This is a genomic window from Thermus sp. LT1-2-5 (assembly GCF_040363165.1).
GTDB lineage: Bacteria > Deinococcota > Deinococci > Deinococcales > Thermaceae > Thermus.
Genome location: NZ_BSRG01000001.1, coordinates 55,483 through 109,845, shown reverse-complemented (window position 1 = coordinate 109,845; position 54,363 = coordinate 55,483). Strand labels below are relative to the sequence as shown.

The following is a 54,363-nucleotide window of genomic DNA, read 5'->3' as shown; positions in this document are numbered from 1 at the left end:
CCCGACCCCGCGCGCCCCCGGACCACATCAGGATCCGTTCCAGGTTCTGCCGCTCGTCCCCGCTCATGCTCCCGTAGAGGACCGCCCCCTTAAGCGTGGGGTCCACCAGGCTCACCACCTGGGCGATGCCCCCGCCCATGGAGTGGCCGAAGAGGGCGATGCGGGAGGCATCAGCCTGGGGAAAAGCCCCCCGGCGCACCTCGGCCAGAAGGTTCAAAACGTCCACGGCGTAGGCGTGGCGAAGCCCCCGGGCCGGGGCGCCTTCCGAAGGAGGGTGGCCCCGGTAGTTGGGGTGGAGGACCAAAAAGCCCGCTTGGGCCAGCCAGTCGGCGTACCGGGCGGTGTAGGCCAGGAGGCGGTAGCGGCTCGGCTCCACGTAGCCGTGGAGGACCACCACCACCGGGAAAGGCCCCTGGCCCCTGGGGAGGTTGGCGAAGCCGTGGACCCTAAGGCCGTCCGAAAGGTGGGAAAACTGCACCCGGGTGAAACGGGCCCCCTCCTCCAGGACCCGCTCCACCCGAAAGCCCCCCTCCCCATAGGTCCGGGCCCGAAGCTCGGGAAGGGTGAGGACCTGGGCCAGGGCGGGGACAAGGAAGAAAAGAAAGAGGCCGAGGCGCATGCCCCAAGGCTACGAGAAGACGCCGTTCCTAACTGTGCTCCCCTTCCGGGACAAGCCACCCAGCCTGGAGCGCCTTCAGGCCGATGGCGTGGTAGACGAGCTGGGCTGCGGTCATCTCGGCGTGGAACTGGCCGTTGGGGGAGAGCTCCACGAAGTCCATGCCCACCACCTCCTTCTCGGCAAAGACCGCTTGCAGGAGATCCACCGCCTGGCGGTAGGTAAGCCCCCCCGGCAAGGGAGTGCCCACGCTGGGCATCACTGCAGGGTCCAGGGCGTCAAAGTCAAAGGTGATGTAGACCCGCTTTCCCAAGGCGGCCAGGATCTCCTTTAGGGGAAGCCCCTCCTTGTGAAGCCGATGGGCGGGGAAAAGGCCCACGCCCCGCTCCCGCGCCAGGCGCAAGGAGTCTTGGTCCATGGCCCGAATGCCCACCTGGACCAGGGGAAACCCCTCCTGAAGGAGGCGGTACAAGGGGGAGGCGTGGGAGTAGACCGAGCCCTGCCACTCTGGGTAGAGGTCGGCGTGGGCGTCGATGTGCAGGAGGGAAAACTCCCCCAAGGCCTCCCGGTGAGCCATGACCAAGGGATGGGTGATGGAGTGGTCCCCCCCGAGGGCCACCAGGAACTTCCCCGCCCCCAGGTGGGCCAGGGCCGCCTCCCGGATCAGGCGGTGGCTGGCCTCGGCGCTTCCCGCCACCCAGGGCACGGGCTCGGCGGCGTGGATCCCCGCCTCCTCGGGGGCGACGCCGAGCTCCAGGAGAAAGGGCTCCAGCTCCCGGCTCGCCAGGAGGATGGCCTCCGGGCCCCGCCGGGCGCCGGGGAGGAAGGAAAGGGAAAGGTCGTAGGGCACGGGCAAGACCACCACCCGCGCCGCCTCGTAAGGGGTGTCCTGTTCGCCAAAGACGAGGCGCATAGCCCTCAGAGGATACCGAAAAAGCGCTCCATCAGGCGCAGAATGGCCAGGGTACCCCGCTCAAAGTCAAGGATGCGGATGTGCTCGTTGGGGCTATGCACGCGGCTCCCCGGGTAGCCCACCCCCAGGCCCACCGCCGGGGCCTTCAGGTGGTGGAGGAAGGGGTACATGGGCCCCGAGCCCGCCATGTTGGGGTAGAGGACCGCCTTCTGGCCGAAGGCTTCCTCCAAGGCCTGCCGCGCCAGGCCCACGAAGGGGTGGGCCAGGTCGGAGCGGGCCGGGCGCTCCCCCTTCTCCAGGACCCTCACCTCCACGTCGTGGAAGCCTTGGGCCTCGAGGTGGCGCTGAAGGAGCGAGGGCACCTCCTCGGGGTCCTGGTCCGGCACCAGGCGGAAGTCCAGCTTGGCGTAGGCCTCCGCCGGAAGCACGGTCTTGGACCCAGGCCCCCCGTAGCCCGAATGGAAGCCGTTGAGGTTCACGCAGGGCTCGGCGTAAAGCCTTTGGTTAAACTCCAGGTTCCTCGCCCCACCCAGGAAGTCCCGTACGCTGAAAGCCTCCTTTAGCGCTTCGCTTTCGTCGGGGATCTCCGCCAAGACCTCCAGCTCTAAGGGCGTGAGGGGCCGCACCTTGGCGTAGAAGCCCGGGATTAAAACCCTGCCCTCCTCGTCCCTCAGGGAGGCCAGGGCCCGGCTTAGGCGGTAGATGGGGTTTTCCACCACCGCCCCGTAGGAGGAGTGGAGGTCAAAGGCCGCCGTGCGCACCCGCAATTCCAGGGCCACGATCCCCTTGAGGCCGGCGTAGAGGTAGGGCCTCCCCTTCGCATCCACCCCGCCCGCCTCCCAGAGGATGGCGTCCGCCTGGAGGCGGGGAGCGTGGGCCGCCACGTAGGCCTCGAGGTGGGGGCTCCCCACCTCCTCCTCCCCCTCCACCACGAACTTCACCCGGGGCAAAAACCCGTGCTTCTCCCGGAAAAGCTTGAGGGCCATGAGCCTGGCCACCAGCTCCCCCTTGTCGTCGTGGGTGCCCCGCCCGTACCAGGCCCCCTCCCGCTCCACCAGGGTAAAGGGGTCGTTTTCCCAAAGCTCCAAGGGATCCGGGGGCTGGACATCGTAGTGGTTATAAAAAAGAAGGGTCTTCTCCCCCTCCCCACCCTGGGCGTAGACCACAGGGGGCCCATACCCCTCGTGGAGCTCCGCCTCCAAACCTAGACCCCGGAAGTACTCCGCCACCTTTTCCGCCCCTTCAGCCAAGGCCTTACCCTCGGCGCTCACCGTGGGCAGGGCCACCAGCTCCGCAAGAAGCGCCCTTGCCTCTTCCAAAAAAGGCCTCATGGTAGACTGAGCATACTATGGTGGAACCTTCCTTGGTCCTCTACGGAGGCCCTTACGAGCGGGCCATGGGCGTCCTGGAGGAAACCCTACGGGAAACCGGGGCCCGCTACGCCCTCTTCATTGACCGAAAAGGCTTTGTTCTATCCCACAAGGAGGCCCTCTGGGCCCCCAAGCCCCCGCCTTTAGACTCCCTAGCTACCCTGGTGGCGGGCAACGCCGCCGCCACCCAGGCCCTGGCCAAGCTCCTGGGCGAGGCCCGCTTCCAAGAGGTGGTCCACCAGGGGGAGCGCATGGGCCTCTACGTGGACGAGGCTGGGGAACACGCCCTTTTGGTCCTGGTCTTCGACGAGAATGCCCCCTTGGGCAAGGTGAAGCTGTACGGCAAACGGGCGGCGGAGGCCCTGGCCAAGCTCGCCGAGGAGGCCCTGGCCAACCCCCCCAAGCTCAGCCTGGACACCCAGTACCGCGAGGAAGCCAAGGCCCTGTTGGACGAGCTTTTCGGCAACTAGCATGAGCACCATCAACTTCGCCAACCGCGAGATCAACTTCAAGATCGTCTACTACGGCCCCGGTCTTTCGGGCAAAACCACCAACCTCAAGTGGATTTACGGCAAGATCCCGGAAGGCCGGAAGGGGGAGATGGTTTCCCTAGCCACCGAGGACGAGCGGACGCTTTTCTTTGACTTTCTCCCTCTGGACTTAGGGGAGGTAAAAGGCTTTAAAACCCGCTTCCACCTCTACACGGTACCAGGGCAGGTCTTCTACAACGCAAGCCGAAAACTCATCCTCCGGGGCGTGGACGGCATCGTCTTCGTGGCTGACTCCGCCCCAAACCGTCTCCGGGCCAACGCCGAGAGCATGCGCAACATGCGGGAAAATCTGGCAGAATACGGCCTCAAGGTAGAAGACCTCCCCGTGGTCCTTCAGGTAAACAAGCGCGACCTCCCCGACGCCCTCCCCGTGGAGATGGTGCAAGCGGTGGTGGACCCAGAGAAACGCTTTCCCGTGTTTGAAGCGGTGGCCACCGAAGGAAAAGGGGTCTTTGAAACCCTCAAGGAGGTGAGCCGCCTAGTCCTGGCCCGGGTGGGAAGCGGGGCCTAAACCCAGGGCAGGGCTCAGGGGCCGGGAGCACCTCCTGGCCCCTGGTCATTTACGCCCCTCCTGTATGCGTAAAGATGCAGGAACTTTTGTCCCGGTATTCTTCTACCTAAAGGGACAAATGTACTTCACCCTTTCTCGGGCTTTTTGTTACCCTAACCCCCGTATACGGCACACCGCCGTTAGGGAGGAAGGGTATGGAGGAGAAACCGATAGGCGCTCTAGGAGTAATCGTAGTTCTCACCTTCACCATATTGGTTTTTTGGTTAGGGGTATACGTCCTCTTCTTCGCACGGGGGTAAGCCATGGTAGACGAGCACAAGGCCCACAAAGCGATCCTCGCCTACGAAAAAGGCTGGCTGGCTTTCTCCTTGGTCATGCTTCTCGTCTTCATCGCCCTCATCGCCTATACCTTAGCCACGCACACCGCCGGGGCCATCCCCGCAGGAAAGCTGGAACGGGTGAACCCCACCACGGTGCGCACCGAAGGCCCCTGGGCTGACCCCGCCCAAGCGGTGGTCCAAACCGGCCCCAACCAGTACACCGTTTACGTCCTGGCCTTCGCCTTCGGTTACCAGCCCAATCCCATTGAAGTACCCAAGGGGGCCGAGATCATCTTCAAGATCACAAGCCCAGATGTGATCCACGGCTTCCACGTAGAGGGGACGAACATCAACGTGGAGGTGCTTCCCGGGGAAGTTTCCACCGTGCGCTACACCTTCAAGAAGGCTGGAGAGTACCGGATCATCTGCAACCAGTACTGCGGCCTCGGCCACCAGAACATGTTCGGAAAGATTGTAGTGAAGGAGTGAACCATGGCGGTGCTTAGAGGAGATACTACCCGTATCTACGAAGCCTATCCGGAAAAGAAGGCCACCCTCTACTTCCTAGTCCTGGGCTTCATTGCCGTGATCGTGGGGAGCCTTTTCGGCCCCTTCCAGGCCTTGAACTACGGCAACGTGGACGCCTACCCGCTTCTTAAGCGCCTCTTGCCCTTCGTTCAGTCCTACTACCAGGGCCTGACCCTGCACGGAGTCCTAAACGCCATCGTCTTCACCCAGCTCTTCGCCCAGGCCACCATGGTCTACCTGCCGGCCCGGGAGCTAAACCTCCGGCCCAACATGCGCTTGGTGTGGCTTTCCTGGTGGATGGCCTTCCTTGGACTTGTAGTGGCGGCGCTTCCCCTTCTTGCCAACGAAGCCACGGTGCTCTACACCTTCTACCCTCCCCTTAAGGGCCACTGGGCCTTCTACCTGGGGGCAAGCGTCTTCGTCCTTTCCACTTGGGTGAGCATTTACGTGGTGCTGGACCTCTGGCGCCGTTGGAAGGCGCAAAACCCGGGTAAGGTGACCCCTCTGGTCACCTACATGGCCGTGGTCTTCTGGCTCATGTGGTTCCTGGCCTCCATTGGGCTGGTCCTCGAGTCGGTGCTCTTCCTCCTGCCCTGGTCCTTTGGCCTCATCCAAGGGGTGGACCCCCTGGTGGCCCGCACCCTCTTCTGGTGGACGGGCCACCCCATCGTCTACTTCTGGCTCCTGCCGGCCTACGCCATCATCTACACCATTCTCCCCAAGCAAGCGGGGGGCAAACTGGTTTCCGACCCCATAGCCCGCCTGGTCTTCCTCCTTTTCCTCCTCTTCTCCACCCCGGTGGGCTTCCACCACCAGTTCGCCGACCCCGGGATTGACCCCACCTGGAAGCTGATCCACTCCATCCTCACCTTCTTTGTGGCGGTGCCGAGCCTCATGACTGCCTTTACCATCGCTGCAAGCCTGGAGTTCGCCGGAAGGATGCGGGGCGGTAAGGGGCTTTTCGGCTGGATCAAGGCCCTTCCCTGGGACAACCCCGCCTTCGTAGCCCCCGTGCTGGGCCTTCTAGGCTTTATTCCCGGTGGTGCGGGCGGGATTGTGAACGCTAGCTACACCCTGAATTACGTAGTGCATAACACAGTCTGGATCCCTGGCCACTTCCACCTGCAGGTGGCGAGCTTGGTGACCCTCACCGCCATGGGCTCCTTGTGGTGGCTCATCCCCAACCTCACGGGCAAGCCCATCTCCGACGCCCAAAGGCGGCTTGGCCTGGCGGTGGTGTGGCTTTGGTTTATCGGGATGATGCTGATGGCCGTGGGCCTGCACTGGGCCGGACTTCTCAACGTGCCCCGCAGGGCCTACATCGCCCAGGTACCGGACGCATACCCCCACGCCGCCATACCCATGGTCTTCAACATCCTGGCGGGCATCGTGCTGCTGGTAGCGCTTCTTCTCTTCATCTACGGCCTCTTCAGTGTCCTCCTAAACAGGGAGCGGCGAATGGAGTTGGCTGAGGCGCCCGTGCCCTTCGCCGAGGTGCTCTCCGGCCCCGAGGATCGCCGGCTCGTCCAGGCCATGGACCGCATCGGCTTCTGGTTCGCCGTGGCGGTGATCCTGGTGGTTTTGGCCTACGGCCCCACCTTGGTGCAGCTCTTTAGCAACTTGAACCCTGTACCGGGCTGGCGACTCTGGTAAACCCTTCAGGTCAAGGGTCGGAAAGCTCCGGCCCTTGACCTTTTTGACTAAGGGGAAGAGGCTGTACCCGTGGGATTTGTTTCTGGTCCTGGACTACCCTGGGTGGCGGGGTTAAACCTTCTACCCTTTTTCCTGCAGTTCTTGGGCCTGGGGCTCGGGGGAGCCTTGGGCCAGGGCCTATGCGGAAGCGCTTTGGGCCTCTCTGAAGCCGAGGCGGTGCGCTATGGTCTTGTTTCCGAGTATTACTTCTACGGCCAGCTTTTCCTCGCCCTTTTGGCCCTAAAGGTGACCTACACCCTGGTCCTGGCGGTCCTCCGCCTCATGTACCCGGAGACCGACCCTCCCTTCGCTCCTCGAGTGTGGCGGGTAGGGGTGGGGCTTTCCCTTGCCTTTCTTGGTCTTTTCCTCCTTACCCGCACCCTACCCCTCCCCTTCGCCACCCCCTTGGGCCTGGCCTGGCTCGCCCCGGCGCCCCTAGACTTCCTTTCCCTCCTCATGATCTTGCCTGAGCCCCTTTTGCTCTGGTTTTACGCTAGGTTCCGTCCATGAGGCTCCCCAGCATCGTGTACCTCTTGGGCCTGGTCAGCTTCCTCATGGACGTGGCCAGCGAAATGGTCTATCCCCTTCTACCCCTCTTCCTTACCAGCCTGGGGGCCGGGGCGGGAACCTTGGGCCTGGTGGAAGGGGTGGCCGAGGCCACGGCCAGCCTTTTTAAGGTGGTGGGGGGAAGGGTCTCCGACCGCTTAGGCCGGCGCAAGCCCCTGCTCCTTCTCGGCTACGGCCTTCCCGCCCTCTTTCGCCCCCTTTTGGCCCTGGCGCAAAGCCCTTTTCACCTCCTTCTCTACCGCTTCTTGGACCGCACCGGGAAGGGCCTAAGGACCGCCCCCCGGGACGCCCTCCTGGCGGAGAGCGTGCCGCAGGAAGCCCTAGGCCGAGCCTACGGCCTCCACCGGGGGCTGGACACCTTAGGCGCCACCCTTGGCCCCCTCCTCGCCTTCTTCCTCCTGCCCCACCTGGGAGTGCGAGGAGTGTTCTGGGCCTCGGCCATTCCCGCAGGCCTGGCGTTTTTGGCCCTCCTCTTGGTGCGGGAGGCCCCTGGCCCAAGATCCCTGCCGGCCCTGCCGCCCCTTCGGCTTAAGGCCATGCCCCTCGCCTACCGCCGCTTCCTCCTCATTGCGGGCATCTTCGCCCTGGCGCTTTCCTCCAACGCCTTTCTCCTCCTCCGCCTTAAGGACCTGGGCCTTTCCCAAGAGGAAGTGACCCTGGCCTATACCGCCTACAACCTCCTCTACGCCCTCCTTTCTTACCCTTTGGGAAGCCTGGCGGACCGGGTGGGCCTAAGGCGGGTGGTGGCCCTGGGGTTTTTCCTGTACGCCCTGGTCTACCTGGGCTTCGCCTGGGCGGAAAGCCCCGTCTGGGCCGTGGCCTTTTTGCTCCTTTATGCCCTTTACTCCGCCGCCTTTGAAGGGAGTAGCCGGGCCTATTTAGCCACCTTGGTACCCCCAAAGATCAAGGCCAGCGCCATCGGGCTCTACCACACGGTGGTGGGCGTGCTTTTGCTTCCTGCCAGCGCCCTTTTCGGATGGCTTTGGCACCTCTATGGGGCCGAGGTGGCCTTTGCCCTGGGGGCCAGCCTGGCCCTTTTGGCCCTTCTCCTCTTCCTCCTTGACGGGAGAAGGCGGGGGACCTATCCTGGGTGAGGCCCCTGAGGGCCTCGAGGAGGAAGGGGCAAAAAGCGCCTTCCCCCCTGACGGAGGTTAAGATGCCCATCACCAAGGAAGAGAAGCAAAAGGTCATCGAGGAGTTCGCCCGCTTCCCCGGGGACACGGGGAGCACCGAGGTGCAGGTGGCGTTGCTCACCTTGCGCATCAACAGGCTTTCCGAACACCTCCAGCTACACAAGCACGACCACCACTCCCACCGGGGCCTCCTCATGCTGGTGGGCCAGCGCCGGAGGCTTCTGCGCTACCTAGAGCGGGAAGACCCTGAGCGCTACCGCGCCCTGGTTGAGAAGCTGGGCTTGAGGAAGTAAACTAGGGTTTAGGTCGGGGGCGGGGCCTTAGGGCTCCGCCTTTCGCTTAGAGGAGCGTATGCCAGACGCCACACCCAACACACCCCAAGCCTTCCGTTACGAAACCCAGGTGGCGGGGCGCCCCCTGGTCCTGGAAACGGGCAAATACGCCAAGCAGGTTTCCGGCTCCGTCTTGGCGCGTTACGGGGACACCGTGGTCCTCGCCACGGCCCAAGCCTCGGAGGAGCCCATCCAGGCGGACTTCCTTCCCCTCACCGTGGAGTTCGAAGAGCGCCACTACGCCGTGGGTAAGATCCCGGGGAGCTTCATGCGCCGGGAAGGGCGCCCGGGGGAGAAGGCCATCCTTTCCGCCCGCATGACGGACCGCCCCATCCGGCCCCTCTTCCCCAAGGGCTTCCGCCACGAGGTACAGGTCATCCTCACGGTGCTCTCCGCAGACCAGAAGAACCCTCCCGACATCCTGGGGCCCATTGCGGCCAGCGCCGCCCTTATGCTTTCCGACATCCCCTGGGAGGGCCCCATCGCCGCGGTGCGGGTGGGGCTCATCGGCGGGCAGTTCGTTCTAAACCCCACCCTCCAGGAGATGGAGGAAAGCCAGCTGGACCTGGTGGTGGCGGGGAGCCGGGAGGCCATCCTCATGGTGGAGGCTGGGGCCAAGGAGGTGGACGAGGAAACCCTGGTCCAAGCCCTGGAGTTCGCCCATAGGGAGATGCAGCCCATCCTGGAGCTCCAGGAGAGGATGGCGAGGGAGCTGGGCAAGCCCAAGATGGCCTGGACGCCCCCCGAAACCCTCTCTGAGGAGGAGAAGGAAGCCCTCTATCGCCTGGCCTTAGAACGGGGGCTTTCCCAGGTGCTCCAGACGGCCAGCAAAGGGGAAAGGAGCCGAGCCCTCGAGGCCTTTGCCGAAAGCCTCATCGCCGAGGCCCTGCCCCGGCTAGAGGACGGCACCCTGGACGAGGGCAAAAAGCCCCTCTACGAGAGCGCCTTTGACGAGGTGGTGCGGCGGGAGCTAAGGCGGCTGGTCTTGGAAGAGGGCAAGCGGGCCGATGGCCGCGGCCCCAAGGACCTAAGGCCCATCTGGGTGGAGGTGGACGTTCTGCCCCGAGCCCACGGCTCGGCGGTCTTCACCCGGGGCGAAACCCAGGTGTTGGGCACGGTGACCCTGGGTACGGGCCGGGACGAGCAGATCATCGACGACCTGGGGATTGACGAGACCGACCCCTTTTTGGTCCACTACAACTTCCCCCCCTACTCCACCGGGGAGGTGAAGCGGCTTCGCGGGGTTTCCCGGCGGGAGGTGGGCCACGGCAACCTGGCCAAGCGGGCCCTACGGGCGGTGCTCCCGCCCCAGGAAAGCTTCCCCTACACCATCCGGGTGGTGGGGGACGTGCTAGAGTCCAACGGCTCCAGCTCCATGGCCACGGTCTGCGCCGGCTGCTTGGCCCTCATGGACGCTGGGGTGCCCATCCAAAAGCCCGTGGCTGGGGTGGCCATGGGGCTGGTGTGGGAAGGCGACCGGGCGGTGATCCTCACGGACATCCTGGGCCTGGAGGACGCCCTCGGGGATATGGACTTCAAGGTGGCGGGCACCAAGGACGGCATCACCGCCTTGCAGATGGACAACAAGGTGGGGGGCCTGCCGCGGGAGGTCCTCAAGGAGGCCTTGCTCCAGGCCAAGGAGGCGCGGCTAAAGATCCTGGCCATCATGGAAAGTGTCCTACCCGCCCCGCGCCCCGAGCTCAAGCCCTTCGCCCCCCGGATCCTCACCCTCAAGGTGCCGGTGGAGAAAATTGGCCTGGTCATCGGCCCCGGCGGCAAAAACGTCCGGGCCTTGGAGGAGCTAGGCGTGGAGGTGGACATCGAAGAAGACGGGACGGTGCGCATCTACTCCGCGGACCTCGAGGCGGCGGAGAAGGCCAAGAAGCGCATAGAAGACCTCACCCGCGAGGCCAAGGTGGGGGAGGTCTACGAGGGCACCGTCACCAAGATCACCCCCTTCGGCGCCTTCATCAGCCTCTTCCCGGGCACGGAAGGCCTCCTCCACATCAGCCAGATCGCCCCGGGCCGGGTGGAGCGGGTGGAGGACCACCTCAAGGTGGGGGACGTGATCAAGGTCAAGGTCCACCGCATCGACGAGCGGGGCAAGATCGACCTAATCCGGCCCGAGTTGGAAGGCAAAATCCCCCCCAGGCGGCGCGGCTAGCCCCTGGGGGTTTTCTCTTGGCCCAACTCCCGGCCAGGCCGGGAAGATAGGAGGTTTATGGAAACGCAAGAACGCAAGCCCAGGAGAAGGCGCAAAAAGCGGCCGCAGGAAGCCCCCCTGGCCGCAAGCGGCACCCAAGATGCCGTGGAAATCATCCCCTTAGGGGGCATGGGGGAGATCGGCAAAAACATCACCGCCTTTCGCTTCCGCGACGAAATCTTCGTTCTGGATGGGGGCCTAGCCTTCCCCGACGAAGGGATGCCCGGGGTGGACCTCCTGATCCCCCGGGTGGACTACCTGGTGGAAAACCGCCACCGCATCAAGGCCTGGGTCCTCACCCACGGCCACGAGGACCACATCGGGGGCCTTCCCTTCCTCCTGCCCATGGTCTTCGGCAAGGAAAGCCCCGTGCCCATCTACGGGGCCAAGCTCACCCTGGGCCTTTTGAAGGGTAAGCTGGAGGAGTTTGGCCTAAGGCCTGGGGCCTTCAACCTGAAGGAGATCTTTCCCGACGACCGCATCCAGGTGGGGCGGTACTTCACCCTGGACCTCTTCCGCATGACCCACTCCATCCCCGACAACTCCGGGGTGGTGATCCGTACCCCCATCGGCACCATCGTCCACACCGGGGACTTCAAGCTGGACGCCACGCCCATCGACGGCAAGGTCTCCCACCTGGCCAAGGTGGCCCAGGCGGGGGCGGAAGGGGTTTTGCTCCTCATCGCCGACGCCACCAACGCCGAGCGGCCCGGCTACACCCCCAGCGAGATGGAGATCGCCAAGGAGCTGGACCGGGTCATCGGCCGCGCCCCGGGGCGGGTCTTCGTCACCACCTTCGCCAGCCACATCCACCGCATCCAGTCGGTGATCTGGGCGGCGGAGAAGTACGGGCGCAAGGTGGCCATGGAAGGGCGGAGCATGCTGAAGTTCAGCCGCATCGCCCTGGAGCTGGGGTACCTGAAGGTAAAGGACCGCCTCTACACCCTCGAGGAGGTCAAGGACCTCCCCGACCACCAAGTCCTCATCCTGGCCACGGGGAGCCAGGGCCAGCCCATGTCCGTCCTCCACCGCCTGGCCTTCGAAGGCCACGCCAAGATGGCCATCAAGCCCGGGGACACGGTAATCCTCTCCTCTAGCCCCATCCCCGGCAACGAGGAGGCGGTGAACCGGGTCATCAACCGCCTGTACGCCCTGGGGGCGTACGTCCTTTACCCCCCCACCTACAAGGTCCACGCCTCGGGCCACGCCTCCCAGGAGGAACTAAAGCTCATCCTCAACCTCACCACCCCCCGCTTCTTCCTCCCCTGGCACGGGGAGGTGCGCCACCAGGTGAACTTCAAGTGGCTGGCGGAGGGGATGAGCCGCCCACCCGAGAAGACCCTAATCGGGGAAAACGGGGCCGTTTACCGCCTCACCCGGGACACCTTTGAGAAGACGGGGGAGGTGCCCCACGGGGTGCTTTACGTGGATGGCCTGGGCGTGGGGGACATCACCGAGGAGATCCTAGCGGACCGGCGCCACATGGCGGAGGAAGGCTTGGTGGTCATCACCGCCCTGGCGGGGGAGGACCCTGTGGTGGAGGTGGTGTCCCGGGGCTTCGTGAAGGCCGGGGAAAGGCTACTTGGGGAGGTGCGGCGCATGGCCCTGGAGGCCTTGCAAAACGGGGTGCGGGAGAAAAAGCCCCTGGAGCGCATCCGGGACGATATCTACTACCCGGTGAAAAAGTTCCTGAAAAAGGCCACGGGCCGCGACCCCGTGATCCTGCCCGTGGTGATTGAGGGGTAGGCGATGTACCAACGCCTCTTGTTGCCCACGGACGGGAGCGAGGCGGCGGAGGTTGGCCTTAAGGAAGGCCTCCGCCTAGCCGCGGCCCTAAAGGCCAAGGTGACCCTCCTTCACGCCGTGGAACCCTTAGGGCCCAAGCTCCTTTTAGGCCCGGAAACCCTTCCCTACTACCAGGCCCTCCTGGAGGACCTCCGCCAGCTGGGGCTTAAGGCCCTGGACCAGGGAACCCGCCTAGCGGAGGAGCTAGGGGTACCCTTTGAGGCCCATCTCCTCGAGGGCCGGGCGGCGGAGGTGATCCTGCGGGAGGCGGAACGCCACGACCTCATCGTCATGGGAAGCCACGGGCGCACGGGGCTGGACAGCCTTCTCCTTGGGAGCGTGACCCTCGAGGTGGTACGCAAAAGCCCAAAACCCGTCCTGGTGGTGCCCTACCGCAGGGCGTAAAGCTAAAGAAGCCCCAGGACATTGCGGCCAACTTGCGCAAGGCCTGGTAGCTCATCCCCACCAGGACCACGCCATACATGGCCAAGGCGACGAAAAGCGCCGCCAGGGTGACTCTCTTGGGCCTGGTGGAATCACCACGGGGCTTACCCTCACGTCCTTTGCCTTCACCGCCGCACCTCCTTCCGCCACACTAGCCGGTCCACCGCCTCCGCCAAACCCCAGGCCAAAAGGGCCAGGGCGAGTACCAAGCCCCAAAGCCAGGGGGCAAGGGGCACCGCCTCCACTAGCCCCGGCGCCAGGTTACCCAAGGCAACCTGGACCAAAATACCCAGGACCACGGCCCCGTGCAGGTAGGGATTGGGAAGGGGAACAAGCTCGGTGTGCCGGGCAGCGTAGGCGAAGAAGAGTTGCCCTGCGGCCATGAAGTGAAAGGTGGCGCTCCGCGCCGCCTCCACCCCCACCCATAGGGGAAGGAGGGCGAGAAGGCCAAGGGCAAGCCCCGCCTTCACCCCTCCTGTGAGGAGGACGAAGCGCAAGGAGGGCCCATCCAGGAGAGGGCTTTCCTTGGGCCGAGGCGGGCGCTTGAGCACCCCAGGGTTTTGGTCCAAGGCCAGGGCCAAGGCGGGGAGGCCGTCCGTCACCAGGTTGATCCAGAGGATCTGTACCGCCGTGAGGGGCAAAATAAGGTGTCCAGCGGCATCCCTCAGGCCCAGAAAGGCGGCGAGAACCATGCCCACCGCCACCATCAGGATTTCCGAAAGGTTGGTGGAGAAGAGGAAGCGGAGGAACTTCTGGATGTTCTCGTAGATGCTCCGCCCCTCCTCAACCGCGGCCACCAGGGTGGCGAAGTTGTCGTCCAGGAGGATCAGGTCCGCCACTTCCCGGCTCACCTCCGAGCCCCGCTGCCCCATGGCCACCCCCACGTCCGCCCGCTTCAAGGCCGGGGCGTCGTTCACCCCGTCCCCGGTCATGGCCACCACCTCCCCCGCCTTTTGCAGTGCCTCCACAATCCGAAGCTTCTGCTCCGGTTTGACCCGGGCGAAGACATCCACCTCTAAAAGCTCCTCATCGGTCAAGGCCTCCAGGTCTTCCCCCGTGGCCACCGTTTCCACGGAAAGGCCGATGCGCCTTGCGATGGCCACGGCGGTGGCGGGGTGGTCCCCTGTCACCATCACCACCCGCACCCCCGCTTCCAGGACGCGGCGCATGGCCTCCGGCACCTCGGGCCGGGGCGGGTCCAGGAGCAAGCCGAACCCAAGGAAGCGGAGGTTGTCCTCCCTCTCCCCATCCCCGAAGGCGAAGGCTAAGACCCGATATCCCTTGGCGGCGTGGGTTTCCGCCTCCTGCAAGAGGCGGCGCTTCTCCTCTTCGGGAAGGGCAAGCCTTGGGATAAGGGCCTCCGGGGCCCCCTTGAGGAAGCTTCCCCCGGGCGTGGTCACCCGCATGTACTTCCAAGCGCTGTCAAAGGGGCGCTCGGAAAGGCGGGGGTGCTCCTGCCTAAGCCTCTCCACGTCCAGGCCCGCCTCCTTTGCGTAGCGGAGGAGGCCGAGCTCCAAGGGGTCCCCGACCCCCGTGGCGAGATCGGCGTCGTTGCAGAGGACCATGGCCAGCAGCGCCCCTTGCGGGTCCGGCCCCACCACGCGCTCCACCTCCATGCGGTTTTCCGTGAGGGTGCCGGTTTTGTCCGTGGCGATGACCGTCACGCTTCCCAAGGCCTCCACCGCAGCGAGCCGCCGCACCACCGCCTTGCGGCGCGCCATGCGCTCCACCCCCAGGCTCAAGGCCAGGGTGAGGATGGCGGGAAGACCCTCAGGCACGGCGGCCACCGCCAAGGCCACGGCAAAAAGAACCACCTTGGCGGAAAACCCCTCCACCCAAAACCCCAAGAGGAGGAGGGCCAAGGCCAGAAGGAGCACCCAGCGGGCCACCCGGTTTCCGAGGGCGTGGAGGCGGCGCTCTAAAGGGGTTTTTTCCTCCTCCATCTCGGCAAGAAGGGCGGCGATACGCCCCATGGCGCTTTTGAGCCCGGTGCGGGTTACCTCCACCAGGGCCCGTCCCCGCACCAAAAGCGTCCCGGCGAAGACCTCCTCCCCCACCTCCTTTTCCACGGGCACGCTTTCCCCGGTGAGGACGCTTTCGTCCACCAAAACCCCGCTTCCTTCTAGCAAGACGCCGTCGGCGGGCACCCGGTCCCCCGCCTCGAGGCGCACCACATCCCCAGGGACCAGTTCCCGGCTCAGCAGGCGCACAAAGCGGCCATCGCGGAGGGCGTAGACCATGGGCTCCGCCAGGGCTTTAAGCCGCTTGAGGGCCTCCTCCGATCGCTTTTCCTGAAAGGTGCCAAGCCCGGCGTTCAGGAGGAGGATGGCCAGGATGCTCAAGGACTCCACGGGAACCCCATGGGCCCCCTCGGAAAGCCAAAGGACTAGGTCGATAACCAAGGCCAGAAGGAGGATGTAGATAAGAGGGCTTTGGAACTGGCGCAGGAACTTTCGCCAAAGGGGCTCTTCCGGCTTTTCCGGCAGGGCATTGGGCCCAAACTCCCTTAAACGGCGCCTCGCCTCCTCACTGGAAAGCCCTCGCATGAGCCTAAGGATACCCAAAGGGTTTAGGGCTTGTTGCCCCAGGTGGCGGAGGGTTAGCATAAAAGCATGCTGACGTATCCAGAACTGCCCCTAGGAAGCCCTCTCATCGACGCCGAGCTCCCCGACCCCCGGGGCGGGCGCTACCGCCTTTCCCAGTTCCAAGAGCCCCTTTTGGCCGTGCTCTTCATGTGCAACCACTGTCCTTACGTGAAGGGCTCCATCGGCGAGCTGGTGGCCTTGGCGGAAAAGTACCGGGGCAAGGTGGCCTTCGTGGGCATCAACGCCAACGATTACGAGAAGTACCCTGAGGACAGCCCCGAGGGCATGGTGGCCTTCGCCAAGGAGCACGGCATCTTCTTCCCCTACCTCCTGGACGAAAGCCAGGAGGTGGCCAAGGCCTACAAGGCCCTAAGGACCCCGGAGGTCTTCCTCTTCGACGAAAGGCGGCTTCTCCGCTACCACGGCCGGGTAAACGATAGCCCCAAAGACGTGAGCAAGGTGCAAAGCCACGACCTCGAGGCGGCCATCGAGGCCCTGCTTCAGGGCAAGGAGCCTCCCCTGGCCGAGGCGCCCGCCATCGGGTGCACCATCAAGTGGAAGCCGGGGAACGAACCCGAGGTTCGCCTAAGTTAGCGGGAACAGCTAATGGCCTCGCATAAGAGGAGGCCTTGGCCAACCTCCGGGAGGCCCTGGAGCTCTACTTTGAGCCCCCCACCCCGGCCCGGGTGCCCGAGGTGCGGGGGGTGGAAGTAGAGGTCGGGGCCTAGGCGGCCCCTCCCCTACCGGGAGGTGAAGGGCCGCCTCGAGGCCTTAGGCTCCCGGCTCCATTCCCAGATGGGGAGCTACGTCAAGTTCATCAGGGAGCGCCCGGAAGGGCTTCAGGTGGTCATCGTGCCCGCCCACAAGGAGATTGCCGTGGGCACCCTCCGGAGCATCCTCCGCCAAGCCGGGCTCACGTGGGAGAAGTTCCTCTCCTCGAGGGCACCTGAGCCGGAGAGGCAGCCGTACCCTCCCCCGCCCCTCTCCTGCCCTCCCCCCTGACCGGAGGAGTCTTCCCTCGCACGGGGATCCCCTAGATACCCAGCTTAGCTTCTCGAGGAAAGCGCAGGAAGGTGGCGGAAGGCGGCATTCGCGCGGCGCAATAATAGGCCTATGCGGGGCAAGCTTCTTCAACGGGTACGCCCGCCCCTCCCCGCCCCCGGGCCTACCGGGACTGGTGGACAGAGCGCTTGGGAACGCCCCCCTCTGGAAGCCTGGGTCCTCCCCGGCAACGACCCTGAGCGCCTCCTGGACGTGCACGCCCCCCAACCACACCTTGCGCCGCATCTGCCAGAGGTACGGCCTTCCCCCCCTTCGCGTCCACGACCTCCGCCACACCTACGGCTCTCTGCTCCTTGCCCACGGGGCCCCCTTGGAGCTTGTTTCGGAGCGGCTTGGACACGCCAACCCCAACATCACCCTTGGGGTGTACCGCCACCTTCTGGAGGAGGAGCGGCGGGGGTGGGTCCTCGACCCGGAGGACTTGGTGGGGCCTCGAGGGCAGGCCTAGATAAGCTAACCATAAGCTAACCAGGCCACCCCCCGGCTACGCTACCGGGGGGTGAAGCCATAGGTCCTGGAGCTGGCGGGCCCGGAGGGATTCGAACCCCCGACCTACCGCTTAGAAGGCGGCTGCTCTGTCCCCTGAGCTACGGGCCCATGCAACGAGGCCGGGGTGGCGCGCCACCCCGGCCGTTTGGAGCGGGAGACGGGACTCGAACCCGCGACCCTCGGCTTGGAAGGCCGATGCTCTACCAACTGAGCTACTCCCGCATGGTCGGGGCGGCCCGATTTGAACGGGCGACCCCCTGCTCCCAAAGCAGGTGCGCTACCGGCCTGCGCTACGCCCCGGGGCCTGGCCACCCCAGAGGCCACGATAGCACCTGCTTCCAAGAGGGTCAAGGCGTGCTAAGATAGGCCCATGCGCTTAGGTCCGGTGGAAATCCTCCTCATCCTCCTGGTGATCCTCCTCCTCTTCGGCGCCAAGAAGCTTCCCGAGCTGGCCCGGGGCATCGGCCAGTCGGCCCGGGAGTTCAAGAAGGGCCTGCAGGAGGGCGAGGACAAGAAGGAAGAGCCCAAGGCTTAAAGGACCTCCTCCCCCACGGGCATCCCCCCCGGGGCGTAGAGGCGGTAGCCCGTGGGGCGCACGTAGGCGGCCAGGGCCAAGCCATGTTGGCGGGCCAAGGCCACGGCGGGTGCGGTAGCGCCGGTACGGCTAGCCAGGAGCACCGCCCCCATGCCCACCGCCTTGGCCGCCATCTCCAGGCTGACCCGGCCCGTGGAGGCCACCAACACGGGCGGGGGCACGCCTTCGTTCAGCATGAACCCCGCCAGGCGGTCCACGGCGTTGTGGCGACCAATGTCCTCGTTGAGGTAGAGGAGGTTGCCCTCGAGGTCAAAGAGGGCGGCACCATGGATGCCCCGGGTGCGGGCGTAGGCCCGGGCGCGGGCACGAAGCTCGGCGAGGAGGCGAAGGGGTAACCTCGGGTCCAACGGGATCTGGGGTAGGGGCGCAAGGCTAGGCTCGCCGAAACGCAGGCCCGCGGCGCAGCCGCTATCCCGTACCCCCACGCCTCGCTCTGGGGTTTGGGAAAGATCCACCAAGACCATCCCCTCACCCACCCGAACCCGAACCCCCTCCAGGCTGGAAATGGCCCCGCTCAGGTAAAGGTGGCCCAGGGCCAGGTACACCTCGTCCCCCGGGGTATAGCTCAAGGCGGTCCAGGGCTCGCCGTTCACCACCAGAAGGAGGCGGGCCTCTTCGGGAAGGGGAAAGCGTTCTGCCAGGAAGCGCCCCCCCTCGTAGCGCCACATAGACCCCCTCACCATAGCCCTCCCACGCCTAGGAAAAAAGCCCCAGGGGCACAAAGCCCCTGGGGACCCCTACCCTCTAGAGGCGGCGCAAGACCTCCTCTGCCTCCTTGTAACCCGGTTTCAACTTCAACGCCTCCTGGCACTGGTAGCGCGCCCCTTCCTTGTCCCCAAGCTTCTCGTTGGCCAGGCAGAGCTGGTAGCGGTACTCCGGCCGCTTGGGGTCCAGACGCACGGCCACGGTGAGGCGGCTTTTCGCCTTCTGCGCATCCCCCAGGGCCAAGTAGACCTGGCCCAAGTAGTAATAGGCGGCGGGGAAGCGCAAAGGGGCCAGGGCCACGGCGTTCTCCAAGGCCACCCCCGCCTCCTTCCAGCGGCCCAAGGTCAGGTAGGCCTGGCCCAAGGTGTACCACCCCTCAGCGTCCAGGGGCTTGAGCTTGTGTCCCTCCTCCAGCAACCGGGCTGCCTCCTCCGCCCGGCCCTTGAGGAGGAGGGCCGAAGCGTAGCGCACCCGCAAATCGGCGTCCTTAGGGGCCATCTGGAGCGCTCGGGCGTACTGGTCCAAGGCCTCGTCCAGCCGCCCAACCGCCAGGTAAAGCTCCGCCATCGCCAAACGCACCTCGGGGGTGTCCTGTAGGGTCAAGGCTTTTTTGAAAGCCTCCTCCGCCCTATCTACCTGACCCAAAAGAGCATAGACCAGGCCCCGCTGGGCGAATAGGGGGGCGTAGCGGGGGTTGATGCGTTCGGCGTCCCGGAGGACGCTCAGGGCTTGGTCCAAATAGGCCTTGCCCTTCTCCCGATCCTCGCTGGCCCGGTAGAGGGCGATGTAGGCCTCCGCCAGAACCATGTAGCCCCCGATGTAACGGGGGTTCTTGGCCACCAGACCCTTGGCGTTTTCCAAGGCAGGGTTCAAGAGGCCCACCTTGAGCTGGGCCCGGGCTAGCCAGTAGAGAACATCCGGGTCTTGGGGCTTGTCCTTGGCCGCCCGTTCAAAGGCCTGGAGGGCCGCCTCGTACCGCCCCAAGGCGTAAAGCTGCACCCCCAGCCTCAAGGCATCCTGGGTGGCTGTCTGCCCCGCCGGGGGCGGGGGGGTCTGGGCCAGGGTGGGAGCCGCCAGCAAGCTCAGGGCCAAAAACAACCAGCGCATGCCAAACCTCCTCCAAAGAGTCTAAAGCACAAACCGCGTCAGGTCAGGGGAGGCGAAGACTTCCTCCAACCTTTTCTCCACGTAGGCCCGGGTAATCTCCACCCGCCCAAGGTCGGTCTGAAAACTCACCTCCTCCAAAACCCGTTCCAACACCGTGGCCAGCCGCCTGGCCCCGATGTCCTCTAGCTCCCGGTTGGCCCGGTGGGCGGCCTCGGCAATGGCCCATAGGGCGTCCTCGTGGAAGACCAACTCGGTGCCGTCCGCCCGAAGAAGCTCGGTGTACTGCCGGATGAGGGAGTTCTCCGGCTCCTTCAGGATGCGGAAAAACTCCTCGGGGCCCAAGGGGGAAAGCTCCACCCGGATGGGAAAGCGGCCCTGGAGCTCGGGGATCAGGTCCGAGGGCTTGGCCACGTGGAAGGCCCCGGCGGCGATGAAGAGAACGTGCTCCGTGGAGATGGGGCCGATGCGGGTGGACACCACCGTGCCCTCCACGATGGGCAGGAGGTCCCGCTGCACCCCTTCCCCGGAAACGTCTGGGCCCACGGTGCCTTCCCTCCGCGCCACCTTGTCCAGCTCGTCGATGAAGACGATGCCCTCCTCCTGGGCCCGGCGCCGCGCCTCCTCCTTGAGCTCTTCCTTGTCGATGAGGCGCTCAGCGTGCTGGTTCTTAAGCACCTCCCGCGCCTCCTTCACCGTCATGCGCTTGCGGGCGGGCCGCTTGGGGAGAAGCCCTTTAAGCATCTCCCCCATGCCGCCAAACCCCTCGCTCCCCAGGACCCCCATGAAGGGCAGGCTCACCTCCTCCTCCACCTGCACCTCCACGGAAAGGCCGTCCAGGCGTCCCGAGCGCACCTCGGCCACGGAGGCCCTAAGGAGGGTGGCGAGCTCCTCCTCGGCAAAGGCCAGGGCCTTTTCCTCCACCTTCTTCTTCATCTCCTCCAGGACCAGCTGGTAGCTGGCCTCCGCCAGGTCGCGGACGATGGAGTCCACGTCCCGGCCCACGTAGCCCACCTCCGTGAACTTGGTGGCCTCCACCTTCACGAAGGGGGCCCCCGCCAAACGGGCCAGTCGGCGGGCGATCTCCGTCTTCCCCACCCCCGTGGGCCCGATCATGAGGATGTTCTTGGGCGTCACCTCCCGGGCGATCTCGGGGGGGAGTTGTTTCCTGCGGTAGCGGTTGCGCAGGGCCACGGCCACGGCCCGCTTGGCCGCCTCCTGGCCGACGATGTGCTTGGAAAGCTCCCGGACGATCTCGGCGGGCGTGAGGTTCATGCTTCCCCCAGGGTGAGGACGGTAACCTGGCCCGAGGTGTATAGGTCCACCTCGGCGGCGATCCTTATGGACTCCTCGGCGATGGCCTTGGCGGAAAGGCCAGAGTGGCGGTAAAGGGCCTTGGCAGCCGCCAGGGCATAAGGTCCCCCCGAGCCCACCGCCAAAAGGGGCTCCTCCGGGGTGATGACCTCGCCGCTTCCCGAAAGGAGGACCATGGCTTCCCGGTCGGCGGCCACGATCATGGCCTGGAGGTGGCGGAGAACCCGGTCGGTGCGCCAGAGCTTGGCGGTTTCCACCGCCGCCCTTAGCAGGGAGCCCTTGGCCTCTTTGAGCTTCTCCTCAAAGCGCTCCAGAAGGGCCAAGGCGTCCGCTACCCCCCCGGCGAACCCCACCAGAACCCCCTCCCCCACCTCCACCTTCCGCACCTTCACCGCCCCGCGTTTGAGAACCGTCTGGCCGAAGGTCACCTGGCCGTCCCCAGCCAGGGCCGTGACCCCGTCCTTGCGGACGGCCAGGATGGTGGTGCCGTGGATCTCCACGCCGCCAAGATACCCCTCGGCCATGAGAAGGGCGTTAGGCAAGAGGCAACCCCAGGGCGACCCGGGCCACACACCCCTATGCCTGGAGGCCCTAAACTGGAAAGGGTGAAGGCCAAGACCCTAGGCGAGCTCAAGCGCACCTATCCCTTGGAAAAGCTCCGGCGCTCCGTGAAGGACGAGGCGCGGGAAAACCTCCGGGAAAAGCTCTGGCGGGGCGAGAGGCTTTTCCCCGGCATCCACGGCTACGAGGACACGGTGATCCCCGCCCTGGTCCAGGCCATCCTGGCCAAGCAGAACTTCATCCTCTTGGGCACCCGGGGCCAGGCGAAAAGCCGCATCCTCCGGAGCCTGGTGAGCCTCCTGGACGAGGAGGTCCCCGCCCTGCCCACCGAACTTCGCGACAACCCTCTCTTCCCCATCTCCCCCGAGGGCAAGCGGCTTTTGCAGGAGGCCGGGGACGAGGCCCCCATCGTCTGGGTGGGCCGGGAAGAGCGGTACGTGGAAAAGCTCGCCACCCCCGACACCACCGTGGCCGACCTCCTGGGGGACATGGACCCCATCAAGGCGGCGCGGCGGGGCACGGGGATGGCGGATTTGGAGAGCATCCATTTTGGCCTCCTCCCCCGGGCCAACCGGGGCATCTTCGCCGTGAACGAGCTGGCCGACCTGGCGCCTAAGGTGCAGGTGGCGCTTTTCAACATCCTCGAGGAGGGCGACATCCAGATCCGGGGCTACCCCATCCGCCTCCCCCTGGACGTCTGGCTCGTCTTCACCGCCAACCCCCAGGACTACACCGCCCGGGGCCGCATCGTCACCCCCCTCAAGGACCGCATCGGGAGCGAGATCCGCACCCACTACCCCAGGAGCCTGGAGGAAGGGGCCAGGATCAGCGCTCAGGAGGCCTACGTGCCTGAGGGGGTGGAGGTGCCGGAGTGGGTGCGGCTTTCCGTGGAGGCGGTGGCCTTCGCCGCCCGGGAGGACCGCCGGGTGGACCAGACCGCTGGGGTGTCCCAGCGCCTTCCCATAAGCCTCCTGGAGGTGGTGGCGGCGAGCGCCGAAAGGCGGGCCCTCCTTTTGAGGGTCCGGCCCGTGGCCCGGCCCTTGGACCTCTACCAAGGCCTTCCCGCCATCACGGGGAAGCTGGAACTGGAGTACGAAGGGGAGCTGCAGGGAGCAGAGCGGGTGGCCAAGGAGCTGGTGCAGCGGGCCTTCGGCCTGGTCCTCCCCCGCTACCGCCTCAAGACCGAGCCCATCGTGGCCCACTTCGAGGCGGGAAACCTCCTCACCCTGCCCGAGGGGGACCTGGAGGGCGCCTTAGCGGCGTTGGCAGAGGTGCCGGGGCTTATGGAGGCGGCGAAGACCTTAGCGGAAAACGAGGCTCCCGAGCTTCTCCTCTCCGCGGCGGAATTCGTCCTGGAGGGCCTAGTGGGCCGCAGGAAGCTCGCCCGGGGCGAGGCGAGCTACCAGGCGGCGGAAAGGGCGCGGGGCTATGGCAACTGACCGGGCCCGGAGGAAAGATGAAGGCGATCCGGTATAGCCGCTACGAGGGCAACCTGGACGAGCTTTCCCCCGAGGAAATCCTAGACCTCCTGGAGGACTTCCTCCTGGACTCGGGCTTCTCCGACCCCTTCCAGCGCTACGACCCCGACCCAAGCCGGGCTCCAAGCCTGGAAGACCTCTACGACGCCCTCCTCCAGGCCCTTTTACAGAACGAGCTCGTCCCCGAGGAATGGCTAAAGGAGGCCCGCTTCGCGAACCGCAAGGAGGAAACCCGCCTCCACCAGGCCCTAACGCGCATGATCCAGAAGCTCCAGGAAGCGGGCTACCTCCGCCTTCCCGGGGAAGACCCCACCCGCCCAGCCCAAGCCGGGTACAAAGGCGAGGCGGGGGAAACCCGTTTGGAACTCACCGAGAAGGCCTCGGACTTCCTGGGACTCAAGAGCTTACGGGAACTCCTGGGGGCCTTGGGACGGAACCCCCCTGGCCTCCACCCAACCCCTCACCACGCCCCGGGGGTGGAGAAGACCGGGGAGACCAAGCCCTGGGAGTGGGGAGACCCCCTGGAGCTCAACATCCCGGAAACCTTGAAGAAGGCGGTGGCCAAGGGGCTAGAGCGCCTGAGCCACGAGGACCTGGTGATTGACCTGGCGGAGTACACCGCCAGCATGAGCACCGTGGTCCTCCTGGACTGCTCCCACTCCATGATCCTCTACGGGGAGGACCGCTTCACCCCCGCCAAGAAGGTGGCCCTGGCCCTGGCCCACCTGATCCGCACCCAGTACCCCGGGGACCGGGTGCGCTTCGTCCTCTTCCACGACACCGCCGAGGAGATCCCCCTGGCCAAGCTCCCCCTGGCCCAGGTGGGCCCCTACCACACCAACACCAAGGCGGGGCTGGAGCTGGCCCGCACCCTCCTCAAGAAGATGGGGGGGGAGATGAAGCAGATCATCCTCATCACCGACGGCAAGCCCTCCGCCCTGACCCTCCCCAGCGGGGAGATCTACAAAAACGCCTGGGGCCTAGACCCCTTGATCCTGGCGGAAACCCTCAAGGAGGCCACCTTGGCCCGGCGGGAGGGCATCTCCATCCACACCTTCATGCTGGCCCGGGAGCCTGAGCTGTTGGCCTTCGTGAAGAAGCTTTCCCAAATCACCCGGGGCAAGGCCTACCTCACAAGCCCCAGGAACATCGGCAAGTACCTGCTCTTGGACTTCCTGAACAAGAAGGTGCGGGCCAATTAAGGCCGGTATAGTGGAGGGCGTGGACTTTCTCCTGGCCCTAGAACGCCCCCCCTTGGTCCTAGGGGTGGACCCGAGGCCGGACCTCCACGGAAAGAGACCCCTTATCCACCTGCGCCGCTACGCCTTAGCGCTCTTTGAGGCCCTGGCCGAGCGCCTGGCGGCGGTGAAGCTTCAGCTGGCCTTCTTTGAAGCTTTGGGCCCGGAGGGGATGGCCCTCCTCTTCGAACTGGCCAGCGCCGCCCGGGTCATGGGCCTCCCCGTGATCTTTGACGGCAAGCGGGGGGATATCGGCTCCACGGCGGAGGCCTACGCCGAGGCCTACCTCCTCCGGTTTCCTGGGAGCGCCCTCACGGCAAACCCCTACCTGGGCCTGGACGCCCTCGCCCCCTTCTTCCAGGCGGCCGGGCGGAGCGGGGGTGCGGTCTTCGTCTTGGCCAAGACCTCCAACCCGGGCTCGGGCTTCCTGCAGGACCTGCCCGTGACGGGGAAGCCCCTTTACCTCCACCTGGCGGAGGCCTTGGCCCAAGAAGGGGAGGCTTGGCGGGAAGGTGCGTGGAGCCGGGTGGGGATGGTGGTGGGGGCCACCTACCCCGAGGCGGTGAAGGCGGTGCGGCAAGTGGCCCCTTCCGCTCCCCTCCTCCTCCCGGGGATTGGGGCCCAAGGGGGTAGCCCCCTCAAGGGCAGGGGCCTCCTCCTCGCCGCCAGCCGGGCCCTCTTCTACCCGGGGGGGCGGCCCGACCTCGAGGGGGCGAGGAAGGCGGCGGAGGCGCTCCTTGCCGCTTTGGTAGAGTAGGGGGGATGGACGTCCTGGACCTGTACCGGAGGACGGGGGCCCTTTTGGAAGGGCACTTCCTCCTGCGCTCGGGGATGCACTCCCCTCTTTTCCTGCAGTCGGCGGCCCTCCTGCAACACCCCCTCTACGCCGAGGCGGTGGGGGAGGCCTTGGGCCGTCTCTTTGAGGACGAAAAGGTGGACTTCGTCCTTGGCCCCGCCCTTGGGGGGGTGATCCTTTCCTTCGTGGTGGCGCGGGCCTTGGGGGCCAGGGCCCTTTTCGCCGAGAAGGACGGGCAAGGGGGTATGACCATCCGCAAGGGGCTCACCCTGAACCCGGGGGAGCGCTTCCTGGCGGTGGAGGACGTGGTGACCACGGGGGAAAGCGTGCGGAGGGCCATCCGGGCGGCGGAGGCCCGGGGAGCGGTGTGCCTGGGGGTAGGGGCCATCGTGGACCGGAGCGGCGGCCAGGCTACCTTTGGCGTTCCCTTCCGGGCCTTGGCCCGACTGGAGGTACCCCAGTACCCCCCGGAGGCTTGCCCCCTTTGCCAAAAGGGCGTTCCCTTGGAGGAGGTCTAGGTGCGCTGGCCCTTGGCCCTCGCCCTTGCCCTCTCCTTCGCCCTGGCCCGGCCCCAGGCGGCCCAGGAGGCGGTGGCCTTGTGGCTCGAGGGGAAGCTTTCCCCCAGGCTGGAGGAGGTCCTCCGCGCCCCGCCTGAGGAAGCGGCCAGGCTCCTGGAGCGCTACGCCCTCTTCCCCCCGCCCCCTAAGGGGCTTTCCGTGAACCTGGAAAGCCCCAAGGTGGAGGGGAACCAGGTCCTGTTCCCCGCTGCCCTTGGGGAGGAGGTGGGGGAGGTAGTGGTGGTCCTGGAGGAAGGCGAGGTGCGCCGGGTCTTTTTCCGCCCCCAGGGCCTGGCCTTGCCCCCCTACCTGCTCACCCCGGCGGCGGGGTGGGGGTTTTTGCTCTTGAGCCTCTTTTGGGGGGTTCTCCTCCTCCAACCCTCCCCCTTCCGGGCCTGGTTTTGGGAAGCCTGGGCCCTTATCCGGGCGCAAAGGGGGCTTTACCTCTTCACCAATCTTTTCCTCTACGGCCTTTTCGCCCTGGGAAGCCTCCTGGCTTATGGCATGCCCGAGCTGGCCCGGGCGGTGCAGGCCCTTTTTGGGGGAGCCCTCGAGGCCATCGGCCTAGGGGAGGCGGTGGGGAAAGGGGTCCTCGTCCTCGCCGGGGTCATCTTCCACTGGAACTTCAGCCAGGGCCTTTTCCTCACCGGGCTCATCCCCGCCCTGTTCCTCGGCCTGCCCGTTTTGCTCCTAAACGCCCTCCGCTACTTCGCCTTCGGCTTCGCCCTGTCCCCGGCCGTCCTTGGGCCCACCTTTCTCCTGCACCTGCCCACGCTCCTTTTGGAGCTCCAGGCCTATATTCTGGTGACCTTCGGCGGGCTTGCCCTCCTGGCCCAGACGGCCCGGGGGGAAGGGTATCGGAAGGGCTTGCGGGCGCTTTTCCTTAGCTTTTACCTTGGGGCTTTCTTCCTGCTCCTCGCCGCCTGGTACGAGGCTTGGGAGGTGAAGGCGCTCCTATGAAGGTGGCCATTCTGGGCGCGGGGGCCTGGGGCACGGCCTTGGGCGTCCTCTTGGCCAGCAAGGGCATCCCCACGGCGCTCCTTTGCCGCAGGCAGGAGCACGCCGAGGCCTTAAGGGCGCAGAGGGAGAACAAGGACCACCTCCCCGGGGTGGCTCTTCCCGCCTACCTCTACCCCACCCACGACCCGGAGGAGGCGCTTGGGGGGGCGGAGTTCGCCGTGGTGGCGCTTCCCTCTAAGGCCCTCGACACCCTCAAGGACCTTCCCCGGGCCCCCTGGTACCTTTCCGCCACCAAGGGGCTCTTCTTCCGGGAAGGGGCGCTCCTCACCCCGAGCCAGGTGGTGGCCGCCCTCACGGGCCGGCCCGTGGCCGCCCTTTCCGGGCCCAACCACGCGGAGGAGGTGGCCCGCTTCCTGCCCACGGCCAGCGTGGCGGCGGGCCCCGAGGCCCTGGCCCAGCGGGCGCAGGAGGTCTTCCATAGCCCCACCTTTCGCGTCTACACCAGCCCCGACCTCCGGGGGGTGGAGCTGGGCGGGGGGCTCAAGAACGTCCTGGCCCTGGCGGCGGGGATGGTGGACGGGCTTAGGCTGGGGGACAACGCCAAGGCCGCCCTCCTCACCCGGGGCCTTCGGGAGATGGTGCGCTTCGGCACCGCCCAAGGGGGGGAGGAGGCCACCTTTTACGGGCTCGCTGGCCTGGGCGATCTCCTCGCCACCGCCTACAGCCTGCACTCCCGCAACCGGGGGGCGGGGGAGAGGCTGGTGCGGGGGGAGGCCTTGGAGCGCCTCGAGGACCGGGGAGTGGTGGAGGGGCTTTATGCGGTGAAGGCCCTTATGGCCTGGCGGCGGGAAGCGGGGGTGGAGCTTCCCATCGCCGAGGCGGTCTACCGGGTGGCCTACGAGGGGCTAGACCCCCTAAAGGCCCTTCATGCCCTCATGGGGCGGGAGCCCAAGGCGGAGGGCTAAAAGGTTTCCGCTAGGAAGCCCAAAAGCGCCGTGCGAAAGGCCTTGGGGTTTTCCAGGTTGGCCAGGTGCCCCGCCTCCGGCAGGATGAGGGCCCGGGCCTCGGGGAGGTTCCTCGCCAGGCGCTTGGCCTCCTCTGGGGGGGTGAGGGTGTCCTCCTCCCCCACCAGGACCAAGGCGGGGCGGCGCATCCCGGGGAGGAGGGGGGTGGAGTCGGGGCGCTCGGCCAAGGCCCTTAGGCTTTCCGCCACCGCCTCGGGGCTGGCCTGGAGGATGAGCTCCTTGGCCCGCGCCACCACCTCGGGCTTTTCCGCCTGGGTGGTGCGGCCCAGGTGCCCCGGCAAAAGGGCCTCGGGCAGGAAACCCACCCCCTCCCGGAGCACCCGCTCCCGCAGGGCGTAGCGGTTCCGCTTGGCCTCCTCCGTGTCCGGCCCCGCACGGGTGTCCGCCAGGACGAAGCCCAAAAAGCGCTCGGGGGCCTTGCGCCAAAGCTCAAAGATGAGGTAGCCCCCCATGGAAAGCCCCACGAAGACCGCCTCCTCCATCCCCGCCTCGTCCATCTCCTTGAGGACCTTTTCCGCCGCCTGGGGCAGGCTTAGGCCCAGGTAGTGGGGGGCGAGGACGGGAAGGCGGCCCCGGAAGTGGCGAAGCTCCCCTTCCCACATCCCGGGGTTGTAGGGAAAGGCGTGGAGGAAGACCAGGCCCCTCATGGCCTCTAGCTTATCCCGAAGCCTCCACCGGCTCCCCCTCTAGCCCCAAGGCCTTGAGGCGGGCCTCGAGGGCAGAGTCCTCCACCACCACGAAGTTTTCCTTGCCCCGGGTTTCCGCCCTAAGCCGCCCCTCCCGGGCCGCCTCCTTCCAGGCCTCCATGAGGTCGGGGTGGCGGAGGAGGAGGGGGGTTACCTTGTGGGCGGGGTAGCGCCTCACCGCAGGGCCTCCTCCAGGGCGTGCCAGGCCAGGGTGGCGCACTTGACCCGGGCCGGGAGCTTGGCCACCCCTTGGAGGGCCAGGAGGTCCCCCAGGGCGGGGTCAGGGGGGGCGCCCTCCACCACCATGGCCTGGAACTTGCGGGAGAGGTCCAGGGCCTCCGCCACCTTCTTCCCCTTCACCGCCTCGGTCATCATGGAGGCGCTAGCGGTGCTGATGGCGCACCCCTGGCCCTGGAAGCGGATGTCGGCGATGGTGTCCCCTTCCAGGAGGACCATCACCTCCACCTGGTCCCCGCAGGAGGGGTTCATCCCCCCGGCCCGCTTGGTGGCCTGGGCCAGGACCCCGAAGTTCTTGGGGTTTTGGTAGTGCTTTAAGATGGTTTCCCGATAAAGCTCATCCAGGACGCCCATTGCCCTTACTTTACCCCAAGGGCTACCCCTCCGCCTCCAACAGGGGAAGGCGCACCCGGAAAACCGTGCGCCCGGGGCGGCTTTCCACGGCGATCTCCCCCCCGTGGGCCTGGGCGATGGCCTGGGCGATGGCCAGGCCGAGCCCCGTGCCCCCCCCGGGTCCCCGGGCGAAGCGGCGGAAGAGGTGGGGCAGAAGGGCCTCGGGGATGCCGGGACCAGCGTCTTCCACCTCCAAAAGCGCCAGGTCCCCTTCCCGCCGAAGGCGGACCCTTACCCCTTCCTTCCCCGCGGCCCGTACCGCATTGGCCAGGAGGTTGCGGAGCATCTGCAAAAGCCGATCAGGGTCCCCCAGGACCTCGGCCTCTTCCCCCTCGAGGGCCACCCCGTACTCCCTGGCCGCCTCTTGGGCCAAGGCCTTCAGGTCCACGATGTGGGGGTTGAGGCTAAAGCCCATCTCGCCCCGGGCCAAGGCGAGAAGGTCCTCCACCAGGCGCCGCATCCTTTCCGCCGTGGCCCTGGCGGTGGCCAGGGCTTCTCCGTCCAAAGGGTTTCGCGCCAGGCGGTCTAAGTGCCCCAGGAGCACCGTGAGGGGGGTGCGGAGCTCGTGGCTCGCCTCAGCCAGGAAGGCCCGCTCCTCTTCCTTGGCCTCCTTTAGGGCTTTTAGGAGGGCGTTCACCGCCTCCACCATGCGGCCGAACTCGTCCTGCGGGAGGGTGAGGGGCACGGGGTCCAGGCGCTCGGGGTTTCTTTGGGCGATTTCCCGGGCGGCCGCTTCCAGGGGACGGGTGGCCAGGCGGGCGGTGAGGTAGACCAGGCCAAGCCCTAAGGGGAAGAGGAGGAAAAAGGCCTCCACCAGGGCCCGCCGCAGGGCGGCCAAGGTTAGGTCAATGGGGGCGGTGTCCTGAGTGAGGGCGAGGACGCCCAGGGGCGTGCGCACCCAGGCGGCGACGAACCCCTTTTGGAAGGCCACCCGCGGGGTTTCCCCCGCCGTTTGGAGCGCTTCTTGGGGCAGGCGGTGCTCAGGCCGGGTGAGGAGGAGGGCCTCCCCGTCTTCCGCATAGAGGTGGAGGTACACACCCCCCGTGGCGATGAGGCTCCCCGCCTGGCCCTTGCGGTAGGCCTCCGCCGCCCTGCGGGCGTCCTGGAGGAGGGTGGCCTCGAGGTGGCCCCTTAGGGCCCGCTCCACCCCCCGGCCCGCCAGGTAGAGGGCCCCCACCAGGAAGAGGAGCCAAAGGAGGCCAAAGGAAAGGAAAAGGCGCAGGCGGAAGGAAAGGAGCGGCATGAGGCGCTAGGCGTCCTCTTCCCCTTTGCCCGGGCGCACGGCGTAGCCCAGGCCCCGCACCGTGCGCAGGTAGCCGTAGGCCCCTACCTCCCTTAGCTTGGCCCGCAGGTTGGCCACGTGCACGTCCAGCACGTTGGAGTCGCGGCCCAAGGGGCGGCCCCAGATCTTCTCCTCAATCTCCTCCCGGGGGAAGACCCTCCCGGGGCGGCCCATGAGGAGGTGGAGGAGGTCAAACTCCTTGGGGGAAAGCCGCACCTCGGTTTCCCCGAAGAAGACCTGGCGCCGCTTAGGGTAAAGCTCCAGCTTTCCCACCGCCAGGACCTCGCTTCCCCCCTTGTGCCGTAGCTGCACCTGGATGCGGGCCAAAAGCTCGGCGGGGTGAAAGGGCTTCACCAGGTAATCGTCCGCCCCCTCGGAAAGCAGGCCCACCTTCCGCTCCACGGCGTCTTGAGCGGTGAGGACCAGGATGGGGGTGTCGTCCGTGGCCCGGATGCGCCGGGCCACCTCCGCCCCGTCCAGATCGGGCAAGCCCAGGTCTAGCACCACCAAATCGGGCTTTTTCTCCCGGTGGCGCATGAGGCCCTCCATGCCGTTTTTGGCCCACTCCACCTGGAAGCCCGCTTCCTTCAGCTCCAGCTCCACCAACCGGGCCACCTCGGGGTCGTCCTCGATGAGAAGGATGCGCTTCATGGCCAAAGCCTTTCCGGGGGGGTGAGGCCGTAGACCTCCTTGAGGAGCTTGAGGAGGCTCACCCGCTCCCTTTCCCAAAGGAGAAGGACATCCCCCCGTTCCGCCACGCCGGAAAGGGCCCTGGGCCTTTCCCCGGGAAGGGCGAGGAGGAGTTGCACCTCCTGCCCGGGCCTGGGGGGCACGGGGGTGGAAAGGGAAAGGAGGCGCTTGCCCTCCACCCGCCAGGCCCCATGAAGGGTCCGCAAGTCCTGGGAAAGGAGCCTAAGCTCCGTCCCCGGGGGCAAAGCGGGGCCCAGAAGGGGGGGCAAGGCGGCCAAAGCCGCGCCGAGAAGGAGGAGAAAAGCCCAAAGGCGCATCTTTCCCCATTTTAGGGGGATGGCTCCGCCCTTTGTGGGAGGGAGGTTAAGGGGCCTGAAGGTTTCTCCGGCAGGAGGAAGCCGGCGGAAACCACGTACTTCAGGGCGTCTTCCACGCTGATCTCCAGGGGGATCACCTCCTCCGTGGGCACCAGGATCACCATGCCGCTGGCGGGGACGGGGCTGGTGGGCACCAAAACGGCGGTGTAGCCCTCGGGCAAGGGCGGCAGGCGGCTTCCCACGGGCTGGACCACGAAGCAGAGGGTGTATAGGCCCCGCCTAGGGTACTCGATCACCGCCGCCCGGCTAAACTTCACCTCCTTCTGCCCGAAGAGGGTATGGGCGATCTGCTGCACCGCCTTGTAGATGTCCCGCACCAGGGGCAAGAGGAGCAGGGAGCGCTCCAGGGAGTGGATGAGCCTGCGGCCCAGGTAGTTTTCCGCCAGGGTGCCCACCAGGTAGATGAACAGGGCAGCCAGCAGGAGACCCACAAAGGGAAGGAGGGGTTGGTAGGCCCGGGGCACCTCCAGGTTCAAAAGCTGCAAAAACCCCTGGATGTACCCGCCAGAGTAGGTGTAGACCCAGCCCAAGAAGTAGAGGGTGACGAGGAGGGGCAGAAGGGTGATGAGCCCCGTGAGGAAACGCTGGCGGAGGCGCATGGCCCTTAGTTTACGCCATGGCCTCCCCCCGTTTAGCGGCCCTCACCCCGGCTTTGGGCGAGCTCCTTAAGGCCTTTCACGTCCCGGAGGACGATCTTGCCGTAGCCCGAGCGGATGTACCCCTCCCGGGCGAGCTCCCCGATGACCTTGGTCACGGTTTCCCGAACGCTCCCCACCGCAGCGGCCAGCTCGTCGTGGGTGGCCCGGAGCACCAGGCCCTCCTCCTCCTCCCGGGCCAAGGGGGTTTCCGCCAGCTCCAAAAGGGCTGCGGCCATGCGGTTTTTGAGCCGTTGCGTGGCCAGGCGCTCTATGCGGCGGTAGGACTCGGAAAGGGCCTGGGCCAGGTGGGCTACCAGGTCCAGAAGCTCCTCGGGCCTGGGCTCCTTGGGCAAGGCCTCCACCGCTACCTCGGTCACCGCCTCGGCGAAGTAGGTGCGCTCGGTGCCGGAAAGGGCTTCCTCGCCAAAGTAGCCGCCTGGGCGCACCAGGCGCAGGGTGAGGGCGTTCCCCTCCTCGTCCACCGCCTCCAGGCGTACCAGGCCCTCGAGGACCCGGTAGACCCGGTCCCTGGGCCCCGGCACCCCCGGGTAGAGGATAACTTCGCCGGGTTTGAAGCTTAGGGTTTCACGGGCCTGGGTCATGGCTGCCTCCTTAGCCCCAGGCTAGCACGCTCCCCGGGATTTTGTAAACCTTTGGGTTGAAAAAATCTTGCCGCCCCAAGGGACGCTTGCGGGCTAGGGGATGGATCCTCCGCAGGGCTCTAGCCCCTCCACGGGACGGCCAAAGGCCCGCTTGAGGTCCTCCAGGGGAACCGCGAAAACCGGCACGCCCTCCCCTCAAAGGCCAGACGCCGGGCCTCACCAAAGGCGAGTCACCCGGCCGATCCGGTTGGGGGCGTAGCCCAACGGGATGACCCCGAGGGGGGCCAAGTCCGCTCGGTGAGGCCAAGGGCATCTCCCGAAGGGGTCTCGGATGGGGGCCAGGACCTTCTCCGCCCCCCGGGCGTGGAGGGCCCGGAGGAAATCCAGCCTACCCGGGGTCATCCCGTGTTTTCCCTAAGCCACGCCAAATAGGGCCCGTGCCCCTCGGCGATGGGCAGGGCGAGGATCTCGGGCACCGTGTAGGGGTGGAGGGCCAGGACCCTTTCCTTGAGCCTGGGGAAGACATGGGTGGTGGTCTTGGCGATGAGGAGGAGCTCCTTATCCTCCACCACCTCCCCCTGCCAGCGGTACACGGAGGTCAGGCCGGGGACGATGTTCACGCAAGCGGCCAGGCGCTCCTCCACCAGGGTTCGGGCCAGGGTCTTCGCCACCTCCTCCGTGGGCACGGTGATGAGGACCACCTCTTCCATCTACTTCTCCTCCTCCACGGCGAAGGCGCTCGCCACCTCGTCGTCCTCGGGCAGGTTCATCACCTTGACCCCGGCGGTGGGCCGGGAGTACTGGGGAATCTCCTTCACCGGGGTGCGGATGGCCAGGCCCTTCTTGGAGAGGACCAGGAGGTCTTCCGTGCCCCGCACCTTGAGGAGGGCGGAAAGCCGCCCAGTGCGCACGCTCACCCCGTAGGTGATGACCCCCACCCCACCCCGGCCCTGCAGGGGGTATTCGGAAAGGGGCGTGCGCTTGCCGTAGCCCCGGGTGCTCACCGCCAGGAGATCCACCATCTCCCCGGGCTTCACCGTGAGGAGGGAAACCACCCGGTCCCCGGGCTTCTTAAAGCGGATGCCGGTAACCCCCTGGCTGTCCCGCCCCGTGGCCCGCACCTCCTCCAGGGGGAAGCGGATGGCCTGGCCCGCCTCCGTGGCCAAGATGGCCTCGTCCTCGGGATCGGAGAGGGCCACGCCGATGAGGCGGTCCCCTTCCTGGAGCCGGATGGCGATGAGGCCAGCGGAGCCCAGGTTCTGGTACTCCCTAAGGGCGGTGCGCTTTACCAGGCCCCGTTCCGTGGCGAAGACCAGGTAGCCTTCCCCCTCGAGGCCCCGCACGGAAAGCAGCGCAGCCACCTCCTCTTCCTCCAAGAGGGGGAGGAGGCTTTTCACGTGCACCCCCCGGGCCTGGCGGCCCATCTCGGGTAGCTCATAGACCTTGAGGCGGTAGACCCGGCCCCGGTTGGTGAAGAGGAGGAGGTCGTCGTGGGCTCCGGCCACGAAGACCTGGGTGGCCTCGTCCTCTTCCTTGGTCCTGCCCGCCAGCAGGCCCTTGCCCCCCCGGCCCTGGGCCCGGTAGGCCTCGAGGGGGAGGCGCTTGAGGAAGCCCTGGGCGGTGAGGGTGATGACCATGGGCTCGTCCTCAATGAGGTCCTCGGGGTTGAAGCTCTCCTCAAACTCGGTGATGAGGGTGCGGCGGGCATCCCCGTACTTTTCCTTGACCCGGAGGAGGTCCTGTTTCACCTCGCTCCAAAGCCGAGCTTCATCCCGGAGGATGGCCTTAAGCCGGGCGATCTCCTCCATGAGCCCCCGGTACTCCTCCAGAAGCTTTTCCCGCTCCAAGGCCACCAGGCGCTGCAGCCGCATGTCCAAGATGGCCTGGGCCTGGACCTCCGAAAGGCCGAAGCGCTCCATGAGGGCGGCGCGGGCCCTTTGCGCATCCTCCGAGCCCCGGATGAGGGCGATGACCTCGTCGATATGGTCCAGGGCGATGAGGAGCCCTTCCAGGACGTGGGCCCTTTCCTCGGCCTTCTTCAGGTCAAAGAGGCTCCGGCGCCGCACCACCTCCTTGCGGTGGTCCAGGTAGTGGCGCATGAGGTCGAGGAGGGAAAGGACCTTGGGCTCCCCCTGGACGATGGCGAGAAGGTTCACCGTGAAGGAGGTCTGCAAGGCGGTGTGCTTGTAGAGCTGGTTGAGGACCACCTGAGGGTTTGCCCCCCGCTTGAGCTCGATGGCGATCCGCAGGCCCTGCCGGTCGGACTCGTCGCGGAGGGCCACGATGTCCTCGATCTTCTTGGCCTTCACCAGGGCGGCGATCTGGGCGATGAGGCTCGCCTTGTTCACCTGGTAAGGGATCTCCGTGACCACCAGCATGGGGCGCTGGCCCTTTTCCTCGATGCGCACCTTGGCCCGCATTTTTAGGCTTCCCCGGCCGGTGGCGTAAGCCTCCTTGATCCCCTTGCGGGAAAGCTTTCCCCCCGTGGGGAAGTCGGGGCCAGGGATGTGGCGCATGACCTCCTCGAGGGGAATCCCCGGGTTGTCGATCATGGCCACCAAGGCATCTACCACCTCAGAAAGGTTGTGGGGCGGGAGGCTGGTGGCCATGCCCACGGCGATGCCGCTCGCCCCGTTTACCAGGAGGTTGGGGATGGCGGCGGGCAGGACCTCGGGCTCCTTGAGGGAGCCGTCGTAGTTGGGGCGGAAGTCCACCGTTTCCTTGTCGATTTCCGCCAGCATCTCCGCCCCCAGGTGGGAAAGCCGGGCCTCGGTGTAGCGCTGGGCGGCCGGGGGGTCCCCGTCAATGGAGCCGAAGTTGCCCTGGCCGTCCATGAGGGGGTAGCGCAGGTTCCAGGGCTGGGCCAGGCGCACCAGGGCGTCGTAGATGGCGGCGTCCCCGTGGGGGTGGTATTTGCCCATGACCTCGCCCACGATCTTGGCGCTTTTCACGTGCTTGCGGGTGGGCAAGACCCCTTCCTGGTAGGCGCCGAAGAGGATCCGCCGCTGGACCGGCTTGAGCCCGTCCCGCACGTCAGGCAGGGCCCGGTCCACGATGACGGACATGGCGTAGTTGATGAAACTCTGCTTGAGTTCCTCAGTGATTTCTACAGGCACAACCTGGGACATAGCGCTCCTAAGGCGTGCAGACGCCGAGTTTTATCTTACCAGGACCCCGGCTTTTGCGCCTCGCTTGACTTCACCTCCTCTACCCCGGAGGATGGAAAGGATGGTAAGCCGCATCCGCAACTTCTCCATCATCGCCCACGTGGACCACGGGAAGTCCACCCTGGCCGACCGCATCCTGCAGATGACCCACGCCGTGAGCGAGCGGGAGATGCGGGAGCAGTTCCTGGACTCCCTGGAGCTAGAGCGGGAGCGAGGCATCACCATCAAGGCCAGCGCGGTGCGGGTAAACTACCGAGCCAAGGACGGGAACACCTACACCTTCCACCTCATCGACACCCCGGGGCACGTGGACTTCACCTACGAGGTGTCCCGGGCCTTGGCCGCGGTGGAAGGGGTGCTTCTGGTGGTGGACGCAAGCCAGGGGGTGGAGGCCCAGACCATCGCCAACTTCTACCTGGCCCTGGAGCATAACCACGCGATCCTCCCGGTCATCAACAAGATCGACCTGCCCAACGCCCGGCCCCTAGAGGTGGCCCTCGAGGTGGAGGAGGTCTTGGGCATCCCTGCGGACGAGGCCATCTTCGCCTCCGGCAAGACGGGGGAGGGGGTGGAGGAGATCCTCGAGGCCATCGTGCAGCGCATCCCCCCACCCCACGGGGACCCCGAGGCCCCCCTCAAGGCCCTCATCTTCGATTCCCTCTACGACGCCTATCAGGGCGTCATCCCCTACCTGCGCATCTTCGAGGGCACGGTGCGCCCTGGGGACAGGATCCGCATCTTCTCCACCGGCAAGGAGTTCACCGTGGACAAGGTAGGCGTCTTCACCCCCCAGGGCCTGGTGCCCACGGAAAGCCTCTCCGTGGGGGAGGTGGGCTGGCTCACCGCCGCCATCCGCGACATCCACGACGTCCAGGTGGGGGACACCATCACCCTGGCCCACAACCCCACCCCCGCCCCCTACCCCGGGTTCCGCCCCGCCAAGCCCGTGGTCTTCGCCGGGCTTTACCCCGTGGACTCAGGGGACTACAACAAGCTCCGGGACGCCCTGGAAAAGCTCAAGCTGAACGACGCCGCCCTCTCCTTCGAGCCGGAAACCTCCACCGCCTTGGGCTTCGGCTTCCGCTGCGGCTTCTTGGGTCTCCTCCACGCCGAAATCGTGCAAGAGCGGCTTGAGCGGGAATTCGGCCTGGAACTCATCGCCACCGCCCCCAGCGTGGTCTACAAGGTGCGGCTTAAGAGCGGGGAGGAAGTGGAGATCCACAACCCCGCCGACCTCCCCGACCCCACCAAGATCGAGGAAATCCTGGAACCCTACGTCAAGCTCACCCTCTACACCCCCGAGGAGTACGTGGGGAGCATCATGCAGCTGGTGCAGGAAAAGCGGGGCCGCCTCCAGAGCATGAACTACCTCCCAGGGGCGCAAAAACGGGTGGAGCTCATCTACGAGGCCCCCTTCGCCGAGATCCTCTATGACTTCCACGACCGCCTGAAGAGCCTCTCCCGGGGCTACGCCTCCATGGACTACGAGCAGGCGGGCTACCAACCGGGGGACCTGGTCAAGGTGAACGTGCTGGTCCACGGGGAGGTGGTGGACGCCCTCACCTTCATCGCCCACCGGGAAAAGGCCTACGGCATGGCCCGGGCCATCGTGGACAAGCTGGCCGAGGTCATCCCGCGCCAGCTCTTTGAGGTGCCCATCCAGGCGGCCATTGGGGGCAAGATCATCGCCCGGGCCACGGTTAAGGCCCTCCGAAAAGACGTCTTGGCCAAGTGCTACGGCGGGGACGTGACCCGGAAGAAGAAGCTCCTGGAAAAGCAAAAGGAGGGGAAGAAGCGCCTCAAGGCCATCGGCAAGGTGGAGGTTCCGCAAGAAGCCTTCTTGGCGGTGCTCTCGGCGGGGAAGGATGAGCCTTAGGGCTAGGCTCGCCCTGGTCATCGGTCTTCTGGCCTTCCTGCCCAACCTGGTCCTGGCCCTGACCCTGGGTCTTTTGGGGGAGGGGCCTTGGCTTCCCCTCCTCCTTTGGCTCCTCTTTTTGGCCGGGATATCCGCCGGGGTGGGCTACTTTCTGGCCCGAGGGCTCCTTAGGCCCTTGGAGGAGCTCACCCGGGCCCTCACTTACCTCTCCCTAAAAGGGGAGCTCCGGCTCCGCCTTCCCGCCCCCAAGGAACCCCCGCCGGCGGAGATCGCCTTGCTCCGGGCGCGGTTCGAAGAGCTTCTGAAGCGCTTAAGCGAGCTCCTGGAAGCCCGGGAAGCCTTCTACGCCGCCTTGGCCCATGACCTGAAGACGCCCTTGATCTCCGCCATCCGCGCCCTGGAGTATCTGGAGAGGGCGGACGATTTGGGCAGGGAAAAGCGACTCGTCCTGCTTAAAAACCTACGGGAGGAGCTTTCCCGCGCCTTCCGTCTGGTGGAAAACCTCCTCGCCCTCACCCGCCTCGAGGCCCGCCCCCCCCAGCCGGAAACCCTGAACCTGAGGGCCCTGGCGGAGGACCTCCTCCTCCGCTACCAGGAGGAGGCCAAGGGCCGGGGCCTCCGGCTTTCCCTGGAGGGCGCAGGGCTTGGGCGGGGGGAACGGCTTCTTGTGGAACGGGCCCTGGCCAACCTCCTGGAAAACGCCCTCCGCCACGCCAAGAAGGAGGTGCGGGTCCGGGTGGAGGAGGGTGCCATCGCCGTGGAGGACGACGGCCCTGGGCTTCCCCTTCCCCTCGAGGCCCTGGCCCAGCCCTTCCGCCAAGGCCCGGGCAGGCGGGGAAGCGCCGGCCTCGGCCTCTACACGGCCCAGAAGGTGGCGGAAGCCCACGGGGGAAGGCTCACCGCCACGCCGAGCCCCTTAGGGGGCGCCGGCCTTCGCCTGGAGCTTGGCCGCGCCTAGTCCATCACCGGGGGGATCTGTCGCACCCACAGGATGTAGGAAAGGTAGGCCAAATACTCCAGGGGCTTTTCCGAGAGGGGACGGTCCATCTCCAGGCTCATCATGGCCTCCCCGCCCCGCTTCTTGCGGCTCACGGTGAGGTGGGCGATGTTCACCTCGTCGTCGGCTAAGATCCGGGCCACCCGGGCCACCACCCCCGGGGTGTCCACGTTGCGGATCACCAGGGTGGGGGCGCTCCCCGTGATGCGCACCTCAAACCCATCCAGGTCAAAGATGCGCACAAGCCCCCCGCCCAGGGAGCTTCCCGTGACCACGAGCCGCTCCCTCTCCCCCTCCAGGACCATGCGCACGGTGTTGGAGTGGACGTCCCCAAGCTCCACCTCCCGGAACATCACCTCCACCCCCTCCTGCGCCGCCAGGGCCAGGCTTTCCTTTAGGCGCTCGTCGTCTGGCCTCAGGCCCAGAACCCCGGCGGCCAGGGCTAGGTGGGTGCCGTGGCCCTTCCCCGTCTTGGCGAAGGAGCCGTGGAGGCCGAACTCCACCCGCTTGGGCTTTTCCCCCAGGAGGTGGCGGGCGAGGAGGGCCAGGCGGCAGGCCCCGGCGGTGTGGCTGGAGGAGGGCCCCACCATCACCGGGCCGATCATGTCCAAAAGACCCATACCTGTAGAATAACGCCATGCGCCGCTGGCTAGCCGCTTTGGCCCTGCTTCCTTGGGCCTTGGCCCAAAGCCTCCTCGTTCCCCCGGAGGCCAAGGCGGGCATCCCCCTCACCCTGGAGGGCCGCGACCTGCCCGAGGGCCGCTACCCCCTGGTGGTGGAAGGCCCCACGGGCCTCAAGACCCTGGAGGTGGCCCCGGAAGGGGGGGGCTTCCGCCTTTCCTTCACCCCCGAGGCCCCGGGGGAGTACCGGGTGCGGCTTTCCCTGCCCTCGGGGGTTCTGGAGGGGCGCTTCGTGGCCTTGGGCCAGACCCCCACCCTCACCGAGGAGGGCCTCCTCCTTCCCTCGGGCCTATTTCCCTTACCCAAGGGGCCCTGGGTGGGGCCCTTGGTCCAAGGGGAGCGGGTCTATATAGCCCAGGGGCTTTTGGTCCTAGAGCTGAGCCTTACCGGCGAGGCCCGCTTCCACTTCGCCCCCGCCAAGGTGGTGGCCCTGAGGCCGGGCCCCGAGGCCCTTTTAGAGGGGGAGCAGGTGCTTCCCATCCCCTTCCCGCCCCGCCCCTTTGAGGGAACGGCGGAGGACCTCCAGGCGCTTAGGCCCCTTCTAGAGGCCCTCAACCCGCCAAAACCCTGGCCCTACTTCGCCTACTGGGCCCTGGACCCCAAAAGCCTAAGCCCCGAGGACCTCGAGGCCTACCGCCAGGACCTCTTGGCCCGGGGCCACCGCCCCGAGCTTCCCTTCGCCTTCGCCCCCGTCCTGGCCCTGGCGGAGACGGCAAGGGACCTCTCGGGCAAGGAGCCGGAAAAGGCCCGCCTCCTCACGGAAACCCTCCTCCGCACGAGCCCCCTCTTCCCAGGCTCCCTGGCGTTCTTCCAGGAACAAGCGGAGGCCCTCGAGGCCCAAGGCCTTCCCGCCCAGGCCCTGCGCCTAAGGGAGGCGGTGGCGGTCTTAAAGGGTTGGCTTCCCCCAAGCCTAGAGGGGCTTCCCGAGGCCCTTTGGGTCCTCGCCCTGGCCTACCTGGCCCTCCTCGCCTACCTCGTCCTCTTCTACCTCCCCCCCCAGCTTCAGGACCTCCGGGCCCTTGGGGGGTTTTGGGCCGGCTTCCTGCGCCATCCCCTGCTACGCCTGAGACACCTCTCCCTGGCCTACGCCAGCTTTGGGGAAAGGCTTCTCGCCCTCCTCCTCCTGCTCCTTCTGGGAGCCTCCTGGCTCCTCTATGGCCTGGACCAAGGGGCCCGGGCGCGCCTCTTCACCCCACCCTTGGACCGGGGCACCCTGCGCACCCAGGCCGCCCAGGACTGGCTCCGCTCCCTCCCCCCCACCCCCGAAACCAAGGCCCTACTGGGCTACGCCCTTCTCCCAGAAGCGCCTAAGGAGGCGCAAACGCTCCTGGGGGAAAGCGACCTCCCCTTCGCCCTGGCCCTCACGGGCAAGGAGGAGGCCCTGGCGGAGGCGTACCGCAAGGCCCCCCTGGAGGGGCCCATCCGCACCGCTTTGGGCCTGGGAACGGACCTCTGGGGTGCGAGGGAGGCGGGGCCCAGCGCCCGCACCCTGTACTTGGCCCTCCTCCGGGTGGAGTCTGGCCGCTTCCTGGAAGACCCCTGGCGCACCTTCCTCGCCCTTCCCCTCCCCTTGGCCGAGAGGCTCAAGCCCTGGGCCTTCCTGGGCTATGCGCTCCTCCTCCTCTACCACCTCCTCGCCTTCCTCCTCCCCCGACGCCAGGGGCGCATACCCCCCGCCTACGCCCTGGCGGTGCGCCTTTTCGTGCCCGGGAGCACGGGCTTCGCCGCGGGGCTTGGCGTCTTCCTCCTCCTCCTCGCCGCTTGGGGCCTCCTCCGCCTCCTCCAGGGGGAAGGCCCTGGGCTTCTCCTCCTGGCCTACGCCCTGCACCTTTTGGGGGTAGGCTTTAGCCTGAGGAGGTCGTAGCGTGATCCTGCCCCCCATTCCCACCCCCTTTGACCGAAAGGGAAGGCTAGACCCCGAAGCCTTCCGCGCCCTGGCCGAAGCCCTGGAACCCCTGGTGGACGGGCTTTTGATCTACGGCTCCAACGGGGAAGGGGTCCTCCTCACCCCGGAGGAGCGCGCCCAAGGGCTAAAGGCCATAAGCCCCAAGAAGCCCTTCCTGGTGGGCCTCATGGAGGAAACCCTGCCCCAGGCGGAACGGGCGCTGGCCGAGGCCCAGGAGGCAGGGGCCATGGCCCTTTTGGTCACCCCGCCCCGCTACTACCACGCAAGCCTCGGGGAAGGCCTCCTGCGCTACTACGAGGCCCTGGCGGAGCGGATGCCCCTGTTCCTTTACCACGTGCCCCAAAACACCAAGGTGGACCTCTCCCTGAGCGCGGTGGAGGCTTTGGCCCAGCACCCCGGTGTCCAAGGCATCAAGGACTCCAGCGGCGACCTCGCCCGCTTCGCCTTCTACCAGGCGCGGCTCAGGGGCTTCCGCGCCTTCACCGGGCACGCCCCCACCTTTTTGGGCGCCTTGGCCCTGGGGGCGGAAGGGGGCATCCTGGCCGCGGCCAACCTGGCCCCCAGGGCCTACCGGGCGCTTTTGGCCCACTTCCGGGCGGGGCGGCTTGCCGAGGCGGAGGCCTTGCAGAAACGGCTCTTCCCCCTGGGAGACCTCCTCGCCAAAGGGGGGGTTCCCCTCCTCAAGCAGGCCCTACGGCACCTGGGCCTCCCCGCAGGCTACCCCAGGCCCCCTTACCCGGCGGAAAGCCCCTTATGGGGAAGCCTCCTCCCCGTTTTGGAGGCGCTTAAGGAGGAGGGATGGCTCCTTTGAACCGCTTCTTGGCCCTGGTCCTCCTCCTTGCCGCCTGCGCCCCCAGGCCCCTTCCCCCTGAGGCCCGTCTCCTGGGGGCGGAGCTCTTGGGCCTGGAGCCTGGCCTCGAGCCCACCTTGGTCTTGGGCCTCCAGGTAGCCTTCCACAACCCCAACCCCTTCCCCCTGCCCCTAGCCGCCTTTGGCACCCGGCTTCGGGTGGGGGAGGTGGCCATACCCCTGGACCTCACCCTTCCCCCCGGGCAGAAGGCGGAGCGCCTTCAGGTGCGCCTCACCCCGAGCCAGGCCCTGGCCGCGGGGCGGGCCCTCCTTTCCCGGGAGGGGGTGGAGGTGGCCCTGGAGGGGAGTATCTTAGGGCAACGCCTCACCTTCTTCCAGACCCGCCTCGCCTTCCCCCTGGAGCCTGTGAGGGTGCGCCGGGCGGGGGTGAACCTCTTTTTGGAAAACCCCAACCCCCTGCCCCTCCGGGTGGAAGGGCGGCTCCTCCTCCTGGGACAAAGCCTTAGGGTGGAGGCGGACCTTCCCGCCCGAGGCGAGGGGCGGCTTCAGGTGGTGGGCTTCCGCCCGGGGTTGGACCGGGGCACGGGGCGGTTGGAGCTCACCCTTAAGGTGCCCGGTTTCCTCCAGACCACCCTGGTCCTCTCCCTCTAAAGCCGGAAGGCCCAGGGGAGAAGCTCCCCCAGGGTCTTTTCCACGTACCCCTCGGGGCCGTGGAGGAGGACAGGGGTGTCTGGGGTGCCGAACTCCAGGAGCACCTGGCGGCACCCGCCGCAAGGGGGAATGGGGCCCTTGGGGCTATAGACGTGCACCCGGTCAAGGCGGCGCTTTCCCGCCAAGACCATGGCGGCCACGGCGTTGCGCTCCGCGCACTGGGAAAGGGGAAAGGAGGCGTTTTCCACGTTCACTCCAAGAAAGAACTCCCCCTCCGCCTCCACCAAGGCCACCACGGGAAACCCCGAGTAGGGGGCGTAGGCCCGGGCCACATGGGCTTCCAGAAGCCGTCTAACCCTCTCCATGCTCCACCAGCCTCTCCACCCGCACCCGCTCGATGCGCCTTTGGTCGGCGCTTTCCACCACAAAGCGGAAGCCTTGCCATTCCACGCTCTCCCCCACCCCGGGGATGCGGCCAAAGAGCTCGTAGAGGAAGCCGGAAAGCGTGTCGTATTCCCCTTCGGGGAGCTCCACCCCCAAGGCCTCGGAAACCTCGTCCACGGGGGTCTGGGCCTGGATGGAATAGGCGCCATCGGGCAGGCGGCGGATGGAGGCGTCCTCCGGCTCGTCCGTCTCGTCGTAGATCTCCCCCACGATCTCCTCCATCACGTCCTCCAGGGTGACGAGCCCCGCGGTGCCCCCGAACTCGTCCACCACGATGGCCAGATGCACCTTGCGGCGGCGGAGCTCCTTGAGGAGGGTCCAAGCGTCCATGTTCTCGGGGACAAAGTAGGGAGGGTGGGCAATGGAGGCCACGGTCCTTCCCTTCAGGTCCTCCTCGCAGTAGTAGTCCAAAAGGTCCTTGGCGTAGGCCACCCCCACGATGTGGTCCACGCTCTCCCGGTACACGGGGACGCGGCTATAGCGGTGCTCGCGAAAGAGGTGGAGGAGGTCTTCCAAGGTGGCCTCGGCCTCGATGGCCACCATCTCCACCCGGGGGGTCATGATCTCCCGCACCGGGGTTTCCTCCAGCTCCAGGATGGAGTGGATCATCTCCTCCTCCTGGGCCTCGATGGTCCCCGACTCCTCCGCCCCCGCCAGGATGAGGCGAAGCTCCTCCTCCGACACCAAGGGGGTGTCCCGGGGCTCGAGGCCCAGAAGCCGCAAGACCCCCCCCGAAACCCAGCTGAAAAACCGTCCCAGGGGGTAGAAGAGCACGGACAAGAGGTAAATGGGCCAGGCCGCCACCCGGGCCAGGGCTTCAGCGTGGTGCACGGCGATGGACTTGGGGGTGATCTCGCCGAAGAAGAGGACCAGGAAGGTCATGACCCCGGTGGCAAGCCCCACCCCCAAGGAACCGAAGGCCCGGGTGGCCAGGTCCGTCACCAAGGCGGTGGCGGCGATGTTCACCAGGTTGTTGCCCACCAAAATGGTGGTGAGGAAGCGGGTGATGTCGCGGGAAAGGAGGGTAAAGGGGCCATTTTTCGCCTCCGCCAGCTCCTTGAGTTTCCAAGGGTAAAGGGTGGTGAAGGCGGTTTCGCTGGCGGAGAAAAAGGCGGAAAGGCCTAGGAAGAGGACCAAAAGAAAAAGGTCCCCGGGGCTTGGGGCTTGGGACTGGGCCAGGGCTAGCGAACCGAAGGGAAGGAAGAAGAGCCACCGACTGGGAGGTCTGTCCATATCACCTTGGTCCATTGTACACCATGGGGGAGTGTGGCCCCGCTTGCCCTTTTTAATTGATGACCTTATATAGTTGAAGCGTATGAATGGTCCCCCGGCATCCCTGGTAGAGGAGCTTTCCCAACTGGGCTACGCCCTGATGCGCCTCCTCTTCTCCCGGGCCAAGGAAGTCTTCGCCCAGGAAGGCCTTTCCCTTCTCCAGGCGGAGGTGCTCCGCTTGGTGAAGGAAGGGGTGCGCCTCCCCTCGCGCCTGGCGGAACACCTGGAAATCCTTCCCTCCCAGGTTTCCCACCTCCTCGCCTCCTTGGAGGACACGGGCCTCCTCCGGCGCCATCCCGACCCCCTGGACCGGAGGCGGGTCCAGCTGGAGCTCACCCCGGAAGGAGAGGCGGTGGCCCTACGGCTCAAGGAGGCCTGGCTCCACGTGTTCGGCCAGACCTTGGCCCGGCTTAGCGAGGAAGAACTTTTCGCCTTCCGCGCCCTGTTGACCAAGCTCACGGAGGTGGAACGTGGCTAGGCACCTGGCCCTCGTTCTCCTCCTCGTCCCCGCCTGGGCCCAAGGGGCTTTTGCGCCCCTGAAGGACCATCCCCTAAAGCGGCAAGCGGAGGCCTACCTGGTGGCGGCAGCCAAGGCCTGGGAGGCCCAGGCCTCTCCCGTGGCGGTCAACCTCCAAGGGAACTACGGCCGCTTCGGCTACGAGTGCACGCCGCCCAGCCTTTGCGCAAGCCTCCCCGAGGACGGCAAGGCCCTCACCCTAGCCCTGGTCCTCACCCCCTTCCCCTTCGGCGAGGGCGCCGACGGGATAGAGCGGGCCAGGATTGGCCTGAGGCGGGCGGAGCTCGCCTACCGCAAGACCCTCGCCGCCCTCCAGGCCCAGGCGGTGGCCGCCCACGGCCGCTACCGCGAGGCCCGCTTGGGAGTAGCGCTCGCTGAAAAAGGCGTGGAAATCGCCGCCCTCGCCCTCGAGGCGGCCCGGAAGCGGCAGGCGAACCCCAAGGACCTGAGGGAGGCGGAACTCGCCCTACAAGAGGCGCAAAACCGCTTGGCGGATGCGCAGCTTGGCCTAAAGCTCGCCCAGCAGGCGGCGGAAGGGCTGGTGGACCTGGAAGCCCCCTTACCGGAGATCCCCCCTCCCCATGGCACCACCCCCTTGAGCCTCGAGGAGGCCCGGCTCGACCTGGCCGAGGCGCGGATCGGCGAAGGGGCCGCCTGGCGCAACCTCCTTCCCACCCTCCAGGGAAGCCTCTTCCTTTACCCTTCGGGGAACGACACCCTTTCCTTAAGCCTCTCCAGCAAAGACCTCCGCCCCACGCTTAGCTACACCCGGCAAGACCCCGCCAAGCCCCCCACCACCCTCCCGGGCACCGGCCAGTACCGGACCACGGAGGAGCTTAGGCTTTCCCTTTCCCTCACCCTCTCCCCCGGCCTCTTCGCCGCCTATGAGGCGGCCAAGGCCCAGGTGCGGGGGGCGGAGGAGGCCTACAAGGCGGCGGAGGTCCAAGCCAACCTGGAAAAGGCCCGCTTGGAAAACGCCTTGAAGAGCGCCGAGGCCAGCCTCGCCCTGGCCCGCCTGCGCCAGGATGCGGCCAAAAGGGCCTTAGAGGAGGCGGAAACGCGCCTAGCTCTGGGCCTGGAAAGCCCCTTGGGGGTCAAGCAGGCGGAGCTTACCCTATTGCAGGCGGAACTTGGCATGGTGCAGGCGGAAAACACATTGAGAAACCGGCTTATGGAGCTTTACCAGTTCTACGGCGAAATCCTTCCGGAGGTAGCGCAATGAAGAAGTTTCTATGGATCTTGGCCCTTCTGGCTCCCGTCCTGGCACAGCCCCTCCCCGAGGCCCTGAAGAAGGCCCCGGAGGTGGCGGCGGTGGTCACCGCCCGATTGGAGTACGAGATGCGGCAAAAAGACCTGGCCCGCACCCTGCAAGACCCCTTGCGCACCCCCTTGGCGGAGCTCCAGGCCCGCCAGGCGGAGGCCCTGGCCAAGGCCCGGCTGGAACGGGCCTTGGCCCAGGCGGAAAGCGACATCGTGTCCGCCTACGTCCAGGCCCGGGAGGCGAGCCTCCAGGTGGCCCTGGCGGCCAAGGCCCTAGAGATCGCCGAGCTTGGGCTTAAGGCAGCGGAGGTGCGCCTCAAAGGGGGTGGGGCCACCAGCCTGGACCTCCTCGAGGCGCAAAACCGGGTCCTGGAGGCCCGCAAGAACCTGGAAGCGGCCAAGCGGGGGGAGGAAAGCGCCCTGGCCGCCCTGGCCAACCTGGTGGGCCCCTGGAAGCCGGAGGCGGTGGAGGCGCTACCCCCCCTGCCCGAGGAGGCCCTGGTGGAAACCCTCCTCCAGGCCCACGCCGACCTCCTCAACCTAAGGCAGTCCCTGGAACTCCTCCGCTTCCAGCGGGGGCTTTTGGACGAGAGCTTCGCCCCCAGGAAGGACCTCGAGGCCCTGGAGGACCAGGCCAAGACCCTGGAGGAAAACCTCAAGAACTTAGAGCGCTCCCTCCGGGTGGGCCTAGAGGCCCGCTTCGCCCAGCTCGCCCCCCTCCTCCAAGGGGTGAAGGCGGCGGAGGAGGCGTATAGGGCGGCCAAGGAGCGCTACCAGGCGGAGGAAAGGCGCTTCCAGGCGGGGCTCACCAGCCGCCTGGGCCTCCTGCAGCAGGAGCTCGCCCTCCTCCAGGCCGGGCTTTCCCTAGAACAGGCCAAGCACGCCTACTTGAAGGCCTACTACGGCCTTCTGGCCTCGAGGTGAACATGAAGCGCCCTTGGCTTCTTCTCCTTCCCCTACTCCTCGCCGCCTGCGCGCCCAAAAAGGCCGAGGCCCCCAAGCCCGAGGCGCAAGGCCCTCTAAAGGTAGAGGTGCGGGTGGTGGCAGCCCAGCGGGGGGTTCTGGAGCGGGAAAACAGGGTCTCCGCCACCTTGCAGGCGGAAAGGGACAGCCTGGTGGCCGCCGGGGCCTCAGGACGGGTGGTGCGCACCCTGCCGGCGGGAAGCCGGGTGGGGGCCGGGGAAGGGGTGGTCTTCTTGGACCCGGCGCCCTTTCAAGAGGCCCTGGAGGCGGCGAGGCTTAACCTCAAGCAGGCGGAGGCCAACCTGGAGCGGGCGCGAAACCAGCTTCAGGGCAACCGCCTCGCCCTCTTGGCCCAGCTCCAGGCGGCGGAGGCCCAGTTCCAGGCGGCGAGGCGGCGCTACGAGGAAGGCAAGGCCCTCCTGGAAGCGGGCGCCCTCGCCCCCTTGGACCTCAAGGCCTTGGAGGCCAACCTCCACCAGGCCCAAAGCGCCTACGAAAACGCCAAGGAGGCCCTTTCCCGTCTGGATAGGGCCGAGGACATCCGCCTCTTGGAGCTCCAGGTGGAGGCGGCCCGGCTCCAGGTGCGCCAGGCGGAGCGAAACCTTAGGGAAAGCGTGGTCCGGGCCCCCTTCCCCGGGGAGGTGGTGGAGGTCTTCGTGAAGGAAGGCGAGTTTGTGGGCACGGGAAGCCGGGCCTTCCGCCTGGCCACCACAGACCGGCTCCTGGCCAAGCTCTACCTCCCCCCAGAAAAAGCCCAGGCCCTCACCCCGGAAACCCTCTTCACCCTCAGGCAAAACGGCAAGGTGGCGGAGGCTAGACTCCTGCGCAAGACGGACCTTCCTGGCCAGACCCGACTCGTGGAGGTGGTGCTCAAGCCCCTCTCCCCCCTCCTCCCCGGGCCGGCGGAGGCGCGCTACCGGGAAAGGGTGGCGGAGGGCCTCCTCCTCCCCGCGGGAGCGGTGCGGGCCGAGGCGGGAGAGGCGGTGGTCTACCTCCTGGAAGGGGACAAGGTCGGGCAGCGCCCTGTACGCCTCCTGGCCCAGGAAGGGGGAAAGGCGGTGGTGGAAGGCCTTCCCGAGGGGGCTAGGGTCATCTACCCCGTGCCCGAAGGGCTAAGGGACGGGGACCCGGTGGAGGTGGTGCCGTGAGGGAAAACCCCCTGGTGGCCTTCTTCGTGGAGCGCTTCGTCTTCGCCACCGCCATCTTCGTGGGGCTTGTGCTGGTGGGGCTTCTTCTGGGGCTTGGCCTGGGGGTAGAGCTCCTGCCCCGCTTCAGCGTGCCGGTGGTGGCGGTCTCCACCTCTTACCCCGGGGCCGGACCGGAGGAGGTGGCGGAGCAGGTTTCCAAGCCCCTGGAGGACGCCCTTTCCACCCTAAGCGGGGTGGACACCATCGGCTCCAGCTCCACCGAGGGGTTTAGCCTGGTCTTCGTCCAGTTTCAGCAGGGGGTGGACGTGGACCGGGCGGCGGTGGAGGTGAGCCAGAAGGTGGCGGCCGCCCGGGGGCAGCTTCCCCGGGACGCCTCGGCCCCCGTGGTGCAGAAGTTCGACCCCTCGGCGAGCCCCATCCTCTACATCGCCCTCGAGGCCCCCGGGGAAGACCTCTCCCAGGTCCTCCGCTACGCCGAGCGCACCCTCAAGCCCAAGCTCCAGCTGGTGCCCGGGGTGGCGGATATCCGCCTCACCGGGGCCCCCAAACGGGCCATCCGCGTCTATCTGGACCCAGACCGCCTGGGGACCCTTGGGGTTTCTCCCCTCCAGGTGGTGCAGGCCCTCTCCACCTCCGCCCTAAACCTCCCCTTAGGAAGCCTCACCGAAGGGGAAAAACGCCTGGTCTACACCCTAAGGAACACCCCCGCCACGGCGGAAGAGGTGGCGAACCTGCTCCTGGACGCAAACCGGGGCCTAAGGGTTCGGGACGTGGCCCGGGTGGCCGAGGAAAGCGACGCCCCCACCACCCTCAACCGCCTGAACGGCCGCCCCGCCGTCCTCCTGGCGGTGGTAAAGACCCCCGACGCCAACGCCGTGGCCGTGGCGGATGGGGTAAAAGAGGCCCTCCAGGAAACCTCCTTGCCCCAGGGCTACCGGGCGGAGGTGGCCCTGGACACCACCCGCTTCATCCGGGCAGCGGTACAGGACACGGTGCGGGAGGCCTTTTTGGCCGCCTTGGCCGTGTCCTTGGTGGTCCTCGTCTTCCTGGGGAAGCTCAACTCGGTCTTTTCCGTGATCCTGGCCATCCCCATCACCCTGTCGGGGGCCATCCTGCTCTTTGGGGTCTTGGGCTTCACCTACAACCTCATCAGCCTCCTCGCCCTCACCGTGGCGGTGGGCATCGTGGTGGACGACTCCATCGTGGTGGCGGAAAACATCGACCGCTACCGCAGGATGGGCTATGGCCTTAAGGAGGCGGTGCTCAAGGGGGCGAGCGAGGTGAGCGTGGCGGTGGCGGCGGCCACCCTAAGCCTCCTGGCCGTCTTCTTGCCCATCAGCTTCCTTCCCGGGATCATTGGCCAGATCTTCCAACAGTTCGGCCTGGGCATGGCAGCGGCCATCGCCGTGAGCTGGTTGGAAGCCCTCCTTTTCCTCACCGTGCGCCTGGCCTACTTCCCCGACCCCGAGCCCCCGAGCCTGAAGGAGGCCTTCGCGGCGTTAGGGCAGCTTCCCAGGGACCTCGCCTGGGCCTACCGGCGGGGATACCGGGGGGCGGTGGGGCTCCTTCTGGGCCTGCTTTTCGCCCTCCTCCTCTTCCGCCAAGGCCCCCTGTTTCTCCTCCTGCTTCCCCTCTACCCTGCCCTCTTGGGCCTTATTCGCTACCTGGGCCGCTTCCTCCTGGACCTCTTTGGGGCCTCGGCCCGGGGGCTCCACACCGCCGCCGAGGCAGGGCTAGAGCGCCTCACCCAGGCCTACGTCCGGGGCCTAAGGAGCGCCCTCGCCCGCCCCGGCCTGGTCCTGGGGCTTGCCGCTTTGGCCTTCCTTTCCATCTTCCCCCTCCTACCCCGCATCCCCTTCAACTTCACCCCCCGCTCCGACACCGGGGTCCTCACCGCCACCCTCCTCTTGCCCAAGGACACCCCCCTTTCCGTTTCCGACCGGGCGGCGCGGGCCCTAGAGGCCTACTTCCTCGCCCACCCCGCCGTGGCCCGGGTGGTGACCACCGTGGGGGCAAGCGCCACGGGGGGAGCTCAGGTGGGGGACGCTTCCCGGGTACAGCTTCAGATCGTCCTCAAACCCAAGCACGAGCGGGAAGATATCTTTACCCTCACCGATGTCTTCAACCGGGAGGGGAAGGCCCGGCTTCGGGACTTCCCCGGGGCCGACCTCCGCGTCCTGGCCCAGACGGGCCCCGAGGCGGGGGACGCCGACCTCCAGTTCTTCCTGGTGAGCCCGGACCGCGCCCTCCTGGAGGCCCGGGCCCAGGCCATCGTGGACCTCATCGCCCAAAAGCCCTACGTGCTGAACGTGAAGAGCACCCTCGAGGCCACCCAGCGGGAACGGGTCTTCCTCCCAGACCCGGCGCGGCTTTCCGGCACCGGCCTCACCCCTCAGGACGTGGCCCAAACCCTCCGCCTCTACCTTTCGGGCACCCAAGCGGCCACGGCCCGCCGGGGCGGGGAGGAGTTCCCCATCGTGGTGCAGATGGACCCCTTGCGCCTAGGCGGGGAAAGCGACCTCCTCTCCCTACCCGTCTACGCCCCCGCCCTGCAGGCCTTCCTGCCCCTTTCCAGCCTGGGGAGCTTCCAGGAGCGGCCCGGGCCCACCCTCATCTCAAGGCGCAACCAGGCCTACGCCGCCGGCATCAACATCAACCTCCGCCCCGAGGCCCCAGGGAGCTTCCAAATCCAGCAGGAACTCACCCAGGAGCTCAAGGAAAAAGGGCTTTTGGGGGACGGGGTGGAGCTCACCGCCACCGGCCTGGGGAGCTTCACCGGGGAGCTTGCCCGCCTGGCTCCCTTGGCCTTCCTCCTGGCCCTGGTCCTCAACTACCTGGTCATCGCCAGCCAGTTCAACGCCTGGCGCTACCCCTTGTACCTCCTCCTCCCCGTGCCCCTGGCCCTGGTGGGGGCCTTCTGGCTCACCTACCTCCTGGGCACTGGCCTGGACGTGATCAGCGTCTTGGGGGTGGTGATGCTCATCGGTCTCGTCACCAAAAACGCCATCCTCCTCCTGGACTTCGCCGTGAAGCGCATGCGGGAGATGCCCCTCAAGGAAGCCCTGGTGGAAGCGGCCCGGCTCCGGCTTCGGCCCATCCTCATGACCACCCTCACCGTGCTCATCATCAGCCTTCCCCTCCTCCTGGGCACCGGGGAAGGGGCGGAGTACCGCAAGCCCTTAGGGGTGATCATCCTGGGCGGGCTCCTTTCCTCCACCCTCCTCACCCTCTTCGTGGTGCCCGCCGCCTTCTACACCTTTGAGGGGAGGCGGGCCAAAGCCCCCGTTCTGAGGTAGGCCATGGACATGAAGCGCCTTCTCCTCCTCTTCCTCCTCGCCGCCACCCTCCTAGCGGCGGGGGTGGTGGGCCTGAGCTTCTACTTCCTGCGGCCCCTCAGGGCCGAGCCCTGGGTGCGGGAGGCCCTCACGCGCACGGGCCTTGGGGTGAAGGAAGCCCCGTACGGCCTGGAGCTCACCCCCCAAAACCCAAAGGCCCTCCTGGCCTTCTACCCCGGGGCCCGGGTGGAGCCCCTGGCCTACGCTCCCGTCCTCGCCCCCGTGGCCCAGGCGGGGTATCTGGTGGTCCTCCTCAAGGTGCCTTCCGGGATCGCCCTCCTGGCCAAGGAGCGGGCCCTCGAGGCCAAGGCCGCCCACCCGGGCCTCCCCCTGGTGGTGGGGGGACACAGCCTGGGCGGGGTGGCGGCGGCGGAGCTGGCCGCCCGGGAGAAGCTTCCCCTGCTCCTCTTCGCCAGCTACCCCGAGGCCGACCTCTCCGGGGAAGACCTCCCCACCCTCGCCCTCTTCGGCACGGAGGATGGCCTCCTCTCCCCCCAGGAGGCCCGGGAACGGACCAAGAAGCTTCCCAAGCGCGCCCGGGTGGTCTTCGTGGAGGGGCTGAACCATGCGGGCTTCGGCGCCTACGGGGCCCAACGGGGGGACAGGCCCGCCACCCGGCCCCGGGAAGTCCTGTGGCAAGAGATCGCCCAGGAGGTCCTCCTCTTCCTGGAAAGCCTCGGGTGGGACACCCCTCCCCCGCCCCAGGCCCTACGCTGAGGGCATGGAACGCACCCACGAGAAGGTTCTACAGGCCATGCGGGAAAACCTAGGGGAGGGCCTCCCTGAGGCTATCCCCCTCCTGGCGGAAAAGGCCCCGGGGCTTCTTTTGGAACACGGGCGGAGCTGGACCTTCGCCATGCCGGAAAAGGGGGCGCTGGACGAGAAGACCCGCACCCTGATCCTCCTCGGCATCGCCCTGGCCACGGGGGCTTCCCCGTGCGTGAAGGCCATGGCCCACCGGGCCAAGCGGCTGGGGGTTTCCCAGGAAGAGCTCTTGGAAACCCTCAAGATCGCCCGCCAAGCCCAGGCCAACGCCGTCTTGGACCACGCCGCACCCCTTTTGCAGGTGTTATAGTGGGGAAAGCCGGGGTGGGCGCCCCCCCTCGGAACACTTCCCCCCACAATCCACGCCTTGCCTTAACCCTTGGCCCCTCGGGGGAAGGGAAAGGAGCCAACATGAAGGATAGCTTCAAGACCCTGAAGACCCTAGCAACCCGAAGCGGCACTTACGGCTACCACGACCTCACGGAACTGGAGCGGCAGGGGGTGGCGGAGGTAAGCCGCCTGCCCTTCTCCATCCGGGTGATGCTGGAAAGCCTCCTACGGAACGAGGACGGCTACCAGGTGACCCGGGAAGACATAGAGGCCTTGGCCCGCTGGCAACCCGAGCCCGGGGAGGTCAACGTGCCCCTGAAGCTGGCCCGGGTGATCCTCCAGGACTTCACCGGGGTGCCGGCGGTGGTGGACCTGGCGGCCATGCGGGACGCCGTGGCCAAGCGGGGCGGGGACCCCAAGCGCATCAACCCCGTGGTGCCCGCCGACCTGGTCATCGACCACTCGGTGCAGGTGGACGCTTTCGGCACCGCCTACGCCTTCTTCTACAACGTGGAGAAGGAGTACGAGCGCAACCGGGAGCGCTACCTCCTCCTCAAGTGGGGCCAGGAGGCCTTGGAAAACTTCCGGGTGGTGCCCCCGGGCACGGGCATCGTCCACCAGGTGAACCTGGAGTACCTGGCCAAGGTGGTGATGACGGAGAAGCGGGATGGCCTCACCCTGGCCTTCCCCGACAGCCTGGTGGGCACGGACAGCCACACCACCATGGTGAACGGCCTAGGCGTCTTGGGCTGGGGGGTGGGGGGCATCGAGGCCGAGGCGGTGATGCTGGGGCAGCCCTACTACATGCTGGCCCCCAAGGTGGTGGGCTTCAAGCTCTACGGGGAGCTTCCCGAAGGGGCCACGGCCACGGACCTGGTCCTCACCATTACCGAGATCCTGCGCAAGCACGGGGTGGTGGGGAAGTTCGTGGAGTTCTACGGTCCTGGTGTGTCCAAGCTCCCCCTGGCGGACCGGGCCACCATCGCCAACATGGCCCCCGAGTACGGGGCCACCATGGGCTTCTTCCCCGTGGACGAGGAAACCCTGAATTACCTCCGCCTCACCGGCCGCCCCGAGGCGCTCATCGAGCTGGTGGAGGCCTACACCCGAGCGGTGGGCCTCTTCCGCACCCCCGAGGCCGAGGAGCGGATCCGCTACTCCGAGTACCTGGAGCTGGACCTCTCCACGGTGGAGCCCTCCTTGGCCGGCCCCAAGCGCCCCCAGGACCGGGTGCCCCTCAAGGAGGTGAAGGGGAGCTTCCTGGCCCACCTCACCAAGCCGGTGAAGGAGCGGGGCTTCGGCCTTTCCCAGGACCAGCTGGGGAAGCGGGTTCTGGTCAAGCGGCAGGACGAGGAGTTTGAGCTCGCCCACGGGTCCGTGGTCATCGCCGCCATCACGAGCTGCACCAACACCTCCAACCCTTCGGTGATGCTGGGGGCGGGGCTTCTGGCCAAGAAGGCGGTGGAGGCGGGGCTGGACACCAAGCCTTGGGTCAAGACCTCCTTGGCCCCCGGCTCCAAGGTGGTGACGGACTATCTGGAAAATAGCGGGCTTCTGCCCTTCCTCGAGGCCCTCCGCTTCCACGTGGTGGGCTACGGGTGCACCACCTGCATCGGGAACTCCGGTCCCCTCCCGGAGGACATCGCCAAGGCGGTGGAGGAGGGGGACCTGGTGGTGGCCGCCGTCCTCTCCGGCAACCGCAACTTTGAAGGGCGCATTAACCCCCACGTGAAGGCCAACTACCTGGCTAGCCCCATGCTGGTGGTGGCCTACGCCCTGGCCGGGCGCATGGACATCGACTTCACCACGGAGCCCCTGGGCTACGACCCCAACGGCAAACCCGTCTACCTCAAGGACATCTGGCCTTCCATGGAGGAAATCCAGGAGGCCATCCGGAAGACC

The 54,363-nt window shown here is 66.9% G+C and carries 54 protein-coding genes, 3 tRNA genes and 1 pseudogene (2 of these 58 cut by a window edge); 34 read left to right on the top strand and 24 right to left on the bottom strand.

Going from position 1 to position 54,363, the window contains the following annotated elements:
* The 3 genes in view from ABXG85_RS00560 to ABXG85_RS00550 are tightly spaced (at most 28 nt apart) and all read right to left on the bottom strand, a layout consistent with a single transcriptional unit that may run on beyond the window.
* Window positions 1-619, bottom strand: the 5' portion of a protein-coding gene (locus tag ABXG85_RS00560; RefSeq protein WP_353511789.1) for an alpha/beta hydrolase family protein. Its footprint begins 266 nt before the window's first position; 619 of the gene's 885 nt are visible here — the first part of the coding sequence; it begins with the start codon at window positions 617-619; its stop codon lies off the left edge, out of view.
* 28 nt (window positions 620-647) lie between these two features.
* Window positions 648-1,529 carry an agmatinase gene (gene speB, locus ABXG85_RS00555; protein WP_353511788.1) on the bottom strand — a complete coding sequence of 294 codons (882 nt, stop codon included), beginning with the start codon at window positions 1,527-1,529 and terminating at the stop codon, window positions 648-650.
* A gap of 5 nt (window positions 1,530-1,534) precedes the next feature.
* Window positions 1,535-2,860 (bottom strand): M20/M25/M40 family metallo-hydrolase, encoded by a 1,326-nt coding sequence (locus ABXG85_RS00550; protein WP_353511787.1) that lies wholly within the window; start codon window positions 2,858-2,860, stop codon window positions 1,535-1,537.
* Window positions 2,861-2,877: 17 nt separating this feature from the next.
* On the opposite strand from ABXG85_RS00550, the gene mglB reads away from it, so the two are divergent.
* From mglB to ABXG85_RS00495, 11 genes are all read left to right on the top strand, one after another.
* Window positions 2,878-3,369, top strand: coding sequence for a GTPase-activating protein MglB (gene mglB / locus ABXG85_RS00545; protein ID WP_353511786.1), 492 nt, complete (start codon window positions 2,878-2,880; stop codon window positions 3,367-3,369).
* Between the two features lies 1 nt (window position 3,370).
* Window positions 3,371-3,961, top strand: coding sequence for a GTPase MglA (gene mglA, locus ABXG85_RS00540; protein WP_353511785.1), 591 nt, complete (start codon window positions 3,371-3,373; stop codon window positions 3,959-3,961).
* Between the two features lie 194 nt (window positions 3,962-4,155).
* Window positions 4,156-4,260 (top strand): cytochrome c oxidase subunit 2A, encoded by a 105-nt coding sequence (locus ABXG85_RS00535; protein ID WP_353511784.1) that lies wholly within the window; start codon window positions 4,156-4,158, stop codon window positions 4,258-4,260.
* 3 nt (window positions 4,261-4,263) lie between these two features.
* Complete coding sequence (gene cbaB, locus ABXG85_RS00530; protein ID WP_353511783.1) at window positions 4,264-4,770, top strand: ba3-type cytochrome C oxidase subunit II; 507 nt, start codon at window positions 4,264-4,266, stop codon at window positions 4,768-4,770.
* Window positions 4,771-4,773: 3 nt separating this feature from the next.
* Window positions 4,774-6,462: a b(o/a)3-type cytochrome-c oxidase subunit 1 gene (locus ABXG85_RS00525; protein WP_353511782.1), complete on the top strand. Its 1,689-nt coding sequence runs from the start codon at window positions 4,774-4,776 to the stop codon at window positions 6,460-6,462.
* A gap of 69 nt (window positions 6,463-6,531) precedes the next feature.
* Window positions 6,532-7,011: a hypothetical protein gene (locus ABXG85_RS00520; protein ID WP_353511781.1), complete on the top strand. Its 480-nt coding sequence runs from the start codon at window positions 6,532-6,534 to the stop codon at window positions 7,009-7,011.
* Window positions 7,008-8,162: an MFS transporter gene (locus ABXG85_RS00515; protein WP_353511780.1), complete on the top strand. Its 1,155-nt coding sequence runs from the start codon at window positions 7,008-7,010 to the stop codon at window positions 8,160-8,162. The genes ABXG85_RS00520 and ABXG85_RS00515 overlap by 4 nt, the downstream gene beginning before the upstream one ends.
* A gap of 62 nt (window positions 8,163-8,224) precedes the next feature.
* The gene (rpsO, locus tag ABXG85_RS00510) at window positions 8,225-8,494 is read left to right on the top strand and encodes a 30S ribosomal protein S15 (protein WP_353511779.1); all 270 of its coding nucleotides are present in this window, start codon (window positions 8,225-8,227) and stop codon (window positions 8,492-8,494) included.
* Between the two features lie 58 nt (window positions 8,495-8,552).
* Window positions 8,553-10,697 (top strand): polyribonucleotide nucleotidyltransferase, encoded by a 2,145-nt coding sequence (gene pnp, locus ABXG85_RS00505; protein WP_353511778.1) that lies wholly within the window; start codon window positions 8,553-8,555, stop codon window positions 10,695-10,697.
* A 57-nt stretch (window positions 10,698-10,754) separates the two neighbouring features.
* Window positions 10,755-12,482 carry a ribonuclease J gene (locus ABXG85_RS00500; protein ID WP_353511777.1) on the top strand — a complete coding sequence of 576 codons (1,728 nt, stop codon included), beginning with the start codon at window positions 10,755-10,757 and terminating at the stop codon, window positions 12,480-12,482.
* A 3-nt stretch (window positions 12,483-12,485) separates the two neighbouring features.
* Window positions 12,486-12,926, top strand: coding sequence for a universal stress protein (locus ABXG85_RS00495; RefSeq protein ID WP_353511776.1), 441 nt, complete (start codon window positions 12,486-12,488; stop codon window positions 12,924-12,926).
* 164 nt (window positions 12,927-13,090) lie between these two features.
* Here the strand turns inward: ABXG85_RS00495 and ABXG85_RS00490 are convergent, their stop codons facing one another.
* Window positions 13,091-15,511, bottom strand: a complete 2,421-nt coding sequence (locus ABXG85_RS00490) for a cation-translocating P-type ATPase (protein WP_353512057.1) — start codon at window positions 15,509-15,511, stop codon at window positions 13,091-13,093.
* 66 nt (window positions 15,512-15,577) lie between these two features.
* Here ABXG85_RS00490 and ABXG85_RS00485 point away from each other — a divergent pair, with 66 nt between their 5' ends.
* From ABXG85_RS00485 to ABXG85_RS00475, 3 genes and pseudogenes are all read left to right on the top strand, one after another.
* On the top strand, window positions 15,578-16,144 hold the full coding sequence (locus ABXG85_RS00485) for a thioredoxin family protein (protein ID WP_353511775.1): 567 nt from the start codon (window positions 15,578-15,580) through the stop codon (window positions 16,142-16,144).
* A gap of 156 nt (window positions 16,145-16,300) precedes the next feature.
* Window positions 16,301-16,552, top strand: a complete 252-nt coding sequence (locus tag ABXG85_RS00480; RefSeq protein ID WP_353511774.1) for a type II toxin-antitoxin system HicA family toxin — start codon at window positions 16,301-16,303, stop codon at window positions 16,550-16,552.
* Between the two features lie 265 nt (window positions 16,553-16,817).
* Window positions 16,818-17,060 (top strand): annotated as a pseudogene (locus ABXG85_RS00475) (tyrosine-type recombinase/integrase); the annotation flags it as partial.
* A 73-nt stretch (window positions 17,061-17,133) separates the two neighbouring features.
* On the opposite strand, the gene ABXG85_RS00470 reads toward ABXG85_RS00475, so the two are convergent.
* From ABXG85_RS00470 to ABXG85_RS00460, 3 genes are all read right to left on the bottom strand, one after another.
* Window positions 17,134-17,209 (bottom strand) — tRNA-Arg (locus ABXG85_RS00470).
* 38 nt (window positions 17,210-17,247) lie between these two features.
* Window positions 17,248-17,323 (bottom strand) — tRNA-Gly (locus ABXG85_RS00465).
* 1 nt (window position 17,324) lies between these two features.
* Window positions 17,325-17,401, bottom strand: a tRNA-Pro gene (locus ABXG85_RS00460).
* A gap of 70 nt (window positions 17,402-17,471) precedes the next feature.
* Between ABXG85_RS00460 and tatA the strand changes: the two genes are divergently transcribed.
* Entirely contained in the window at window positions 17,472-17,636 is a 165-nt protein-coding gene (gene tatA, locus ABXG85_RS00455; protein WP_353511773.1) for a twin-arginine translocase TatA/TatE family subunit, read from the top strand.
* Here tatA and ABXG85_RS00450 read toward each other — a convergent pair.
* The 4 genes from ABXG85_RS00450 to hslV form a co-directional block, all read right to left on the bottom strand.
* Entirely contained in the window at window positions 17,633-18,364 is a 732-nt protein-coding gene (locus ABXG85_RS00450) for a formate dehydrogenase accessory sulfurtransferase FdhD (protein ID WP_353511772.1), read from the bottom strand. The genes tatA and ABXG85_RS00450 overlap by 4 nt on opposite strands.
* A gap of 76 nt (window positions 18,365-18,440) precedes the next feature.
* A complete protein-coding gene (locus ABXG85_RS00445; protein ID WP_353511771.1) occupies window positions 18,441-19,508 on the bottom strand; it encodes a tetratricopeptide repeat protein in 1,068 nt (355 codons plus the stop codon).
* A 21-nt stretch (window positions 19,509-19,529) separates the two neighbouring features.
* The gene (locus ABXG85_RS00440; RefSeq protein WP_353511770.1) at window positions 19,530-20,780 is read right to left on the bottom strand and encodes an ATP-dependent protease ATPase subunit HslU; all 1,251 of its coding nucleotides are present in this window, start codon (window positions 20,778-20,780) and stop codon (window positions 19,530-19,532) included.
* Complete coding sequence (gene hslV / locus ABXG85_RS00435; protein WP_353512056.1) at window positions 20,777-21,343, bottom strand: ATP-dependent protease subunit HslV; 567 nt, start codon at window positions 21,341-21,343, stop codon at window positions 20,777-20,779. The genes ABXG85_RS00440 and hslV overlap by 4 nt, the downstream gene beginning before the upstream one ends.
* An 81-nt stretch (window positions 21,344-21,424) precedes the next feature.
* Between hslV and ABXG85_RS00430 the strand changes: the two genes are divergently transcribed.
* The 6 genes from ABXG85_RS00430 to ABXG85_RS00405 are packed head-to-tail and all read left to right on the top strand — an operon-like array spanning window position 21,425 to window position 27,374.
* Window positions 21,425-22,819 carry a sigma 54-interacting transcriptional regulator gene (locus tag ABXG85_RS00430; protein ID WP_353511769.1) on the top strand — a complete coding sequence of 465 codons (1,395 nt, stop codon included), beginning with the start codon at window positions 21,425-21,427 and terminating at the stop codon, window positions 22,817-22,819.
* A gap of 17 nt (window positions 22,820-22,836) precedes the next feature.
* Window positions 22,837-24,060 (top strand): vWA domain-containing protein, encoded by a 1,224-nt coding sequence (locus ABXG85_RS00425; protein ID WP_353511768.1) that lies wholly within the window; start codon window positions 22,837-22,839, stop codon window positions 24,058-24,060.
* A gap of 19 nt (window positions 24,061-24,079) precedes the next feature.
* Window positions 24,080-24,853, top strand: coding sequence for an orotidine-5'-phosphate decarboxylase (gene pyrF / locus ABXG85_RS00420; protein WP_353511767.1), 774 nt, complete (start codon window positions 24,080-24,082; stop codon window positions 24,851-24,853).
* Between the two features lie 5 nt (window positions 24,854-24,858).
* A complete protein-coding gene (gene pyrE / locus ABXG85_RS00415; RefSeq protein ID WP_353511766.1) occupies window positions 24,859-25,410 on the top strand; it encodes an orotate phosphoribosyltransferase in 552 nt (183 codons plus the stop codon).
* Window positions 25,411-26,409, top strand: coding sequence for a hypothetical protein (locus ABXG85_RS00410; RefSeq protein WP_353511765.1), 999 nt, complete (start codon window positions 25,411-25,413; stop codon window positions 26,407-26,409). It begins immediately after the preceding gene.
* Window positions 26,406-27,374 carry an NAD(P)H-dependent glycerol-3-phosphate dehydrogenase gene (locus ABXG85_RS00405; RefSeq protein ID WP_353511764.1) on the top strand — a complete coding sequence of 323 codons (969 nt, stop codon included), beginning with the start codon at window positions 26,406-26,408 and terminating at the stop codon, window positions 27,372-27,374. Before ABXG85_RS00410 ends, ABXG85_RS00405 begins: the two co-directional genes overlap by 4 nt.
* Here ABXG85_RS00405 and ABXG85_RS00400 read toward each other — a convergent pair.
* The 10 genes from ABXG85_RS00400 to gyrA form a co-directional block, all read right to left on the bottom strand.
* Window positions 27,371-28,081, bottom strand: a complete 711-nt coding sequence (locus tag ABXG85_RS00400) for an alpha/beta fold hydrolase (protein WP_353511763.1) — start codon at window positions 28,079-28,081, stop codon at window positions 27,371-27,373. The two genes, ABXG85_RS00405 and ABXG85_RS00400, sit on opposite strands and share 4 nt — an antisense overlap.
* A 10-nt stretch (window positions 28,082-28,091) precedes the next feature.
* Window positions 28,092-28,298 (bottom strand): hypothetical protein, encoded by a 207-nt coding sequence (locus tag ABXG85_RS00395; RefSeq protein ID WP_353511762.1) that lies wholly within the window; start codon window positions 28,296-28,298, stop codon window positions 28,092-28,094.
* Window positions 28,295-28,711, bottom strand: coding sequence for a Fe-S cluster assembly sulfur transfer protein SufU (gene sufU, locus ABXG85_RS00390; RefSeq protein ID WP_353511761.1), 417 nt, complete (start codon window positions 28,709-28,711; stop codon window positions 28,295-28,297). The genes ABXG85_RS00395 and sufU overlap by 4 nt, the downstream gene beginning before the upstream one ends.
* A gap of 22 nt (window positions 28,712-28,733) precedes the next feature.
* Window positions 28,734-29,993 (bottom strand): sensor histidine kinase, encoded by a 1,260-nt coding sequence (locus ABXG85_RS00385; RefSeq protein WP_353511760.1) that lies wholly within the window; start codon window positions 29,991-29,993, stop codon window positions 28,734-28,736.
* A 6-nt stretch (window positions 29,994-29,999) separates the two neighbouring features.
* The gene (locus ABXG85_RS00380) at window positions 30,000-30,683 is read right to left on the bottom strand and encodes a response regulator transcription factor (RefSeq protein WP_353511759.1); all 684 of its coding nucleotides are present in this window, start codon (window positions 30,681-30,683) and stop codon (window positions 30,000-30,002) included.
* Window positions 30,680-31,039, bottom strand: coding sequence for a hypothetical protein (locus ABXG85_RS00375; RefSeq protein WP_353511758.1), 360 nt, complete (start codon window positions 31,037-31,039; stop codon window positions 30,680-30,682). The genes ABXG85_RS00380 and ABXG85_RS00375 overlap by 4 nt, the downstream gene beginning before the upstream one ends.
* An 11-nt stretch (window positions 31,040-31,050) precedes the next feature.
* Window positions 31,051-31,698 (bottom strand): DUF502 domain-containing protein, encoded by a 648-nt coding sequence (locus tag ABXG85_RS00370; RefSeq protein WP_353511757.1) that lies wholly within the window; start codon window positions 31,696-31,698, stop codon window positions 31,051-31,053.
* Between the two features lie 32 nt (window positions 31,699-31,730).
* The gene (locus ABXG85_RS00365) at window positions 31,731-32,339 is read right to left on the bottom strand and encodes a helix-turn-helix domain-containing protein (protein WP_353511756.1); all 609 of its coding nucleotides are present in this window, start codon (window positions 32,337-32,339) and stop codon (window positions 31,731-31,733) included.
* Between the two features lie 398 nt (window positions 32,340-32,737).
* Window positions 32,738-33,049: a divalent-cation tolerance protein CutA gene (gene cutA / locus ABXG85_RS00360; protein ID WP_353511755.1), complete on the bottom strand. Its 312-nt coding sequence runs from the start codon at window positions 33,047-33,049 to the stop codon at window positions 32,738-32,740.
* Window positions 33,050-35,467: a DNA gyrase subunit A gene (gene gyrA / locus ABXG85_RS00355; protein WP_353511754.1), complete on the bottom strand. Its 2,418-nt coding sequence runs from the start codon at window positions 35,465-35,467 to the stop codon at window positions 33,050-33,052. It abuts the gene before it with no gap.
* A gap of 91 nt (window positions 35,468-35,558) precedes the next feature.
* Here gyrA and lepA point away from each other — a divergent pair, with 91 nt between their 5' ends.
* Both lepA and ABXG85_RS00345 read left to right on the top strand, forming a co-directional pair.
* Window positions 35,559-37,382: a translation elongation factor 4 gene (lepA, locus tag ABXG85_RS00350; protein ID WP_353511753.1), complete on the top strand. Its 1,824-nt coding sequence runs from the start codon at window positions 35,559-35,561 to the stop codon at window positions 37,380-37,382.
* Window positions 37,372-38,340: a sensor histidine kinase gene (locus ABXG85_RS00345; RefSeq protein ID WP_353511752.1), complete on the top strand. Its 969-nt coding sequence runs from the start codon at window positions 37,372-37,374 to the stop codon at window positions 38,338-38,340. Before lepA ends, ABXG85_RS00345 begins: the two co-directional genes overlap by 11 nt.
* On the opposite strand, the gene sdaAB is transcribed toward ABXG85_RS00345, so the two are convergent.
* Complete coding sequence (gene sdaAB, locus ABXG85_RS00340; RefSeq protein WP_353511751.1) at window positions 38,337-38,999, bottom strand: L-serine ammonia-lyase, iron-sulfur-dependent subunit beta; 663 nt, start codon at window positions 38,997-38,999, stop codon at window positions 38,337-38,339. The genes ABXG85_RS00345 and sdaAB overlap by 4 nt on opposite strands.
* A 17-nt stretch (window positions 39,000-39,016) precedes the next feature.
* Here sdaAB and ABXG85_RS00335 point away from each other — a divergent pair, with 17 nt between their 5' ends.
* Genes ABXG85_RS00335 through ABXG85_RS00325 form a run of 3 tightly spaced genes read left to right on the top strand, consistent with a single transcriptional unit; the run spans window position 39,017 to window position 42,427 of the window.
* Window positions 39,017-40,924: a hypothetical protein gene (locus ABXG85_RS00335; RefSeq protein WP_353511750.1), complete on the top strand. Its 1,908-nt coding sequence runs from the start codon at window positions 39,017-39,019 to the stop codon at window positions 40,922-40,924.
* Between the two features lies 1 nt (window position 40,925).
* On the top strand, window positions 40,926-41,777 hold the full coding sequence (locus ABXG85_RS00330; RefSeq protein ID WP_353511749.1) for a dihydrodipicolinate synthase family protein: 852 nt from the start codon (window positions 40,926-40,928) through the stop codon (window positions 41,775-41,777).
* Window positions 41,765-42,427: a hypothetical protein gene (locus ABXG85_RS00325; RefSeq protein ID WP_353511748.1), complete on the top strand. Its 663-nt coding sequence runs from the start codon at window positions 41,765-41,767 to the stop codon at window positions 42,425-42,427. The genes ABXG85_RS00330 and ABXG85_RS00325 overlap by 13 nt, the downstream gene beginning before the upstream one ends.
* On the opposite strand, the gene cdd is transcribed toward ABXG85_RS00325, so the two are convergent.
* Together cdd and ABXG85_RS00315 are read right to left on the bottom strand one after the other, a co-directional pair.
* A complete protein-coding gene (gene cdd / locus ABXG85_RS00320; RefSeq protein WP_353511747.1) occupies window positions 42,424-42,792 on the bottom strand; it encodes a cytidine deaminase in 369 nt (122 codons plus the stop codon). The two genes, ABXG85_RS00325 and cdd, sit on opposite strands and share 4 nt — an antisense overlap.
* Complete coding sequence (locus ABXG85_RS00315) at window positions 42,779-44,104, bottom strand: hemolysin family protein (RefSeq protein ID WP_353511746.1); 1,326 nt, start codon at window positions 44,102-44,104, stop codon at window positions 42,779-42,781. The genes cdd and ABXG85_RS00315 overlap by 14 nt, the downstream gene beginning before the upstream one ends.
* Before the next feature lie 82 nt (window positions 44,105-44,186).
* Between ABXG85_RS00315 and ABXG85_RS00310 the strand changes: the two genes are divergently transcribed.
* The 8 genes from ABXG85_RS00310 to acnA all read left to right on the top strand — a co-directional run.
* The gene (locus ABXG85_RS00310) at window positions 44,187-44,621 is read left to right on the top strand and encodes a MarR family winged helix-turn-helix transcriptional regulator (RefSeq protein WP_353511745.1); all 435 of its coding nucleotides are present in this window, start codon (window positions 44,187-44,189) and stop codon (window positions 44,619-44,621) included.
* Entirely contained in the window at window positions 44,614-45,882 is a 1,269-nt protein-coding gene (locus tag ABXG85_RS00305; RefSeq protein ID WP_353511744.1) for a TolC family protein, read from the top strand. Before ABXG85_RS00310 ends, ABXG85_RS00305 begins: the two co-directional genes overlap by 8 nt.
* Window positions 45,879-46,844: a TolC family protein gene (locus ABXG85_RS00300; protein WP_353511743.1), complete on the top strand. Its 966-nt coding sequence runs from the start codon at window positions 45,879-45,881 to the stop codon at window positions 46,842-46,844. The genes ABXG85_RS00305 and ABXG85_RS00300 overlap by 4 nt, the downstream gene beginning before the upstream one ends.
* A 2-nt stretch (window positions 46,845-46,846) precedes the next feature.
* Entirely contained in the window at window positions 46,847-48,031 is a 1,185-nt protein-coding gene (locus tag ABXG85_RS00295) for an efflux RND transporter periplasmic adaptor subunit (protein ID WP_353511742.1), read from the top strand.
* Window positions 48,028-51,327, top strand: coding sequence for an efflux RND transporter permease subunit (locus ABXG85_RS00290; RefSeq protein WP_353511741.1), 3,300 nt, complete (start codon window positions 48,028-48,030; stop codon window positions 51,325-51,327). The genes ABXG85_RS00295 and ABXG85_RS00290 overlap by 4 nt, the downstream gene beginning before the upstream one ends.
* A gap of 3 nt (window positions 51,328-51,330) precedes the next feature.
* Window positions 51,331-52,083 (top strand): alpha/beta hydrolase, encoded by a 753-nt coding sequence (locus ABXG85_RS00285; protein ID WP_353511740.1) that lies wholly within the window; start codon window positions 51,331-51,333, stop codon window positions 52,081-52,083.
* Between the two features lie 4 nt (window positions 52,084-52,087).
* The gene (locus tag ABXG85_RS00280; RefSeq protein ID WP_353511739.1) at window positions 52,088-52,441 is read left to right on the top strand and encodes a carboxymuconolactone decarboxylase family protein; all 354 of its coding nucleotides are present in this window, start codon (window positions 52,088-52,090) and stop codon (window positions 52,439-52,441) included.
* A 101-nt stretch (window positions 52,442-52,542) separates the two neighbouring features.
* On the top strand, window positions 52,543-54,363 hold the 5' portion of the coding sequence (gene acnA / locus ABXG85_RS00275; RefSeq protein WP_353511738.1) for an aconitate hydratase AcnA. 885 nt of this gene lie beyond the right edge of the window; the window shows 1,821 of its 2,706 coding nt (coding positions 1-1,821); it begins with the start codon at window positions 52,543-52,545; its stop codon lies off the right edge, out of view.

Bases quoted from the DNA above. Each gene is read 5' to 3' on its own strand.
- mglB (WP_353511786.1), top strand. From the start codon at position 2,878: ATGGTGGAACCTTCCTTGGTCCTCTACGGAGGCCCTTACGAGCGGGCC.
- ABXG85_RS00485 (WP_353511775.1), top strand. From the start codon at position 15,578: ATGCTGACGTATCCAGAACTGCCCCTAGGAAGCCCTCTCATCGACGCC.
- ABXG85_RS00310 (WP_353511745.1), top strand. From the start codon at position 44,187: ATGAATGGTCCCCCGGCATCCCTGGTAGAGGAGCTTTCCCAACTGGGC.
- ABXG85_RS00495 (WP_353511776.1), top strand. From the start codon at position 12,486: ATGTACCAACGCCTCTTGTTGCCCACGGACGGGAGCGAGGCGGCGGAG.
- ABXG85_RS00365 (WP_353511756.1), bottom strand. From the start codon at position 32,339: ATGACCCAGGCCCGTGAAACCCTAAGCTTCAAACCCGGCGAAGTTATC.
- ABXG85_RS00450 (WP_353511772.1), bottom strand. From the start codon at position 18,364: ATGTGGCGCTACGAGGGGGGGCGCTTCCTGGCAGAACGCTTTCCCCTT.
- ABXG85_RS00550 (WP_353511787.1), bottom strand. From the start codon at position 2,860: ATGAGGCCTTTTTTGGAAGAGGCAAGGGCGCTTCTTGCGGAGCTGGTG.
- pyrE (WP_353511766.1), top strand. From the start codon at position 24,859: ATGGACGTCCTGGACCTGTACCGGAGGACGGGGGCCCTTTTGGAAGGG.
- ABXG85_RS00295 (WP_353511742.1), top strand. From the start codon at position 46,847: ATGAAGCGCCCTTGGCTTCTTCTCCTTCCCCTACTCCTCGCCGCCTGC.
- sufU (WP_353511761.1), bottom strand. From the start codon at position 28,711: ATGGGCGTCCTGGATGAGCTTTATCGGGAAACCATCTTAAAGCACTAC.
- mglA (WP_353511785.1), top strand. From the start codon at position 3,371: ATGAGCACCATCAACTTCGCCAACCGCGAGATCAACTTCAAGATCGTC.
- ABXG85_RS00515 (WP_353511780.1), top strand. From the start codon at position 7,008: ATGAGGCTCCCCAGCATCGTGTACCTCTTGGGCCTGGTCAGCTTCCTC.
- ABXG85_RS00525 (WP_353511782.1), top strand. From the start codon at position 4,774: ATGGCGGTGCTTAGAGGAGATACTACCCGTATCTACGAAGCCTATCCG.
- ABXG85_RS00345 (WP_353511752.1), top strand. From the start codon at position 37,372: ATGAGCCTTAGGGCTAGGCTCGCCCTGGTCATCGGTCTTCTGGCCTTC.
- ABXG85_RS00425 (WP_353511768.1), top strand. From the start codon at position 22,837: ATGAAGGCGATCCGGTATAGCCGCTACGAGGGCAACCTGGACGAGCTT.
- ABXG85_RS00315 (WP_353511746.1), bottom strand. From the start codon at position 44,104: ATGGACAGACCTCCCAGTCGGTGGCTCTTCTTCCTTCCCTTCGGTTCG.
- ABXG85_RS00400 (WP_353511763.1), bottom strand. From the start codon at position 28,081: ATGAGGGGCCTGGTCTTCCTCCACGCCTTTCCCTACAACCCCGGGATG.
- cutA (WP_353511755.1), bottom strand. From the start codon at position 33,049: ATGGAAGAGGTGGTCCTCATCACCGTGCCCACGGAGGAGGTGGCGAAG.
- sdaAB (WP_353511751.1), bottom strand. From the start codon at position 38,999: ATGGGTCTTTTGGACATGATCGGCCCGGTGATGGTGGGGCCCTCCTCC.
- ABXG85_RS00335 (WP_353511750.1), top strand. From the start codon at position 39,017: ATGCGCCGCTGGCTAGCCGCTTTGGCCCTGCTTCCTTGGGCCTTGGCC.
- ABXG85_RS00380 (WP_353511759.1), bottom strand. From the start codon at position 30,683: ATGAAGCGCATCCTTCTCATCGAGGACGACCCCGAGGTGGCCCGGTTG.
- speB (WP_353511788.1), bottom strand. From the start codon at position 1,529: ATGCGCCTCGTCTTTGGCGAACAGGACACCCCTTACGAGGCGGCGCGG.
- ABXG85_RS00370 (WP_353511757.1), bottom strand. From the start codon at position 31,698: ATGCGCCTCCGCCAGCGTTTCCTCACGGGGCTCATCACCCTTCTGCCC.
- ABXG85_RS00500 (WP_353511777.1), top strand. From the start codon at position 10,755: ATGGAAACGCAAGAACGCAAGCCCAGGAGAAGGCGCAAAAAGCGGCCG.
- ABXG85_RS00490 (WP_353512057.1), bottom strand. From the start codon at position 15,511: ATGCGAGGGCTTTCCAGTGAGGAGGCGAGGCGCCGTTTAAGGGAGTTT.
- ABXG85_RS00440 (WP_353511770.1), bottom strand. From the start codon at position 20,780: ATGAACCTCACGCCCGCCGAGATCGTCCGGGAGCTTTCCAAGCACATC.
- cdd (WP_353511747.1), bottom strand. From the start codon at position 42,792: ATGGAGAGGGTTAGACGGCTTCTGGAAGCCCATGTGGCCCGGGCCTAC.
- ABXG85_RS00445 (WP_353511771.1), bottom strand. From the start codon at position 19,508: ATGCGCTGGTTGTTTTTGGCCCTGAGCTTGCTGGCGGCTCCCACCCTG.
- ABXG85_RS00375 (WP_353511758.1), bottom strand. From the start codon at position 31,039: ATGCGCCTTTGGGCTTTTCTCCTCCTTCTCGGCGCGGCTTTGGCCGCC.
- ABXG85_RS00385 (WP_353511760.1), bottom strand. From the start codon at position 29,993: ATGCCGCTCCTTTCCTTCCGCCTGCGCCTTTTCCTTTCCTTTGGCCTC.
- hslV (WP_353512056.1), bottom strand. From the start codon at position 21,343: ATGGCCGAGGGGTATCTTGGCGGCGTGGAGATCCACGGCACCACCATC.
- tatA (WP_353511773.1), top strand. From the start codon at position 17,472: ATGCGCTTAGGTCCGGTGGAAATCCTCCTCATCCTCCTGGTGATCCTC.
- ABXG85_RS00300 (WP_353511743.1), top strand. From the start codon at position 45,879: ATGAAGAAGTTTCTATGGATCTTGGCCCTTCTGGCTCCCGTCCTGGCA.
- pnp (WP_353511778.1), top strand. From the start codon at position 8,553: ATGCCAGACGCCACACCCAACACACCCCAAGCCTTCCGTTACGAAACC.
- rpsO (WP_353511779.1), top strand. From the start codon at position 8,225: ATGCCCATCACCAAGGAAGAGAAGCAAAAGGTCATCGAGGAGTTCGCC.
- ABXG85_RS00535 (WP_353511784.1), top strand. From the start codon at position 4,156: ATGGAGGAGAAACCGATAGGCGCTCTAGGAGTAATCGTAGTTCTCACC.
- ABXG85_RS00405 (WP_353511764.1), top strand. From the start codon at position 26,406: ATGAAGGTGGCCATTCTGGGCGCGGGGGCCTGGGGCACGGCCTTGGGC.
- ABXG85_RS00280 (WP_353511739.1), top strand. From the start codon at position 52,088: ATGGAACGCACCCACGAGAAGGTTCTACAGGCCATGCGGGAAAACCTA.
- gyrA (WP_353511754.1), bottom strand. From the start codon at position 35,467: ATGTCCCAGGTTGTGCCTGTAGAAATCACTGAGGAACTCAAGCAGAGT.
- cbaB (WP_353511783.1), top strand. From the start codon at position 4,264: ATGGTAGACGAGCACAAGGCCCACAAAGCGATCCTCGCCTACGAAAAA.
- ABXG85_RS00325 (WP_353511748.1), top strand. From the start codon at position 41,765: ATGGCTCCTTTGAACCGCTTCTTGGCCCTGGTCCTCCTCCTTGCCGCC.
- ABXG85_RS00285 (WP_353511740.1), top strand. From the start codon at position 51,331: ATGGACATGAAGCGCCTTCTCCTCCTCTTCCTCCTCGCCGCCACCCTC.
- lepA (WP_353511753.1), top strand. From the start codon at position 35,559: ATGGAAAGGATGGTAAGCCGCATCCGCAACTTCTCCATCATCGCCCAC.